At 40.0% G+C, this 56,197-nt stretch carries 58 protein-coding genes and 4 pseudogenes (1 of these 62 cut by a window edge); 30 read left to right on the top strand and 32 right to left on the bottom strand.

Translation table 11 applies throughout. The features are described from left to right. The 5 genes from ACKTT2_RS18175 to ACKTT2_RS18155 form a co-directional block, all read right to left on the bottom strand. A protein-coding gene (locus ACKTT2_RS18175; protein WP_407889407.1) for an NADH-quinone oxidoreductase subunit M crosses the window boundary here: on the bottom strand, positions 1-314 show its 5' end (the start). The gene continues 1,174 nt to the left of window position 1, outside the view; 314 of the gene's 1,488 nt are visible here — the first part of the coding sequence; its start codon is at positions 312-314; its stop codon lies beyond the left edge, outside the window. A 40-nt stretch (positions 315-354) separates the two neighbouring features. Continuing rightward, on the bottom strand, positions 355-2,217 hold the full coding sequence (locus tag ACKTT2_RS18170; protein WP_407889405.1) for an NAD(P)H-quinone oxidoreductase subunit F: 1,863 nt from the start codon (positions 2,215-2,217) through the stop codon (positions 355-357). 547 nt (positions 2,218-2,764) lie between these two features. Further along, entirely contained in the window at positions 2,765-3,028 is a 264-nt protein-coding gene (locus ACKTT2_RS18165; protein ID WP_407889403.1) for a hypothetical protein, read from the bottom strand. A 19-nt stretch (positions 3,029-3,047) separates the two neighbouring features. Continuing rightward, complete coding sequence (locus ACKTT2_RS18160; protein WP_407889401.1) at positions 3,048-4,031, bottom strand: hypothetical protein; 984 nt, start codon at positions 4,029-4,031, stop codon at positions 3,048-3,050. Positions 4,032-4,228: 197 nt separating this feature from the next. Continuing rightward, positions 4,229-4,369, bottom strand: coding sequence for a hypothetical protein (locus tag ACKTT2_RS18155; protein WP_407889399.1), 141 nt, complete (start codon positions 4,367-4,369; stop codon positions 4,229-4,231). Between the two features lie 330 nt (positions 4,370-4,699). On the opposite strand from ACKTT2_RS18155, the gene ACKTT2_RS18150 reads away from it, so the two are divergent. Further along, entirely contained in the window at positions 4,700-6,358 is a 1,659-nt protein-coding gene (locus ACKTT2_RS18150; protein WP_407889397.1) for an alpha-amylase family glycosyl hydrolase, read from the top strand. 62 nt (positions 6,359-6,420) lie between these two features. Here the strand turns inward: ACKTT2_RS18150 and ACKTT2_RS18145 are convergent, their stop codons facing one another. Together ACKTT2_RS18145 and ACKTT2_RS18140 are read right to left on the bottom strand one after the other, a co-directional pair. Next, entirely contained in the window at positions 6,421-6,798 is a 378-nt protein-coding gene (locus ACKTT2_RS18145; protein ID WP_407889395.1) for a hypothetical protein, read from the bottom strand. Positions 6,799-7,806: 1,008 nt separating this feature from the next. Continuing rightward, entirely contained in the window at positions 7,807-8,703 is an 897-nt protein-coding gene (locus ACKTT2_RS18140; RefSeq protein ID WP_407889393.1) for a poly-gamma-glutamate hydrolase family protein, read from the bottom strand. Positions 8,704-9,235: 532 nt separating this feature from the next. Between ACKTT2_RS18140 and ACKTT2_RS18135 the strand changes: the two genes are divergently transcribed. From ACKTT2_RS18135 to ACKTT2_RS18110, 6 genes are all read left to right on the top strand, one after another. After that, positions 9,236-9,841 (top strand): two-partner secretion domain-containing protein, encoded by a 606-nt coding sequence (locus ACKTT2_RS18135; protein ID WP_407889391.1) that lies wholly within the window; start codon positions 9,236-9,238, stop codon positions 9,839-9,841. Positions 9,842-9,855: 14 nt separating this feature from the next. After that, positions 9,856-10,410, top strand: a complete 555-nt coding sequence (locus tag ACKTT2_RS18130) for an SH3 domain-containing protein (RefSeq protein ID WP_407889389.1) — start codon at positions 9,856-9,858, stop codon at positions 10,408-10,410. 49 nt (positions 10,411-10,459) lie between these two features. Then, a complete protein-coding gene (locus ACKTT2_RS18125) occupies positions 10,460-11,191 on the top strand; it encodes a M15 family metallopeptidase (protein ID WP_407889387.1) in 732 nt (243 codons plus the stop codon). 49 nt (positions 11,192-11,240) lie between these two features. Continuing rightward, complete coding sequence (locus tag ACKTT2_RS18120; protein WP_407889385.1) at positions 11,241-12,632, top strand: CHAT domain-containing protein; 1,392 nt, start codon at positions 11,241-11,243, stop codon at positions 12,630-12,632. Positions 12,633-12,665: 33 nt separating this feature from the next. After that, positions 12,666-13,895, top strand: a complete 1,230-nt coding sequence (locus ACKTT2_RS18115) for a sigma-70 family RNA polymerase sigma factor (RefSeq protein ID WP_407889383.1) — start codon at positions 12,666-12,668, stop codon at positions 13,893-13,895. Positions 13,896-14,538: 643 nt separating this feature from the next. Next, entirely contained in the window at positions 14,539-15,663 is a 1,125-nt protein-coding gene (locus ACKTT2_RS18110) for an IS630 family transposase (RefSeq protein ID WP_407889381.1), read from the top strand. A gap of 531 nt (positions 15,664-16,194) precedes the next feature. On the opposite strand, the pseudogene ACKTT2_RS18105 reads toward ACKTT2_RS18110, so the two are convergent. The 5 genes and pseudogenes from ACKTT2_RS18105 to ACKTT2_RS18085 form a co-directional block, all read right to left on the bottom strand. Then, a pseudogene (locus tag ACKTT2_RS18105) lies at positions 16,195-16,437 on the bottom strand (helix-turn-helix domain-containing protein); the annotation flags it as partial. 66 nt (positions 16,438-16,503) lie between these two features. Beyond that, a complete protein-coding gene (locus ACKTT2_RS18100) occupies positions 16,504-17,019 on the bottom strand; it encodes a DUF1877 family protein (RefSeq protein ID WP_407889379.1) in 516 nt (171 codons plus the stop codon). 34 nt (positions 17,020-17,053) lie between these two features. Beyond that, on the bottom strand, positions 17,054-17,569 hold the full coding sequence (locus ACKTT2_RS18095) for a hypothetical protein (protein WP_407889377.1): 516 nt from the start codon (positions 17,567-17,569) through the stop codon (positions 17,054-17,056). 58 nt (positions 17,570-17,627) lie between these two features. After that, positions 17,628-18,161, bottom strand: coding sequence for a hypothetical protein (locus ACKTT2_RS18090; protein WP_407889375.1), 534 nt, complete (start codon positions 18,159-18,161; stop codon positions 17,628-17,630). Between the two features lie 432 nt (positions 18,162-18,593). Then, positions 18,594-18,872: a hypothetical protein gene (locus ACKTT2_RS18085; RefSeq protein ID WP_407889373.1), complete on the bottom strand. Its 279-nt coding sequence runs from the start codon at positions 18,870-18,872 to the stop codon at positions 18,594-18,596. A gap of 625 nt (positions 18,873-19,497) precedes the next feature. Here ACKTT2_RS18085 and ACKTT2_RS18080 point away from each other — a divergent pair. After that, positions 19,498-19,716 (top strand): hypothetical protein, encoded by a 219-nt coding sequence (locus ACKTT2_RS18080; RefSeq protein WP_407889371.1) that lies wholly within the window; start codon positions 19,498-19,500, stop codon positions 19,714-19,716. A gap of 228 nt (positions 19,717-19,944) precedes the next feature. On the opposite strand, the pseudogene ACKTT2_RS18075 reads toward ACKTT2_RS18080, so the two are convergent. Both ACKTT2_RS18075 and ACKTT2_RS18070 read right to left on the bottom strand, forming a co-directional pair. Next, positions 19,945-20,025: pseudogene (locus ACKTT2_RS18075) on the bottom strand (NACHT C-terminal helical domain 2-containing protein); the annotation flags it as partial. 179 nt (positions 20,026-20,204) lie between these two features. Next, positions 20,205-20,951, bottom strand: coding sequence for a hypothetical protein (locus ACKTT2_RS18070; RefSeq protein WP_407889369.1), 747 nt, complete (start codon positions 20,949-20,951; stop codon positions 20,205-20,207). A gap of 157 nt (positions 20,952-21,108) precedes the next feature. On the opposite strand from ACKTT2_RS18070, the gene ACKTT2_RS18065 reads away from it, so the two are divergent. After that, on the top strand, positions 21,109-21,393 hold the full coding sequence (locus ACKTT2_RS18065) for a TRADD-N-associated membrane domain-containing protein (RefSeq protein WP_407889367.1): 285 nt from the start codon (positions 21,109-21,111) through the stop codon (positions 21,391-21,393). A 204-nt stretch (positions 21,394-21,597) separates the two neighbouring features. Next, complete coding sequence (locus ACKTT2_RS18060; RefSeq protein WP_407889365.1) at positions 21,598-21,936, top strand: hypothetical protein; 339 nt, start codon at positions 21,598-21,600, stop codon at positions 21,934-21,936. Positions 21,937-21,987: 51 nt separating this feature from the next. Here the strand turns inward: ACKTT2_RS18060 and ACKTT2_RS18055 are convergent, their stop codons facing one another. Next, the gene (locus tag ACKTT2_RS18055) at positions 21,988-22,866 is read right to left on the bottom strand and encodes an NACHT domain-containing protein (RefSeq protein WP_407889363.1); all 879 of its coding nucleotides are present in this window, start codon (positions 22,864-22,866) and stop codon (positions 21,988-21,990) included. A 283-nt stretch (positions 22,867-23,149) separates the two neighbouring features. On the opposite strand from ACKTT2_RS18055, the gene ACKTT2_RS18050 reads away from it, so the two are divergent. Next, positions 23,150-23,479: a TRADD-N-associated membrane domain-containing protein gene (locus tag ACKTT2_RS18050; protein ID WP_407889361.1), complete on the top strand. Its 330-nt coding sequence runs from the start codon at positions 23,150-23,152 to the stop codon at positions 23,477-23,479. Positions 23,480-23,522: 43 nt separating this feature from the next. On the opposite strand, the pseudogene ACKTT2_RS18045 reads toward ACKTT2_RS18050, so the two are convergent. The 6 genes and pseudogenes from ACKTT2_RS18045 to ACKTT2_RS18020 all read right to left on the bottom strand — a co-directional run bounded on the left by ACKTT2_RS18045 (position 23,523) and on the right by ACKTT2_RS18020 (position 29,474). Further along, a pseudogene (locus ACKTT2_RS18045) lies at positions 23,523-23,754 on the bottom strand (hypothetical protein). A 4-nt stretch (positions 23,755-23,758) separates the two neighbouring features. After that, positions 23,759-24,007, bottom strand: a complete 249-nt coding sequence (locus ACKTT2_RS18040; protein WP_407889359.1) for a hypothetical protein — start codon at positions 24,005-24,007, stop codon at positions 23,759-23,761. A 56-nt stretch (positions 24,008-24,063) separates the two neighbouring features. Then, a complete protein-coding gene (locus ACKTT2_RS18035; RefSeq protein WP_407889411.1) occupies positions 24,064-26,835 on the bottom strand; it encodes a tetratricopeptide repeat protein in 2,772 nt (923 codons plus the stop codon). Between the two features lie 48 nt (positions 26,836-26,883). Beyond that, on the bottom strand, positions 26,884-27,750 hold the full coding sequence (locus ACKTT2_RS18030; protein ID WP_407889356.1) for a CHAT domain-containing protein: 867 nt from the start codon (positions 27,748-27,750) through the stop codon (positions 26,884-26,886). Between the two features lie 288 nt (positions 27,751-28,038). Continuing rightward, positions 28,039-28,563: a tyrosine-type recombinase/integrase gene (locus ACKTT2_RS18025; RefSeq protein WP_407889353.1), complete on the bottom strand. Its 525-nt coding sequence runs from the start codon at positions 28,561-28,563 to the stop codon at positions 28,039-28,041. Positions 28,564-28,592: 29 nt separating this feature from the next. Further along, a complete protein-coding gene (locus ACKTT2_RS18020; RefSeq protein ID WP_407889351.1) occupies positions 28,593-29,474 on the bottom strand; it encodes an effector-associated domain EAD1-containing protein in 882 nt (293 codons plus the stop codon). Between the two features lie 441 nt (positions 29,475-29,915). Here ACKTT2_RS18020 and ACKTT2_RS18015 point away from each other — a divergent pair, with 441 nt between their 5' ends. Continuing rightward, a complete protein-coding gene (locus ACKTT2_RS18015; RefSeq protein ID WP_407889348.1) occupies positions 29,916-30,278 on the top strand; it encodes a trypco2 family protein in 363 nt (120 codons plus the stop codon). 27 nt (positions 30,279-30,305) lie between these two features. Then, the gene (locus ACKTT2_RS18010; protein ID WP_407889346.1) at positions 30,306-32,114 is read left to right on the top strand and encodes a CHAT domain-containing protein; all 1,809 of its coding nucleotides are present in this window, start codon (positions 30,306-30,308) and stop codon (positions 32,112-32,114) included. Positions 32,115-32,128: 14 nt separating this feature from the next. On the opposite strand, the gene ACKTT2_RS18005 is transcribed toward ACKTT2_RS18010, so the two are convergent. Further along, on the bottom strand, positions 32,129-32,485 hold the full coding sequence (locus ACKTT2_RS18005) for a hypothetical protein (RefSeq protein ID WP_407889344.1): 357 nt from the start codon (positions 32,483-32,485) through the stop codon (positions 32,129-32,131). Between the two features lie 484 nt (positions 32,486-32,969). Between ACKTT2_RS18005 and ACKTT2_RS18000 the strand changes: the two genes are divergently transcribed. Next, positions 32,970-33,347: a transposase gene (locus tag ACKTT2_RS18000; RefSeq protein WP_407889342.1), complete on the top strand. Its 378-nt coding sequence runs from the start codon at positions 32,970-32,972 to the stop codon at positions 33,345-33,347. 133 nt (positions 33,348-33,480) lie between these two features. On the opposite strand, the gene ACKTT2_RS17995 is transcribed toward ACKTT2_RS18000, so the two are convergent. Together ACKTT2_RS17995 and ACKTT2_RS17990 are read right to left on the bottom strand one after the other, a co-directional pair. Continuing rightward, positions 33,481-33,897, bottom strand: coding sequence for a VOC family protein (locus ACKTT2_RS17995; RefSeq protein WP_407889340.1), 417 nt, complete (start codon positions 33,895-33,897; stop codon positions 33,481-33,483). A gap of 23 nt (positions 33,898-33,920) precedes the next feature. Further along, positions 33,921-34,235 (bottom strand): hypothetical protein, encoded by a 315-nt coding sequence (locus tag ACKTT2_RS17990; RefSeq protein WP_407889338.1) that lies wholly within the window; start codon positions 34,233-34,235, stop codon positions 33,921-33,923. Between the two features lie 106 nt (positions 34,236-34,341). Here ACKTT2_RS17990 and ACKTT2_RS17985 point away from each other — a divergent pair, with 106 nt between their 5' ends. Then, on the top strand, positions 34,342-34,764 hold the full coding sequence (locus ACKTT2_RS17985) for a hypothetical protein (protein ID WP_407889336.1): 423 nt from the start codon (positions 34,342-34,344) through the stop codon (positions 34,762-34,764). A gap of 31 nt (positions 34,765-34,795) precedes the next feature. Here the strand turns inward: ACKTT2_RS17985 and ACKTT2_RS17980 are convergent, their stop codons facing one another. Genes ACKTT2_RS17980 through ACKTT2_RS17970 form a run of 3 tightly spaced genes read right to left on the bottom strand, consistent with a single transcriptional unit; the run spans position 34,796 to position 38,306 of the window. Further along, positions 34,796-35,770, bottom strand: a complete 975-nt coding sequence (locus tag ACKTT2_RS17980; protein ID WP_407889334.1) for a DUF6262 family protein — start codon at positions 35,768-35,770, stop codon at positions 34,796-34,798. Next, the gene (locus tag ACKTT2_RS17975; protein ID WP_407889332.1) at positions 35,770-37,227 is read right to left on the bottom strand and encodes a tyrosine-type recombinase/integrase; all 1,458 of its coding nucleotides are present in this window, start codon (positions 37,225-37,227) and stop codon (positions 35,770-35,772) included. The genes ACKTT2_RS17980 and ACKTT2_RS17975 overlap by 1 nt, the downstream gene beginning before the upstream one ends. Beyond that, positions 37,227-38,306 carry a tyrosine-type recombinase/integrase gene (locus tag ACKTT2_RS17970; RefSeq protein ID WP_407889330.1) on the bottom strand — a complete coding sequence of 360 codons (1,080 nt, stop codon included), beginning with the start codon at positions 38,304-38,306 and terminating at the stop codon, positions 37,227-37,229. Before ACKTT2_RS17970 ends, ACKTT2_RS17975 begins: the two co-directional genes overlap by 1 nt. 24 nt (positions 38,307-38,330) lie before the next feature. On the opposite strand from ACKTT2_RS17970, the gene ACKTT2_RS17965 reads away from it, so the two are divergent. Continuing rightward, positions 38,331-38,585, top strand: a complete 255-nt coding sequence (locus ACKTT2_RS17965) for a hypothetical protein (RefSeq protein WP_407889328.1) — start codon at positions 38,331-38,333, stop codon at positions 38,583-38,585. Positions 38,586-38,978: 393 nt separating this feature from the next. Continuing rightward, positions 38,979-39,356: a DUF6632 domain-containing protein gene (locus ACKTT2_RS17960; RefSeq protein WP_407889326.1), complete on the top strand. Its 378-nt coding sequence runs from the start codon at positions 38,979-38,981 to the stop codon at positions 39,354-39,356. A 168-nt stretch (positions 39,357-39,524) separates the two neighbouring features. On the opposite strand, the gene ACKTT2_RS17955 is transcribed toward ACKTT2_RS17960, so the two are convergent. Next, positions 39,525-40,388, bottom strand: a complete 864-nt coding sequence (locus ACKTT2_RS17955; RefSeq protein ID WP_407889324.1) for an NmrA family NAD(P)-binding protein — start codon at positions 40,386-40,388, stop codon at positions 39,525-39,527. 389 nt (positions 40,389-40,777) lie between these two features. On the opposite strand from ACKTT2_RS17955, the gene ACKTT2_RS17950 reads away from it, so the two are divergent. The 5 genes from ACKTT2_RS17950 (at position 40,778) to ACKTT2_RS17930 (ending at position 44,561) form a co-directional block, all read left to right on the top strand. Further along, complete coding sequence (locus ACKTT2_RS17950; protein WP_407889322.1) at positions 40,778-42,265, top strand: GMC family oxidoreductase; 1,488 nt, start codon at positions 40,778-40,780, stop codon at positions 42,263-42,265. A 93-nt stretch (positions 42,266-42,358) separates the two neighbouring features. Then, positions 42,359-42,697, top strand: a complete 339-nt coding sequence (locus ACKTT2_RS17945) for a CHAT domain-containing protein (RefSeq protein ID WP_407889319.1) — start codon at positions 42,359-42,361, stop codon at positions 42,695-42,697. Between the two features lie 14 nt (positions 42,698-42,711). Then, the gene (locus ACKTT2_RS17940; protein ID WP_407889317.1) at positions 42,712-42,864 is read left to right on the top strand and encodes a hypothetical protein; all 153 of its coding nucleotides are present in this window, start codon (positions 42,712-42,714) and stop codon (positions 42,862-42,864) included. A 46-nt stretch (positions 42,865-42,910) separates the two neighbouring features. After that, positions 42,911-43,183, top strand: a complete 273-nt coding sequence (locus tag ACKTT2_RS17935; RefSeq protein WP_407889315.1) for a hypothetical protein — start codon at positions 42,911-42,913, stop codon at positions 43,181-43,183. Continuing rightward, positions 43,164-44,561, top strand: coding sequence for a hypothetical protein (locus tag ACKTT2_RS17930; protein ID WP_407889313.1), 1,398 nt, complete (start codon positions 43,164-43,166; stop codon positions 44,559-44,561). Before ACKTT2_RS17935 ends, ACKTT2_RS17930 begins: the two co-directional genes overlap by 20 nt. A 282-nt stretch (positions 44,562-44,843) precedes the next feature. On the opposite strand, the gene ACKTT2_RS17925 is transcribed toward ACKTT2_RS17930, so the two are convergent. Then, positions 44,844-46,049, bottom strand: coding sequence for a WYL domain-containing protein (locus tag ACKTT2_RS17925; RefSeq protein ID WP_407889311.1), 1,206 nt, complete (start codon positions 46,047-46,049; stop codon positions 44,844-44,846). A gap of 312 nt (positions 46,050-46,361) precedes the next feature. Here ACKTT2_RS17925 and ACKTT2_RS17920 point away from each other — a divergent pair, with 312 nt between their 5' ends. Genes ACKTT2_RS17920 through ACKTT2_RS17910 form a run of 3 tightly spaced genes read left to right on the top strand, consistent with a single transcriptional unit; the run spans position 46,362 to position 48,582 of the window. Continuing rightward, the gene (locus ACKTT2_RS17920; protein ID WP_407889309.1) at positions 46,362-46,769 is read left to right on the top strand and encodes a J domain-containing protein; all 408 of its coding nucleotides are present in this window, start codon (positions 46,362-46,364) and stop codon (positions 46,767-46,769) included. 47 nt (positions 46,770-46,816) lie between these two features. Further along, a complete protein-coding gene (locus ACKTT2_RS17915) occupies positions 46,817-47,593 on the top strand; it encodes a nucleotidyltransferase family protein (RefSeq protein WP_407889307.1) in 777 nt (258 codons plus the stop codon). A 14-nt stretch (positions 47,594-47,607) separates the two neighbouring features. Next, positions 47,608-48,582: a hypothetical protein gene (locus tag ACKTT2_RS17910; protein ID WP_407889305.1), complete on the top strand. Its 975-nt coding sequence runs from the start codon at positions 47,608-47,610 to the stop codon at positions 48,580-48,582. Between the two features lie 53 nt (positions 48,583-48,635). On the opposite strand, the gene ACKTT2_RS17905 is transcribed toward ACKTT2_RS17910, so the two are convergent. Next, positions 48,636-49,496 carry a WYL domain-containing protein gene (locus tag ACKTT2_RS17905; protein WP_407889303.1) on the bottom strand — a complete coding sequence of 287 codons (861 nt, stop codon included), beginning with the start codon at positions 49,494-49,496 and terminating at the stop codon, positions 48,636-48,638. 105 nt (positions 49,497-49,601) lie between these two features. Between ACKTT2_RS17905 and mblB the strand changes: the two genes are divergently transcribed. From mblB to ACKTT2_RS17885, 4 genes are all read left to right on the top strand, one after another. Continuing rightward, positions 49,602-50,771, top strand: coding sequence for an anti-phage 6A-MBL system MBL-fold protein (gene mblB / locus ACKTT2_RS17900; RefSeq protein WP_407889301.1), 1,170 nt, complete (start codon positions 49,602-49,604; stop codon positions 50,769-50,771). 20 nt (positions 50,772-50,791) lie between these two features. Next, on the top strand, positions 50,792-53,110 hold the full coding sequence (gene cap2-3 / locus ACKTT2_RS17895; protein WP_407889299.1) for an anti-phage 6A-MBL system cap2_3 protein: 2,319 nt from the start codon (positions 50,792-50,794) through the stop codon (positions 53,108-53,110). 33 nt (positions 53,111-53,143) lie between these two features. Further along, entirely contained in the window at positions 53,144-53,779 is a 636-nt protein-coding gene (locus ACKTT2_RS17890; RefSeq protein WP_407889297.1) for a hypothetical protein, read from the top strand. Between the two features lie 144 nt (positions 53,780-53,923). Beyond that, on the top strand, positions 53,924-54,142 hold the full coding sequence (locus tag ACKTT2_RS17885) for a hypothetical protein (protein ID WP_407889295.1): 219 nt from the start codon (positions 53,924-53,926) through the stop codon (positions 54,140-54,142). A gap of 530 nt (positions 54,143-54,672) precedes the next feature. On the opposite strand, the gene ACKTT2_RS17880 is transcribed toward ACKTT2_RS17885, so the two are convergent. Both ACKTT2_RS17880 and ACKTT2_RS17875 read right to left on the bottom strand, forming a co-directional pair. Beyond that, a complete protein-coding gene (locus tag ACKTT2_RS17880) occupies positions 54,673-55,032 on the bottom strand; it encodes a helix-turn-helix domain-containing protein (RefSeq protein ID WP_407889293.1) in 360 nt (119 codons plus the stop codon). Beyond that, positions 55,029-55,388, bottom strand: coding sequence for a type II toxin-antitoxin system RelE/ParE family toxin (locus tag ACKTT2_RS17875; RefSeq protein WP_407889291.1), 360 nt, complete (start codon positions 55,386-55,388; stop codon positions 55,029-55,031). The genes ACKTT2_RS17880 and ACKTT2_RS17875 overlap by 4 nt, the downstream gene beginning before the upstream one ends. Positions 55,389-55,685: 297 nt before the next feature. Here ACKTT2_RS17875 and ACKTT2_RS17870 point away from each other — a divergent pair. Then, positions 55,686-56,197 (top strand): annotated as a pseudogene (locus tag ACKTT2_RS17870) (photosynthetic reaction center family protein); the annotation flags it as partial.

The following is a 56,197-nucleotide window of genomic DNA, read 5'->3' as shown; positions in this document are numbered from 1 at the left end:
CGTTCCGTTTGTTGATTGCTGCTATAAATAGCAATCCAAGTTAGCAAACTATTTAACAGCAGCATCAATATGGAAAGCCCATCAGCTCCTAATTGATAGTTTAAACCAAGGGTTTCATTCCAAGGCAAATATTCCTGCAACTGTATTCCTGAATTAGAGACATCAAATTTTAGTAGCAGGAAAATATTCCACAGGAGAACTATCCCAGCAGTTGTTAGGGCTGTGAGACGAACATTACTTGCAGGTATAGCTTTTGGTAAAAAACTAATAACAACAGCACCTAAAATAGGCAGCCAAATCAAAGTGCTCAACATAGATAAGTTCAATCTAAAAGACGTGTTTTGTTTTTATTTACTAGAAAAACAAGTTCATTAAATGAACTCCCCAGTATTCCCAACTCATCAATGCTCCTAAAACACCGACTCCTAACAGCACGGTAAATGCATAAAACTGTGTTTGCCCGGAGGTGCTGTATTTCAAACTTTGTCCGCTTAAGATGGAAATTAAGCCAACCAAGTTAACAATTCCATCAAATACGAAACGGTCGATGATATCTGCTAGTTTTGAAATTAGGTCAACGCTCAAAACTATACTTCCCCGATACAGTTTTGGAGTGTAGAAATCGTATGCCAGTAAATCTTGTAATACCTTTAAAGGGAAGCGAATAGGTTTGGCAATTATGTTGCCCAGATAAATGACGCTACTAATGCTGCAACCAAAAATACTCGACCATATCAGTAGTAGTGCGACATCTTTGTTGAGTTCTGCCCAAGCAGGTAGTAGCGATAAACTTTGCAACACCAAAGGTAAATGAAGCGTAAAACCAAGCAACACAATCATGGGTAGAGCCATTTGCCAACTGACTTCTGGCGATCGCTCGCTCATTTGTTTTGGTTTCCCACCAAATATTAAACTGAATTCTCTCGTTAAGCTGAAAGCTGTTAACGTGTTGACAAATATGATGATTCCTACAAGCCAAGGTTGAGTTTCCCACAATCCTGATGCTAGTTTTAGTAATGCCCAAAAACCCCCTAAAGGTGGAAAACCAATCAATCCTAAAGTTCCTACTGCATAAGCTATGCCTGATACGGGACGGCGCGTCCAAAGTCCTCCCAAAAGAGTAACATCTTGAGTAATGCTATTCCAGACAACAGCACCAGTACTCATAACTAAAAGTGCTGCGGCTAAGGCATGGGTAAGAACTAACAGCAATGCTGCTTCATCTTGTTGCGTTCCTACAGCGATAAACACCATACCCATGTAAGCACTTACAGAGTATGATAAGCAACGTTTGATATCAACTTGAGCGATCGCAATCAAAGAACCACCTAGCGCTGTGACTGCACCAATTGCTACCATAACAGAGCTAACTACAGGCGACAAACTTAAAACAGGTTGCAGCTTAATCAGTACCCAAGCACCACTAGCAACAACTACCGAGTTCCGTAGAATCGTACTAGGAATAGGTCCTTCCATTGCTTCATCTAACCACAAATGCAAAGGAAACTGAGCGCATTTACCCATCGGACCTGCAATGAGTGCTAAGCATGTTAAAGTCAAGAAAACAGGGTTGACATCAGCAGTCTCCGCCCACTGAGCTAAATCTGTATAGTTCCAAGTTCCAGCAACAGACCAAATTGCCAAAACCCCCATAAGCAAAAATAAGTCTCCAACCCGTTTGGTTAAGAAAGCATCTCTAGCGCCAGTCACAACCAGGGGTTGACTAAACCAAAGTCCTACTAGTAGGTAAGTTCCCAGAGTCAGGATTTCCAGAATGACATAACTGAAGAACAACGAGTTACACAATGCAAGAGCGCAAAGACCTGCTTCAAACAATCCTAGGAGAGAATAGAAGCGAGCCCAGCCCCAATCCATTTCCATGTAGCCAATAGCAAAAATTTGTGCCAACAAATTTAAGCCAGTAATGACAATTATCGCACCCACACTTGCTGAGGATACGGATATATCAATAGAGAGATTTAAACCCGCCGTACTTAGCCAAGGTATAGATACGTCATATGGCGCTTGATTCCAAGTTGCAGGAAATGCTAAAGCCGCATGAACAAACGACAAAAATGTCATTACCGAGTTGACATAGCCTGCTGGTCTTGGTCCTGTACGCCGAATGATTCCCGGCGACCAAAAGATGGCTAAACAACAGCCAACAAGCGAATAGCAAGGAATTAACCAAACAGATTCAAGCAGAAAAGAAGCCATTAAATCTCCTTTAAATTTGCAGCAAAATAGAACGCTGTTATCACATAACAACTGTTACTTTTTTCTCTCCCAAAGACGACCTACTTGAATAAACCCCCGAGAAGCAAAGAACTTTAAGAAAGAGGAAAACAAAATCGGTCACCTTGTAGTAAGGAGAGAGTTTTCCTAAAAATGCAAATATGCATTGAAAATTTAAGTGTTGTTTAATCTTCTTAATAGATTATCTTCTATTGTCATCAAAAGTAAATTAGTGAACTACATAATTAATAGATGCTTACTCTAAGAAAATCTTATATTTGTAAAATTTCTTATTATTGTTATTGATTTTTCTCTATGGTAGTCGGAAGCTCTGTATCTCTAGGCGGATACGCTTTGCACCGAGGCTAACTTCTATATGCAGCCTGAATATACTATGGAACTCTTATTTGATTTATGAAATGCTAGTAGGTAGGGCTAAAGCCCACCATTCGCCGTTGGTTGGCATTGCTCACCCTACTATCTTTCATAAAATTTACTAAACTTAACAATTAAGGGATAGCTTTATCATTTACAGAAAGAAACACGTAATACCCACAATTCCTGCACCTGCTAAGATAGGCGCAGGATCGATGCCAATCAGCTTGAGTATAGTCACTCCGGCACTAAAGTAGACGAAATATTTGACAAAACTCCGCATTAAGGGAATAAGCGTCAGCCGTTTCTGTCGCTGTATTCCCGTTGCATCTGTAGTTTTTAAATAAAACTCATCAAGAATAAAGTAAGCGACTTCAATCAAAACGTTGCTAATAAAGAAAACTCCAATAATCTGCACAATTTTAGGGGTATAAGAACTAAGTATTTCTTGCTTGCCGTTGAAATATAATCATCTCAGTACCAACCACAGGATTACGCGCTACTAACCTACCTTGAGAGTCGATAATTTCTAGATGACTGAAATCCAAGTCCTTTGAGCGCTGTAATATATCCGCCGCAAGTTTGTCTTGTTGCGATTGTTTCAGATTATACCATTCGTTACTAATTTTGATAATCAGATTGCTGCTACGGAAGTTAGCTTGGATAGACTGTATCAATCCAGAGGCAAAGCGATCGCTAATTTCTGCAACTTGATTTTCGATAGCTGCGATCAATGTTTGTTCTGGAGTTAAGATTATCTCTGGTGTTGGAGTAGGAGTAGGTTCTGGCAATGGGCTTTCCTCAACCTGTGGCGGAACTTCTCCTGTAACTGGTGGAAGTGTTTCTTCTGCTTGTGGTGTTGGAGTTTCCTCAATTTGTGGAAGTGTTTCTTCCTCTGCAACTGATGGAGGTGTTTCTTCTGCTTGTGGTGTTGGAGTTTCCTCAATTTGTGGAAGTGGAACTTCTTCTGCAACTGGTGGAGTTGTTATTGTTGTAGGAGGTGCTTCTTGAGTTGGTGGAACAGTAGCAACCTCAGTAGGTTTACCAGAGAGGACAGAAGAAGTTATCCAGAAAGTAACGACAGCAATTCCAGCAATAATCCCTGTCAAAGCTGTATCTGAGAACTTAGTTGATAAATTTTCTGGTAAGAACGAGCGGATTTTCCCTAAAACCACACCCCACCCTTGTAAAGATGCTCCACCTCTCGTATCTACAGCTCCAACGGGAGATTCTGTCTCTATTTTATCCACCGTCGCTTCTAAAATTCCAATCGTTCCTCTCAGAATTCCGATAATAAAAGACTTCCAAACAGGTTGAACTCTTTTGGAAGGTTGAGTGACTTGCTCAATCCTTTGCTGGGACTGACTCTCCTTTGGTTCGGGAGAAGAAGGTGGTTGTTGATTCTGATTGTCTTGTGACATAAAACGTGATTTCAAAAGCCACTGCTTGAGGTTGCTACTCCTCAGCTAATTTAACACTGCTTTGCCTCAGATTGTAGGGATTTCCAAGAACTATAGGAATCATAAAGAATTTGTAAAAATTTCTAAGTACTGTAGGTAGGGCTAAAGCCCACCAATAGTGTTTCAATGGGCATTCCTTGCTATTTTGATGCGGTACTCTAGTACAGTTCGGCAATACCTACCAATAGTGTTTCGGTGGGTATTGCCCGCCATACTACATATATTTCAAACATCAAATACGAGACTGATAAATTATGCTTGTCCAACCAATCTGGTTTAGGCGAGTGCATAATTTTCATGAAGTTATGTCTTTTTACTCGAAAAAGCGCTATATCTTTATTCTCTAGAGAGAGGTATAATATTCTTAATTATTTCTAGGGGATGATTGGCGAATCTATTATAAAACTACACAATATTAATAGTCTAAACATTCTTCTAACTTTAGATTGTTAACGACTAAATAATCGTTATAACTAATAATTATTTAGTCCTTAGCAACACTGTTATAGCAATCTTATTTGATTTATGAAATACAAGTAGGGGAGCCATCCTTTGCGATAAATGATTTAGGGCTGCTATGGGAATGTTTACTATTACCTGTAAATATCATTTCAATTTTACAATTTACTATGGCAAAGTCAATAGAGTTCAACTTATTTGCACCTTATAATGAAGGCGCTGCGGTCATTGGTTGTTTTTCTAACTGGGAACCAATCCCAATGAAAAAGGGTGATGATGGTTATTTTCGCACAACTATTGAATTAGAGGACGGTACTTATCAATATAAATTTCGCGTTCAATCTAAATCTTGGTTTTTTGAACCCGACCAATGGGTAGATGTGACCGACCCTTACGCTACTAACATTGATGAATGGGGCGGACATGACAATGGTCTTATACAAATAAAAGATGGCGAACGTATTGTTGATACTTATGTTTGGCAACATGACGATAAACCTTTGCCCGTAGACCATGAATTAGTGATTTATGAATTACATGTTGCTGATTTTTCTGGTGGTGAAGATGATCCTGATACACGTGGAAAATACAAGCACGTTGTAGAAAAGTTGGATTATCTGTGCGAACTAGGAATTAACGCTATTGAGTTAATGCCAGTTAAAGAATATCCAGGCAGTTATAGTTGGGGTTATAATCCTCGTTACTTTTTCGCCACAGAGTCAAGTTATGGTTCAACAGCAGAGTTAAAAAATCTCATTGATGAGTGCCATGCTAGAGGCATTCGTGTCATTATGGATGGTATTTATAACCATTCAGAAGCATCTTGTCCCCTCACACAAATAGATCACGATTATTGGTATCATCATTCTCCCCGCGATCCCGATAATAACTGGGGTCCCGAATTTAATTACGAACACTATGATGAAAATTTAGAGACATATCCTGCTCGAAGATTTATTGGAGATACGGTTCGGTTTTGGATTAGTGAATATCATCTCGACGGTATTCGTTATGATGCGGCACGGCAAATTGCTAACTATGACTTCATGCACTGGATTGTAGAGGAAACTAAAAAAACAGCTAGCATGAAGCCTTTTTATAATGTTGCCGAGCACATTCCTGAAACTCCTAGCATTACCAATACTGATGGACCGATGGATGGTTGCTGGCATGATAGTTTCCTACATACTATTGTTCCACACCTTTGCGGTGATACCTTTGATATAGAACAACTTAAAGATGTCATTGACTGTAAGCGCCAAGGTTTCATGGGTAGTACGAATGTTGTGAATTACCTGGCAAACCACGACCACGATCGCCTGATAGTAGAATTAGGAAACCGCAATATTTTTGATGAAGATGCTTTTAGACGATTGAAGTTGGGTGCAGTTCTCCTAATGACAGCCATAGGTATACCTATGCTTTGGATGGGTCAAGAATTTGGGGAGTACAAGCCAAAAACCCAAGAGTCAGCCAAAATTGATTGGAAATTGCTGGGCAATGATTTGAATCGTGGCTTATTTGAATATTACAAAGGTTTGATTAACCTGCGGAAACACAATCATGCTCTTTACACGGCAAATATTGACTTCATTCATGAAAATCCAGAGGCAAAAGTTTTTGCCTACAGCCGATGGAACGATGAAGGTTCTCGTGTTGTTGTCGTTGTCAATTTCTCAGAAAACTTCCTTAGTGGGTATCATGTGCCTAACTTCCCTAATACTGGTACGTGGCACGAATGGACTAGTAACTACGATATCGAAGCTGGTGATGACGGTATTGTAACTGACTTGGGAGCTTATGAAGCTAAAGTGTTTGTTTGGCAATAAGTAGACATATCACCCCGTTTACTTTCATTCCCATGCAGAGCATGGGAATGCCAAACAGAAGTTTAGTAAACCAAGTTTCCAGTTCCTCGTAATTGACGTAAGGAACTGATGCAAGCCGGACAATCGCATCCGAATAACTGAATGGCTGCATCACTTTCCTCATCAGAAAATTCCAACGTGGCAATGTTCTGTGCTGATTTTCCTGTTGTGACAGTCGATGAATTTTCAGAAGTAGATGCTTGTTTTCTTTCTGAATCTCGGATACATACCAATTTATTAACAGCATGAGGACTAGTTATACAAGTCTGACCATTTTTGGTATGGATTAATTGCTGGTTATTAGTAGCAGCATGAACGGGATGGATAACACCTAGTGTAGACATCAGCGATACAAAAACTGAAGAACTAGAAAGTAGGTTAAGTATAAGTTTTCTACTCATATTGTTAGAATTCCTAGAAAAGGTATAGTTGACCATTTAAGGTATTCGATCTACTGTTCGAGGTCAAGTGGATTTATACTGGAATGGCTAAATTGACAATGTTTATTATAGATAAGTTTCTAGCTTTCATTAAATTTATGTAACTATTTATAGAATAAGAATATTCTTATAAATTTTAAAGCATAGAAAATTTTTACGAAAGCTTAAAATAAGAAAACTCTCATATTTGAGAATATTATTAGTAAAATTGTCTGATGTCAGAAAAATGGTGCGTTTGGTTCCCACACCACTTTGGTAGATGCTTACTTGGCTTGTAACCATTTATTACCGCAACTACCCGAACATAAACCAAAAAAGTGAAGAACTCGGAAAGAAAAAGACGAAATAGCAAGAAACTATCTTTTTACTCGCTCCATACTAGTATGGGTAATATTTTAAGTTTTTTGTCCACTTCATAATTATTTAAGTAGCTCGTCACAAATAAAGCTAACTAGTCAGGCTCGTTGTTTCTCATTTGTAAGGGTTTTAGCGGGTTTATATATCTTTACACAGTTCGGTTTCTTCTCACCTACCTACTTAGTTCGCGCATAAGAGGAAGGATGGCAAACCATCTCAATATCTTATTTTGGGAAACCGCTTAATGGAATGATGTTCTCATTGGCTGTTATTCTTACACTCCTTCACTGTTGCGATCGCTTTTCGATTGATTGGTTTAATTGGTTGAGAGTTAGCGATCGCCTTTTTTTCTAAATGAGGGAGCGATTACTTTTGCGTCTAAAACATTTAACTCTTGTGAGACGGATCGCTCAAAACACCGGCTATTTTTATTGTGCGATCGAGAGCCAGCGTCTAAAACACTTAACTCTTGTGGGACGGGCGTCCTCGCCCGTCTTTCTGGGCAAATTAAAATTGCAGCAACTCATTACGTCTTGGCAAGAGAGCACCCCTCGATCTACTTATATCAAGTCCGCTTAAAGACTTATTATAAAGATCGTAGGGTGCAGGTGTTCAAGGTGTTACTGACATCGCGTATCCAATCGCTCCGTAAATTACGCTTCTCAAACTGTCAAAGTTAGTACTATCATTTGTTAAGTCTTTTCTCATATCCCAACTTAATTCCAATTGCAGTCCCTTTCCGCTTGCATTCCGGTTAACAATGTTATTTTTATCCTCTCCCTTTAAATCGTAACAAGCTGGCTTTTGGTTTTCTTGCTCCTTTGTGCTTGGCTCTTTAACAGATGGGGCATTGATGGGAATCAGGTGATAACCATCAAGACTGGACTCAAAAACCGATTTGTTGCTGTTAACATAGTTAATAAATGCGGTAATTTGAGCTTTACTAGCTCCACCCACACAAATAGTGCCTTTAGAATAATTGGAATTCAAATCAGTCCTAGATTTGCCGTAGCCGTGAATGGCTACAGACTTTGGGTGTGCATTGACAAGCGCTTGGGCTTCTGGGTCGTCGAAGTGAGTCGAAGTGATGTGCAGAATTTGAAAACTGTTCTGACCTAACGAACGGCATTGACTGGTGTTAACATGACCATTTAAATCATACCTATCCCAACCGTACATCGTAGCAAGCTTGTGGCTAATGGCACTCGTTTCAGCTTCAATATCACCACCATGAAAAGAAAGTACTGTAACGTCCGTTCTCGAACTCGGAGCACTTGGACGGGTAATATCGTAATCCTCTGGTTGCTTGCAATCAACTGAAGTGGAGAGCGCATTCACACATTTTTTGCCATCAAAACAATCGAATACGTCCGCAGATACATAACCGGGCAAGACTGCAAAACTTATAAAGGCAAGCGACATCCCAGCCGGAATTGTTGAGAGAATTAGGCGTAGACTTTTGCTTATTGCATTGACACCGGAAGTCAAGCCACTCCTAAATATTTTCATCGACATGAAACAGTAAAGCCTTCAAAAGACAGTAACCAAGACTGTGGATTGCAAAGAGCGCAGTTCCAACAGACTCTTATATAATACAAGTATAATACATATGGAACTAGGCCAATGCAACCACCCCCACAGACTGGAAGTCTGTGGCTACACAAAGGAAGCCCACCTACGTGGGCTAAAACCCCGATCGCCCTTGCCTTGCGGGCTTTGTTTGTATAGCCCCACTCTTCTAGAGTGAGGGTATTTTGGCAGCGTGTATTGAAAATGGTATAACTTTTTAGAAGCGGTGTGTCAACCAATGGCTATAGCTATGCGATCGCTATTCAGTATGTGAGGTAAAAGTTTTGCTGCGTAGCAAAAAGTACACTAGAGGGTACTATCAAACTCAAGTGTAGCTTTTATAGAATGGACTGATGTATGTTTGTGCAACATCTTAGTCAGGGAAACTTTGTTGCACTGCCAGTTCGTAAGTAAGCTGCTTTGCTAAAGAAGCATGGATTAAATAAAGTGTAGGCTATCTAATAGTAGCAAGATGCTGCAAATTAGGAGGGGTGCGATGTCCGGTTTGGCAAGTACTCGTTGGGGCTGGTTGTTAGGGATATTGATGGGTAGTCTGGGCGCTGTTTGGGCTAATTGCGCTTTTGCCCAAATTACTCCGGATACAACACTGCCAAATAATTCCATCGTCACACCAGATGGCAGCACCTTCAATATTACAGGAGGGACAACTGCAGGCGCTAATCTGTTCCACAGTTTTAAAGATTTTTCTGTCCCGACTGGTAGCACTGCTTCTTTCAACAATGCAGCAGATATTCAAAACATCATTAGTCGGGTGACAGGTGGCGGGGTTTCTAATATTGATGGGTTAATTCGCACCTTAGGTGTCACCCAGAATCTAACCGTCATAAAAAGTCAGAATACCGTTAGTATCAGTCATGAATGGTCATTAATTTATACAAATAATTTCAATATTTACGGAAAAGTTGACTCAACGTTGATTCAAAGAAGTAGAGACACACAAAACAGCAACGACAGCCACACGTGGAGTTTTGAAACATGGATACCAACGTTGTTCAAAAACAGACAAACAAAGATAATAATAGAGAGTTTAACTATACTAAGTGGGGCTTTATCCTAGGGACTTCAATTGCTATGACTGCACTGATAGTTAGTGTAATAGTACCAGAAATTAGACGTTCTTTGCATCTGGAAAAAGATGGGGAGCAAACGCAAGAATTTGAACTGATTACACAAACAGAACAAGGAGCAACTTTACCAGGGGTAAAAATTCTGGTCATTTCTCAAGGTGCGCCTGAAGTTAAGGCAACTGATAATAATGGTTATGCTAAAGTTAAACTTCCCAGTAAAGGCGATGTTGTTGTCAATTTAAGTAAAGCAGGTTATCCAACTCAAAACTTTACGATTAACTTAGAAAACGAACAAAGTACAACCAGAATTGTACAGTTAAGCCAAGCGGGTGGACTTGAAGTTAAATCAAGCGATCGCTCTTGTAAGACTGTAGTTGCAGATCCACAAGACCCTACTTTAAATGTCCGTTCCGGACCCGGAACTCAATATTATAAGGTAACAGAATTACACAACGGGATGCAGATAGATGTAGTCAGCCAAAGAGACGGCTGGTTAGAGATTAATTCTCCAATCAAGGGTTGGATAGCGAGCACTCGTATTCAACAACTTTGCAATTAACAAAGCACTAGCTTTCCTTGAATTACAAAACAGTTTAGCTAAATCAAAAATGAGCGATCGTTGGCTAAAATTCCTAGTTTTGATGACATACACCTTATATTTTTCAGTGGCATGTCATCCAATCAAATCTTTACAAACTACAAAACCTTCAGTCCCTCCTGCTTCACCACCGATGCAAAGGAGTTTAACTCCTCAAAAAACTTCCCAAAATCTAAAAGATGACCAGCTAGTTGATATTCAAGTAATTAACAAAAACATATTGCTAGATATCCGCTATGCTACATCCAATAACTTTTTGAAAAAAAAGCTTTATCCTTCTGCGCGTTGCGTGTTGCGTGCAGCAGTAGCCAAAAGACTGTCTCAAGTCCAAGCTTCTTTACAAGAACAAAAACTGAATTTAAAGGTTTATGACTGCTACAGACCTCTATCTATACAGAAACAGATGTGGAAAGTACTACCTGATGAAAGATATGTAGCCAATCCTACTAAAGGTTCTCGGCATAATCGCGGTGCGGCTGTAGATCTACGCCTTGTTGACGCCACCGGTAAGGAACTTCAGATGCCCAGTGCCTTCGATGATTTTACTGTAGCAGCACATAGAAATTATAGTGGCGGCAGCGCTCAAGCAAGGAACAATCGTACCTTGCTTGAGAATGCAATGGCAAAACATGGGTTTATCGGACTAACAACAGAATGGTGGCACTTTGATGCTTTGGGTTGGGAGAAATTTCCAGCGATCGACGTGCCATTTAATCTAATTCCTCCTATTACCTTGATATAAGTCGCTCAATAATCGTTCTCTGTTTATTTTTAAATCATAATGAACAAACATGAACAAAATTAAACTAATTTTATTGGCTTTTTCAACACTCAGTTTATTCATAATTGGGCTTAACCTACTCAGGTTTACCCAAAAAGAAGAAGTCAAAGCAGTTACTCGACTAGTAAAATCTAATACGCTTCCCTTATCTCGTCTTCAGCCAGAAGTCATCAAAAAATTCCTTGACAGTCAAGATATTAACTCTGCTGTTATACACGTTGAACAGGGGTGGAAGCAGCAATATGAAGAATATGTGCAGGGAAGACTACCTTCAAATCAGGTTTTTGAAGTAAAACAAATAAGTCAAACTCTAAATAAAATTAGCCAGAGAGTTGGTAAAAAAAGTGCTATAATATACGCAGTACCAACTCCTAACCACCTAGAGTTGATATTGGTACCGCCGGATAGATTACCGATTCACAAGCGTATTCCAGCAGCGAAAAAAGAGGTATTAGTTAGCTTAGTCACTAAATTCCGTACTGATATTGTTAATCCTGATTCTCAGCGCAGTGAGTATCTGAGTTCCGGTAAAAAAGTATATGATTTGCTGATTGCTCCCTTAGAATCTGAATTACGATCGCAAGGTATCAATAATCTTATATTTTGTTTGGGTAGTGGGTTACGAACTGCTCCTTTAGCAGCGATTTACGATGGTGAAAAATTTTTAGTTGAGAAATATAGTTTAGGAATTATTCCTGCTTTCAATCTCCTAGATTTTCAACCTATAAATATTACGGACAACCAAGTTTTAGCAATGGGAGCATCGGAATTCAAAAATCTGAAACCTTTACCGGCTGTTCCCTTAGAATTATCTAATATTATCAGCAATAAATGGACGGGAAAATCTTTATTAAACCAAGAGTTTACTCTAAAAAATCTCAAGAAAGAACGTGCTATTTATCCTTTTGGAATAGTACATTTAGCTACCCACGCTGAATTGTCTCCTGGTTCTATCAAGCAATCTTACATTCAGTTTTGGGATACCCAAGTTCGCTTAGATGAACTTAAAACTCTGGGACTAGATAATCCGACTGTACAGTTATTGGTTTTGAGTGCTTGTCGTACTGTATTAGGCGATCCTCAAGCTGAATTGGGGTTTGCTGGGTTAGCTGTACAGTCGGGAGCAAAAGCGGCTTTGGCAAGTCTTTGGTCGGTTGATGATAGTGGTACTTTAGCTTTGATGATTCAATTTTATGAAAAACTTAAAGCTAATCCAGTTAAGTCAGAAGCATTACGACAAGCTCAAATTGCTATGCTTAAACAGCAGGTAAGTTTGAAAAATAATTCAGTAATTCGTAGGAGTGGTTCTTTAGCTTCGCAAATTGTCGCGAATCTTGATAGCCAGGAGTTATCCCATCCTTATTATTGGTCTGGATTTACATTGATTGGAAATCCTTGGTAGTATGATTGTTAATATTTCCTAATTGAATTTTTTATGCGTCCACGTCAAAATATTACCGAAATTTTTTCTACTTTTTTAAAACTTGAGTCCGATAAATTTAATAGTTGGATAACTGATGCTAAACTATTTCGGAGCATGAGAGCTTGTTTAAATAACCTGACTGAAGTACAAGTATCTGAGGATTTCTGGGCTATTTATTGGCACAAACAAGCACAAAAATCGGAAAAATCGGCAGTTGCTTTAGGACATATGTCTGCTTATCTACAAGAATCTTGTTACTGGACTGTACAAAAAATGATGCGACGGTTGCAAGAGTCTAACGATAAAATGCCAGACTTTTTTCAAGTGGCGATCGCATCTGTTCCCAAAATTCTCAAATCTTGCAATCCCGATGTTACTGGTAGCGTCAAAGGTTATGCGAGTATCACTTTTGGTAATATTATTCGAGATTACCTGCGGCAAACTCGGGAAACTAATTTGTGTACTAATTGGGCTTTATTGCTCAAAGTTAGTCGTAAACTGCTTGCGGAATCTCTACACGATGCTGGACTTGATGCTGCAACTATCGAAAGTTATCTGCTTGCTTGGACTTGTTTTGAAAGCATTTATCTACCGCGAAAATCACCCCAATTGAGACAAATTGTAGCACCAGCGACAACTTGGGAAGCGATCGCCACCGCTTATAACCAAATGCGTCACCAGCTTTCTTCCCCGACAAAGGAATGTAGTAAAGAAACTATAGAACGCTGGTTAATAGAATGTGGAAACCAACTGCGTAAATATTTGTTTCCTTCTGTTAAATCCCTCAACGCTCCCAAACCAGGATACGAAGAAGGGGAATTACAGGATGAATTAGTAGATACATATCGAGAACCCTTGCTCACTCAATTGATTCAACAAGAAGAACAAGCTGTACGTCTTGAACAAAAAAATCAAATTAACAATGCTCTAAAAGCTGCGATCGCCAAGTTAGATTCTCCCGCTCAACAAATACTACAATTGTATTATCAACAAAGTTTAACTCAAAAGCAGATTGCTCAAGAATTAGCAGTCCAACAATACACCGTCTCCCGTAAATTATCTAAAATACGCGAATCGTTATTACTAACCTTAACCTCTTGGAGTCAGGAAACCATGCATATTTCCGTAACCTCAGACGTGGTTAAGTATATCAACACAATTTTGGAGGAATGGTTGCAAGCACATTATCACAATGGTACTACTCCCTTCCCGCTAGAAGATTACCAAAAATGTATTATATAAATACAAACAAACTACAAAAGAAACTCTTGTTTCTATAATTAATGAAAACGAGATGAATGTGTAGGAGTTGATAGATTTTTTTAGAAAAAACCACCATGATAGTCTGGAGTGACAGAATTCTATTTGACAAATGATTGTTAACTCGCACAATTAACCAACAATGAGCGCCAAAAATGTTTGTCTAAAAAGATAACGGCGCTCCGCGCCGTTCTGCGAGCGTCAACAACTTTATAGATGATTTCAATAATGGATGAGCGCAAATATGTCTTGAGTAGCAAAAAGAAAGAAAATCTCAACTAAGTGGGTTCAACTTTTGAGGAAATAGCTCAAAAAATGTTTATCGAAAAAGACAACGGCGCTCCGCGCCGCTCTGCGAGCGCTAACAACTTTGTAGATGATGAGACTTTTTTCACTCAATTTCTTCACAACAAATATGTAGAAATTTGGTTGAATCTTTGTTCAATACACTGTAAAGCGCGAAGCGCGATCGGCTTCGCTTGACGGCATCCGTCCTTATCGCATCCCAAGCCGAGCAAAAAAGACGCCATCAATTCAGGTTTAGGACTTCTGTAGTTTCCGAACTACTATACATGATTCCCACCAAATTATAATATCATATACACGGAAGCGACTCTGTGGCATTATGAGTAAATATAGGTTAAATCGAACTTTTCGATTGGAAACTTACGAATTAGATTTAGATTTATGGCAAAAATTGTATTATAAACATCAACAAGAATATTTACGAAAAAGGCTAACAGCAATTAAATACTTGTGCGAAGGGAAAACAAGAGCAGAAGTCTCTGAATTATTAAAGTGTAGTTACAAAACTTTGTCAATCTGGATTGATAAGTTTCTTGAAGGCGGTTTACTTGAGTTAGTGAAACCAATAACGCATCAACTGGCTTCGAGTTTAAGCCCAGAACAAAAACAAGAAATTAAAAGAATGCTGCTGACTGAAAGACCAATAGACTATGGGATTGATAGAAATATTTGGACAGGCGAAATAATTAGCTCTGTGATTGAATTACGATGGGAGGTGAAACTGAAAACAACTCGAATATATGAAATTTTATCAGAATTAAAGTTATCGGATCAAAAAGCTCATCGAGATTATGCTAATGCTGACCAAGAGCAACAAAAGACTTTTGTATCAACCTTTAAAAAAAAACTGCAATTAAAGGAAGAAAAAGAAAAAATCGTATGTTTTGATGAATTCGCTGTCTACGACCGTCCAAGTATGTTTTATGGATGGGCGGAAAAAAATACACGTCCTCAGGTACCAAGTAACGAAAAAGGACGTAGAAATAAATTAAATGGAATGATTTCAGTAGATACTGTAACAGGTGAAGAATATTTAAAATTAACAGAAAAATCAAAAACGGAAGATGTATCTAATTACTTTGCTTTACTTGCTAGTGACTGTGCTAAACAGGGTGTGCAAAAACTCACTGTGATTTTGGATAATAATTCTACCCATAAACAAAAAATGAAAACTCAACTACAGTTGCATCTGGTAAATTTAAACATTCAGGACAAGATTACTGTAGAGTTTATTCATACTCCTGCCTATTCTCCAGATTTCAATTTAGCAGAATATATTATTCATCTAGTGAGACTACAGCTTTTACATCATCTGCCGCTAGGCGTAAATATTCAACAGGTACGAGAGAAATTAGAAACATACTTTCAGAATTTTCAGATTCAAACACCACAACAAATCCAAAATATCATTCACCATATTTCCTCAAAAGTTGAACCCACTTAGTTGAGATTTTCTTTCTTTTTGCTACTCAAGACATATTTGCGCTCATCCATTATTGAAATCATCTATAAAGTTGTTGACGATCGCAGAACGGCGCGGAGCGCCGTTGTCTTTTTAGACAAACATTTTTGGCGCTCATTGTTGGTTAATTGTGCGAGTTGACAATCATTTGTCAAATAGAATTCTGTCACTCCAGACTATCATGGTAGTTTTTTCTAAAAAAATCTATCAACTTCTACACATTCATCTCGTTTTCATTAATTATAGAAACAAGAGTTTCTTTTGTAGTTTGTTTGTATTTACATAATACATTTTTGGTAATCTTCTAGCGGGAAGGGAGTAGTTGCTGTCAGCTTTGATATATCTTGCTTTGCGCGGAAGTCTTTACAAGTTTTAAAAAACACACTAGCTTCACTGAACAACCGAAAAAATTAGTACTTGCGGAAGCTTTATGATTCCATTCTGCGTCTGCGGACAAATTATGCTTCCAATGTTAGGACTTACTGACAATGCAGTAACGCAATAATAAGGGTTTCAGACATTGAAAAACTCGGTTATGTTTCCAGACCCTAAAATCTTTTGGGTATAGTGACATTTACCCTCACTGAATCGTTGAAACTCTCCTTTCATCAAATGGGATACCTCTGGCTGTGGAATACCGAGAAGATCGCTGATTTCGCGTTGTTTCAAGTTGCGCCCTTTCAGGAGACGGAGTACCTGAATCCCTATCTGGCCACGGGTAAAAAGTTCCGAAGCATCCGCCAAACTGAGGTCAGAAACTCCAGTACTTACCGCAAATTATTTTTTCTGTACCTGGTGAACCGTAAAAGAGCACGTTTAGTTCTAGGCAATATATATCAAGATACTCTCTCCTGCAGATGCCGCCGCCTTATAGAACTCCACCAGTTTTTTGAAGTAACCAACTAGCCAGTCACGCATTGTATTGCCTTTATCCCAATTAAGAGGAGGCATATTTTCTGACATCAGTACTTCAGGATTGTACCATTCCTTGAATTTATCCACGGTTAAGTGTTCCAGTTTTTCTGCCATTCGCTCTACTTGTTGAGGGTTAAGATAACGAGCAGCACCAAATGAGGTTTTATATGGTGTTGGGCTTCCCCCCATAATGATGTTTTCTAATGAGTCATCATCCCATGAGATACCACGCTGCTGAGCTTCAGTCTTTGTAATTGGATACTCATCCGTCATAACGAAATGAATTCCACACCAAGACTCATCCAAATTTAGAACATGGTCAGTTTGATGTTGAGCTTTTTTGATTACACTCTGAATCGCCTCTGGGAACTCAAGATTATTTTCCGAATTTTGTGTCTTAAATCTAACCAAGTATGCATTCATAATTCAAATTCTCCCACAAATATTACTAGAAGCATTATTTTGTAAAACTTAAATAGGATTGCTTTATCTCATCTGGTAAGATTGCCTGCTTGACTTCTTGAAAAACGGATATACCAAAATTTACAGCTGACAAAAATTCTGTTGGATTGGAAAAAGGTATTTTTGGCGATGCTGGCGAGTATTTAAATTCGGGATCTGATAATTGTGCTGCTTCTCTTGCTAGCTTTGGAAAAGGTCCACCTGCATATTCATGCTCGTTCTTTATTGAGAGAATCAGTTCCACATAGGAAAATGTGAACGCAATGTTTAAAACAAATTCCCATTTGTCAAAAGTTTCTTTATATGTTATCAAATTTTCCTTTTTATAGTATTTAAAATCTTGTGAAATAGATGATAATGCTGCTGCTAAATCTTCATAGCTAGCCATCGATTTTTTCTTATGACTAGAAATCGCCTCTTTCTTTTGCTCGTAGAAATTATAGTATCTCTGAGAAAAATTAATTGCATTTAACACACGAATCAGCTGGTTTGATAATTTTTCTTGAAGCATAATTTTAGAACATATATTTATATAAATCTTGTCATCTAGAATTTCAGGTCTTATAAATTTATTCCTCCGATGTATACCTAATTTCAATACCTTCACTCTTAGCAATCTGTTCAAAAGCATCTTTAGTAGCAGAGTTTAGATTACTATCGGGAACTTCGAGAACCAGCTTACCATCCAAAGGTTGACCGTCTAGTCTTGGATATTTATTAGACCTTATTTTAGTAGTACCAGGCATATATTTATCTTTCATCTCTTTCAAATATTCCCGGAATGTATCTGACTGGATCTTATCAAAATCAGTTGCTTTTCTAGATATAATAGCTTCTCCCGGTTCATAAGCATCAAGCCTTTTTCCATTATCCAAATGCACTTCATAATAGTCGTAGTTCTGGTTTGCAGTCTCATTGAATTTGTTGCCTCTTGCTATAGGACTGTCTTGTGTCCAATAGTCTGAAGCAGCGTTCCAGTCAGCTCGCACGCGTGGTTGCTGACCTTTCCTTTGCTTCCTTTGAACATACTGTTGGTATCTTTGTTCTAATTCTAAGTTTCGGAAGGTTCCATCAGAGTTCAATTCCTCAGTTTTCTGAGTCATTTCATCCATATTGCGATCGCTCGGTGCTTCAATAGACTCTCCTCAATGGAATTGCTTCTATTGCAATTCTAGCTTTTTGTATTAAAGATTTGCGCTGATCCTTCTTTGTAATAGGCAGTTTACTAAGCAAATCCGCTCCTCCAGGAAGTTTTTAGATGAAAGTACTTGGCGATCGCTCAAAGGGTGAGAAGCTGTTAGCTAATAACTGTACGTTCGCTGATTTTGCTAGGGTAAATTGATACTTATTTTTTATATTATCTGTCTGCTAAAAATTTTCGGCTCTATGTGTAATACACTTTTAACTAATTAAGTAAGTGATTTTTGTCACATATTATTAAAGTGGAATGCATTCTGTATACATTGTTTATGAATGTATACAGTTAGAGCTAACACCCAGTAACACGGGTGCGCTTCAAGCGTTCAAACTACCCCTTATAGCCATACCACCATGTAAATATTGAAGCCGTATCGCACTTCTTGATTTCCGTACTTTAATGTATTTTTTAGTACTTTATTTTGGACACCTTGCGGTTCTGCAACTGTAATAGCAGACTCATTCTCACTCGGTTCGGATGGTTCGTCCATGGGGTAACCATCCACTCTTCCAGAATGCACGGAGTGTTGGTGCAGTTCATCCATGTACTGTACTTGTGTTTCGTCAAGATACACCAAACTATACTCATACACGAATTGTAATGCGTCGTGTCTCATGCGAGAATAAACCGAGCGCTTGTTAATTCCATATTTTTTTTGAAAATCTTCTATAGAAAATTTTTAAAAAATATTTTTTTCTTCGGGTTGTCCAGTCAAATTTTTGGCCTTGTATTGTAACTTGTCCACCATACAACTCGCACTCTGTCTACTGTTGTCTTCAATACTGTCCAGTGGACTGTACAGTGGACGGTACAGTAAGAACTCCGTTTGTCAAATAAAGATTTCAACTAAAAAAGTCCCAATTTCCTCTTAATGGATAATCAGTTCCAAGCCTCAACTGTAAAGAGACTTATATACAAGTGTTTATTGTTACATTCTTTGTCTGAACCTAGATTTTTAAGCGGGAAGGGGGACGGGGGAATATTTGAGGAATAGGTAGGGCGATCGCTCTCAAGAAACCCGAAATTTGGTTGCGATCGGCAATATTAACTTGCAATGTTGCTGTATTAGGTACTCAGATTACCACCCACCAGAAGGGGGGTGTTAGCAGTCGTTAAGCATAAAGGCTTATCGCTTACCCATTTGCTAGCTGTGCAACAAAGGACGAGACTGGCTGCACCTAAAAGAATTGGGCATCATTGACACCCGAATCAGCTTCGACACTTGTAGGAAGCTGGATACCATGGCACGCTCGGAGTGGAAGCGCACCACCCAAATATGGTTTGAAATGGCGAAAAAGCGTATTGAGCAAGGCACAAGTGACATTGCTCAAAAATACAACCGAAGGAAGCGCGACCGCATCCAATCCGAATTTATTCTGGTGCAACGCAAGCATGGCTTGGCACGGGGTGACTGGGAAGAGATTAAGGAGGAAGATGAAGAGGAGATGACTGAAGAATGATTGCAGTATCAGCACCTTCCGTAGACGAACCGTAAAGAAGTAGGGCTTGCTGAAAAAGTCGGAAAAAAGCAAGATAAGGATTGATGAGTTGCTCAGCAAGAGCTAACTATAAGTATGTATTATCCACAAATTGGTAATCTATAATTTACCATAATATAACAGGGGAAAAAAGGTGTCGTTTTTAAAAATAGACACAAAAAAGCATAAAACAGCATTTGATGTAAGTGGTCATCTTTTTACTGGTAATAGTAACGTATCCTCAATCTCCTGTCTCACTTCGCGGCTGACATAACAATCGCTATTGAGGCAATCAACTAGGGCTCTTGCGTACTTAACGTGCTATATTTATGGGGAAATTAGCTGAAAAGCCTTATCTGGATTGTATTACAGCTATTATTACCTTCATAACAGTATTCTTTTCTAAAATTGAAACTAGAAGTGTCTGTAAGCCTTGCAAATAAAGCAGAACTATAAATTTTCCTAAAAATTTAGCACGATATGTACGAAAGAACCAAATCCTTAAGGGTGATAAACCCAGGAACTCGATCTGTTTGAAACTGACCCTCAATCCATTGCATTGCCAGATATTTCATAAATGTGGTCTTTCCCGCTCCCGGTTTACCCAGTACCATAAGATTGCTATATTGTTCTACTGCTTGTAGCCCCGGTACTCGCTTCTCTGCAATCCGGTTGAGTCCAAAACGGTCAAATTCTTCGGCTGTAGTACATTTTTCCAAAAGTTCCGCCAGCGCTAACCTTGTGCGTCCGGTAATTCTATCAAGAATGTTGACGTTGGTATAGATGCCGCGTTTTCCAGTCAGCTTAATTGGTTGGGTCATGTCCAGCACCCGCATTGTACCGCAACGCTGTTTAATATGAGGTTTTATCTTTTCACGCACCTCCTGTACTAGGACATTAATGTCAACACCGCTGTCCCGTACCTCCTCAACTGGCTCAGATGGCTGCTTGTTTGGTAAATCAACTGAGTCAGGTAAATCCACTAACCCGGAGATCGCTTCCCATTGAGATTCTAGTGTCAGTGCTTTGCAAATCTCTTGGAACTTATCAACTTGAATTTCCTCGCCTTTAAAGAATTTCTGGACAGTACTGCGACCGACTAAACCGGTCATTGCACCTGCAAGATTTAATTGTGTTCCATGCAATCTCTTCAAAGCTTTCTCAGCCCGTTCTAATCCAGTAGGAGTTGCTTTGACAGTTTGTCTCTTCTTGCTCATGCTTTGCTTCTAACGGTTTATAGATTACATTATCTACGCAATCAAAGGTCAAGCATAGGGCAATCAAAAGACGGTTGTAGGAAAACCATTGTGCAGTCAGGAGTTGAGGAATTGGGCGCGATGCTAGTAGTAACAAACTTCATGTCCCAAAACTACCATGCAACACTCACCACAACTTCCTGGCTCCAACTCAGTAGAAGCAAGCGTTGCCCAAGAACGTCTGCGCCAAGCACGCCTTAGTTTTAACTTAGCACTCGTTGCCACCGCTGTCTCTACTTTCATCAGCTTAGTCGGTGCTGCGCTGTTACTGACTCTAAGAGCGAATGAAGGCGCGGTGACGGCGGCAAGTGGAATGGTTGCCTGCGTGCGCTGCGTACAGTTAGCCAAAGATGCTAATGACAGACTTGATAGGATTGGGCAAGGTAAAAGTGAGACGACTTAAGGTGCGCTCTTTGGGTCAAAAATGCACTTTACCGCACCCGAATACCCTTTACGAAAAGATGATACAAATGGATAATGTAGAGACGCTTCAAACATCGCGTCTTTACAGAGTTTATATGTATCGCGATTAAAGTGAAATGGTATAAGTGGACAACGCACTTGTAGCACTTTGATTGTAATTGTAGGCAAGGTCACTACCCCACCCATGCTTAAAGTATGGACTCTGAGGAATGCCGCCAAATTTGGTGAAATAGATAATTGGAGTGCGTTACGACTTAATTTATGGAGGGCAAAAATGCGTGTTACGATCGCACAGCTAAAAAAAATGATTGAGGATGCGGAGGCAGCGCACGTTTCCCCTGCTAAGATAGAGGCTTTACGAAAGGAATTGGCTGAACTCGAGTCTGGAGCATTACATAGTCCAGCACCTGTTAATTTTGTGAAAGAAGACGAGCATAGCATTCGAGTTTCTACAGATCCTTTAGGTAAGGACGAGTTTAAAGGAGTTCCGCGCAAACCCTTTAAAGTACATCTAGCCCAGTAAAGCAAGTTGGCTGCAGAAGCGTCAAAACGTTCTTAGCTCTTGCTTTTCAATTCATCTTCGTGCTGGCAATAACAATGTATCCTCAATTTCCTGTCTTACTTCGCGGCTGACGTAACAATCGCTGTTGAGGCAATCAACTAGTAGTTTATTAGCATCGTAGTACTGCTGTAATAGTTCTTTTTGAGTGTCAGTAAATTGCCAATCGTGACCAATGTTGCGATGCTCAATCATTACGGCTCTGAGTTGTTCAGTCCAAACCCATTTGTCATATATTACCCAATCTTGAAGTACTTCATCGTTTTCATCTAAACCAGGTAATTTATTTTGAAATTCTTGAATTAGTTGTTGAAGCTTATTATTTGACTTAATATTTTGCAAAACAATAGAGAGAACTTTGTAGCTAGACCCAACATCAAGAGGACTATCAATTAAGTAAAATATTAAATTATCTATCAACATTTCTACTGGTAAAAAAAGTTCTTGATAATTTTTGACTTTTTCTATCGAGGCAAACAAAATAGAAACAACAACAACTTTATCTTTATTAACAGATACAAGAAAACTACCTTTCCCATAAATTTCAAAATAGGAAGCTCTCACTGCTGCCAATTTGTTGGGAGTATTGAGAGAATTGGCTTTTTGATTTACCCATTCTAAAAACTGTTGCAATTTATTATCTATAGGGACCAGACTATCAACCTTCTGCTTCATCAACTGCATCAATTCATCAGCCTTTCGCATCATCCCTGTGGTTAACAGAAAGACCTCTCGCCACCGCTTCTCAGTAATATGCTCTGCCAATCTTTCCCAAGCAGAATTGGCAACGATTTCTCTAGCAGCGAAATACTCATGAAATGTTAGGTGAGAAAAGGAATAAATACCTGTCGCCCGTGCTACTAGCAACCCGTGCTGGGCTTCAATCGACTTCAAAACGGCTTCGCTATCTAGTTCTAATTCCTTTGTTCTGGAGAAAGCTCATACTCACTAGCCAACTGAGTCAGAAAGTCCTGCGGGAATGGTTGCATCTGCTTAACTGTAATGTCCTAAAAGCTAGTTTAGCTAAGGATAAAAGATATGTAAGGCAATGTTAGGTTATGTCAGTCTAAGTTTCAGCAAAATCTCTCAAACGCAGTTGAGATATTGAGTGTAGAGGTGATGAGGACAGCTAGAACTCAAAGCTCTACTAAAAAATTGATAAACAAGGAGATACTTAATGAACAATCAAGAACCTCGTTTTGCCGATCGCTCCCAGCATACCGTAGATTTACAGAAAAATCCCAAACAACCTAACACCAACTCAGCAGTAGAAATGAATATCGCCCAAGAACGTCTGCGCCAAGCACGCCTCAGTTTCAATCTTGCCCTAGTCGCCACCGCTATGTCTAGCTTCATCAGTCTAACAGGTGCAGGACTGTTGCTGACAGAAAAGGCAAATGAGGGTGCGGTTACTGCTGCTGCAGGAATGGCTGCTAGCATTCGCTGTGTTCAGCTTGCCAAAGACGCCAATGACAGGCTTGAGAGGATTGGACAAGCTAAAAGATGAGAAATTTCGCGCTTCGTTCAAACGCTGGCAATGCGTTACAGTTTTATTGTCCGCGTCCTGGTTTACAATCTGCAAAACTATCATGCCTCCGTATCGAGGAAGCTAGCGATTCTCTTTCAGAGACACTACGTGAACGCCATCTCAATAACTGCTTCAACTGGATACTCAATTTCAGTAGCACGAGCAATTAGGGCAGCTCGAATTCGTTCAGGTAAGCGTTCCAAGATAACTTCGGCATCAGCAGAGGAAAGTTGTTCCAAAAGTTTTGCTTGCATAGCTTTACTGTTCGCTTGGGATTTGAACGTTATAAGGAGGTTCGGAGCTTCTCAGGATGATAGCTTCCAGTTCCAATAATAGCGCAGGGTTTTCCCAGTAAGAAATTGGTTGCACAGCAATACGAACTTCTTCATCACTATATTTGTCGAGCCACGCCCACAAAAAAGCTTTGTGCCCACCAATGAAGCGACTCCGCAGATTCTTAGTTTTACCGATTGTATTGCAACCCATCGGTTTTGTGTCTGATGGCATAGATACCAGGACGAGCAGGAATTTTGCCAAAAGAGCGGCTTAAGGGAAGGCATTGCTCAAAGGGAGTGAAGGCGATCGAGATTTTCACGGCAGGTAACTGTGTTAGGATGGTGGACACCTAATTGTTGTTCCAAAATTTCCAGAGCTTTTAGGTACAGAGGTTCAGCTTCGCTGTACCTTCCTTGGGATTTATAGAGTCCAGCCAGGTTGTTGAAACTGGTGGCGGTATCAGGATGCTCCTGTCCCAACAGGCGTTGCCACAGTTGCAAAGCTTTTAGGTACAGAGGTTCTGCTTCGCTGTACCTTCCTTGAGAGTGGTAGAGTAATGCCAGGTTATTGAGGCTTTGTGCGATATCAGGATGCTCCTGTCCCAGCAGGCGCTGCCTCAGTCGCAAAGCTTGCTGATACAGAGGTTCTGCTAGGTCGTAGCTTCTAAGAGATTTGTAGAGCAATGCCAGGTTATTGAGGCTTTGTGCGATATCAGGATGCTCCTGTCCCAGCAGGCGCTGCCTCAGTTGCAAAGCTTTTAGATACAGAGATTCTGCTTGGTCGTACTTTCCTTGGAAGTAGTAGAGTCCTGCCAGGTTATTGAGGCTTTGTGCGATATCAGGATGCTCCTGTCCCAACAGGTGTTGCCACAGTTGTAAAGCTTGCTGATACATTTGTTCAGCTTGGTTGTACCTTCCAAGGGATATGTATAGCGCTGCCAGGTTGTTGAGACTAGTGGCGACATTAGGATGCTCCTGTCCCAACAGGTGTTGCCACAGTTGCAAAGCTTTTAGGTACAGAGGTTCTGCTAGGTCGTACCTTCCTTGGGAATGGTAGAGTCCTGCCAAGTTGTTAAGACTAGCAGCGACATCAGGATGCTCCTGACCTAACAGGCGTTGTCTCAGTTCCAATGCTTGCTGATACATTTGTTCAGCTTGGTCGTACCTTCCAAGGGATTTGTATAGCACTGCCAGGTTGTTGAGACTAGTGGCGACATTAGGATGCTCCTGACCTAACAGGCGTTGCGTAAGTTGCAATGCTTGCTGGTAAAGGGGTTCAGCTAGGTCATACTTTCCTTGAGAGTAGTAGAGTTCTGCCAAGTTGTTGAGGCTAGTGGCGACATTAGGATGCTCCTGACCCAACAGGCGTTGCCACAGTTCCAATGCTTGCTGGTAAAGGGGTTCAGCTAGGTCGTACCTTCCTTGGGAATGGTAGATCCCAGCCAAGTTGTTGAGGCTAGTGGCGACATCAAGATGCTCCTGACCTAACAGGTGTTGTCGCAGTTCCAATGCTTGCTGATAAAGGGGTTCAGCTAGGTTGTACCTTCCTTGGGAATGGTACAGTAATGCCAAGTTGTTGAGACTAGTGGCGACATCAGGATGCTCCTGACCCAACAGGCGTTGCGTAAGTTGCAATGCTTGCTGATAAAGGGGTTCTGCTAGGTCGTACCTTCCTTGAGAGTAGTAAAGTAATGCCAAGTTGTTGAGGCTAAGTGCGATAAGGGGATGTTCTTTTCCCAAACGGTCTCGCACTACTGATAAACACTGCTTTAACCAAGGTTCTGCTAGCGCATACAAACCCTGTCCAGAATAAAACCAACCTATCCCAGTAAAAACCCCAAGTAAATCGTCATCCCTGACTGCATCAATAAAATTTTGGGCAACTTCTTTAAGGTGGGGAATCGCATCTTGTACCGATACAATGAATTCACGGGTGGGAGAATCAGGGATTTCCCGCGCAATAGCCCCCATCGCTGTAGCAAAAGCTTGTTTTAATTCTACCTCCAACTCTTCTCCATCAGCAGCAATCGATGTAGTCGGTGAACAAGAGTTCTGTGTCAATTTCCCTTGCAGGAACTCCCGAATCAAAGGATGAATTTTATAGCAACCGTTTTTCCCTTCCAGTTGTTGAATGAGATAGCGCTTGTAGAGTTGCTTTTTCGCCTCGTTCACATTTGACGAATCCCAATTCAGTAACTCACTTGCAGACTCTACCAATTTCCAAGGAATCACGTCTGGCGCAAACAAACTCAATAATTGGCTGACACGCTGTGTCATCATCGTGAGTTCTCGCCAACTTAATTCAAATGCAGCTTTAACTCCTAGCTGTGCTGCACTCAAAGTTGGCTGTTGGCGTTCCAGTGCTTCATCTTCCAATCGCTGTGTCTTTAGCCGAACTAACATCTCTGCCAAAGACAAATCTGGATCTTCTGCCAAATACTGTCCCACCAATTCCAAACCCAAAGGCAGATATCCCAACCAAGCACACAACTCTTTAGCTGTTTGCTGTTCTTTTTGTAACCGCTTCTTACCAAGACTCGCTGTGAGTAATGCCACAGCCTCTGTTTTTGACAGCACATCCAAGGGGATTTCTTTAACAAAATTGGGGTTGAGATTTCGCAAGCGAGTTGTCATTAATACCCGAAAACGATTATCCTTGGGCAATACCTGAAAGCAACTGCTGACATCGGTGACATCATCCAATACTACCAAGACTAATCCCTCAGATGGTTGCCAATGCTGCCAGCACCACTGTGCTTGTTCTTGAGGATTCAGCAGTTGTCCACCCAACTCTTTTGGGACTTCCTTACCTATATATTGCTGGTAAAATAGCACGATTTTTGCTGCTAAATTAGATTCTCTCGCATTTAACCAGCAAATACCACCAGAATAATCGGCTTCATGTGTTCGTGCATACTGCGTCGCCAATTCGGTTTTGCCAACTCCTCCCATACCTGCAACAGCAGCGATCGCTACAGTCTTTGATTTCTGCATTTCTCGATGCAGCTGACTCAGTTCCCGCTTTCGTCCAACAAATTTGTCAGCGCCTTTATAAGGAATATATTTTGGGGGATTTAACTTTGTCCGTTCCCGTTCGGACGACTCCAGTCAAAAGTTTAAAATTTGACTTTGAATGTTAATATCCCCTGTTCCCTGATTTAAGTTCACTACTTTTTCAATATTGTTCGTAAAACTTTGGTGACTTGAGGGTTGAGACGGTAAATTGTCCCCCTCCTGCGCTCCTTGAGTCACGTTTGGCGAGGCTAACGCTTGCGGTTGCGATTTGATAGCATTTTCTGGTTCTTGCACTGCTTGCGGAACTCCTGAGTCTGCGGTAGGAGGGGCTTCTATTCTGAGCGCGAGCGCTATAAACCCGCCTTTGGGCGATGCTTCCAAAGGGAGGCGTCTTTCGGGCGATCGCTCCCTCAGTTTTAGCACGGGAGTCTCTGATTCTGGAATCCCCTCTAAATCAATTGATGCACAGCCAACTTCAAAACAATCTTCATAAGAATAACCAGCACCTAACGTGTCATAGAATGCTACAGCAAACTTGATGGCAGCCACATCCCCAATCGCCCGGTTCATACCTATGACACAGTCAATATACTGGTAAATTGCATCGGCTTGTTCTTGACTATAACAGGCGTTGAGCAAAACACACTCTACCTTGCTCCTAAATAACTTAAATAACCTTGCCAGAGATTCACCACGCACCAGTTGCACTTGCCCAAAGTTATTCTCCAAAGCTAAACCAGTGCTTCCCAAACCATGCCCGCAAAAGTGAACAAGAGTCGGTTCGTGGTATAATAAAGCACGACGCAAGTCATCAGTTCGTACCGCCCACTCGGTCACAATTTCAAACTGCTCCCGATTTCTAGCTTGTCGCAGCGCTGCTTGGATTTCCCTTACCTCTTCATCCAAGCGTAACTTGTTTGTGTCCAAAGGATTTGCTGATAATATCAAGATTTTTTTCACGATTGTTATCGCTTGTGGGCAATACAACAACGCCTAAACTTTAATACAGCTTAACCATACTATTTTCCCAAATCTTGACAAGGGAATAACCCATATTCTTGCTCCAAAACCCCCAGTAACCTTTTCTCGTAATCGAGCTAATACAGATGCGCGACATTAAAACAATAAACCGCTTTGACATTAAGCCAAGGCGGTCTGCTTAATATAGTTATTGTCGGTATAAAGTCTGAAATTTGAATCATGGGGCTGCTTGAGCCAATCTGTGTTTAACCATGTCAGACTCAATTACTATAATGCAACATAGCTTTTTCGGTAACCTTTACCGAATACAGTGATTTGTCCGGTATCACCACGGGGCTTGAGGTCGCGCCATTTTAGCTCGCACAGTTCGCTCACCCGCAACCCAGCAAAGTAGAGCAAGCGGATAATGGTGCGATCGCGCTTGTTGGTTGTTACATTTATCAGTAATTGTACCTGTTCCTCAGTAAGAATTCGCTCAGCCAACCGATTTTTTCCTTTAGGGGACTTAACTAGTATTCCCAAATTAGACGGTATAACTCCTAGCTCTTTAGCAAAAGAAAATAAGCTTTTAATCGCTCCCACCGCCACCCGCTTGGAATTGTCGCTCTTACTGAGTGTCATCGCCCACAAATGGATGTCCATCAAAGTGCAATCTGCTAGGGGCTTATTGTTCACATGAAGAAAAAACCTAGAAGCATAGCGACGGTAGCCGTCAACGGTGTTTTTGCTTTTACCGTGCAGCCAGAGGTCAATTAATTCTGAGTTTGTGAGCGTGGCGGAACTATTCAACATTGGGTATTCTTATGTTGAATCCATTCCCATTAAACCTCAGCCGGAGAGCAAAAGTAATTTTTCGTTTTTATTTCACGCGTGGGATAAAGTTTGTCCTTTAACAAGAGTGCAATTTGAGTGTCTTTCTGTTTTTTATTTGTTCCATCATCTAGACTGATGATTTTTATATTGTTTCTATTCACATGATTAATTTGAAAAACAGCTTCTAATTCACAACAAATATTAGCGTCCAACAATTCTAAAATCCCTAAAACTTCATTTATTAGACAATCGTGTAATATTCTCGATTCATTTTGCAATCCAAATTCCCATTTAGGAGCTTCTGGTTTTCCTATAGGTGTTCCCCTCCAAATGTTATACTGGCTTACAAGTGACTTACGTTCACTTAATGGCATACGTCCATTTCTTAAGTTGAAACATAACTCTCCATTCTTGATCCCAAACTTAATATCTATACTTTCTCCTGAGTGGTTTGGACAGAGCTTTGGAATTCTTACTTCTGGTGTACCAAATGAAATGCTTAGATCAACCCGCAGCTTTTGGGGAGGAACAGCCTCGTAAAGCTTTATTTCAATAGTTGCCAAATTTGCATATATGTGTTCTTCAAATATCTTTGTTTCTACTGATTTTTTTATTTGTGTATAATAATTGGGCAACAATTCTTTGGCAATAATTTGCAAGCTGAAGTTTCCAGGATTTGATTGACGTGCAGCGAAAATTAGTTGTGGCAGAAAATTATCAGCTTCGGCTTTTCTTATTAACTCAAAAACAATTGTTCGTAAGCTGTTGCCAAGAGTAATTTCGTCTAAATTTTTCTCAAGCTCAAGCCACAACATTTGCTTTAATGATGAGCGGTCGGGAAAAGCATCAATTAGAGCATCGTGTAGTTGTTGACGCTGCTGCTTATTCATATTGTCAAGACAAGTTATACCAAGTTGCCAAAGTGAGTTTTATTTGCGGCCCAGATTCCCTACTAGGGCTATTTCATTCTATCATTACTATAAGCGATCGCACCATTACCTCCAGAACCAAAATGCAGTCATACTATGCACTCACAGGGATTGTTTAACTTATACCCAAACCCTTGGGCGCAAGCCTGAACTATTAGAGCAACGTGTGAAGTTCGCACAACGGTCGTTGCTATTACCGTGAAGTTGGGACGCTTAGGTGCGAAAAGCATGGGTCTAGAGTTGCTAGCTTACCTAAAATCTGTCCCTCTCTAGCCAGTTATACCGTTCTAAAAAAAAGAGGTAGATTGTTTGTAGAAAATTTATTGTATTATTTGTGCTATTGCTCATACAATCTGAAGTAAAATTTGTTAATAAACAAGCTAATTCTTAAAGGACACTGTCATGCTAGAAGAAAGCCGCATTGGACTAGCGGAGCTAATTGAGCAAGTCAAGCGCGAGTTGCTTTCAACAACACAAGATACAGAAGTGCCTCTTTTAAGTGTGGATACTGTAGAACTGGAGCTACAAGTGACAGTACGTAAAGAGGGAAAAGCTGGTTTAAAAGTTTATGTTGTTGAAATGGGTGGAGGAGGAAGCCTAGATGATATCCAAAAAGTAAAAGTTACCTTATCTCCACTTTTAACTAAAGAAGCACGCCTTGCTATTTACCAAAAGCGTTATCCACAGCGCTGGACAGAGTTAATGAATAAAAGTGTCGAAGCTTTGACTAAAGGTGGCGATGATAATTTAGGTGATGAGTACTGATAAGCTGAAGTTCAAGGAAGCATATAGGTGGAGTTATTAAGGTTATGTCTCTCACCCATAAATAAACGTCATTTCAAAATATCTGCCTACTCAAACGCAGGTGAGGGAGAAACTGAGTCAACATTGCCTTTTTTTGAGAACGATATCGATCTACTTAATACCGTCATCAAAACACTAGATGCTGTTGATTTTTCTTTGACACATTTTAAACAAGAAGAACTGGACTGGATGATAAGGCTTAGTCTTCTCAAAGAAGATAGGAGTGCTTTTCATCCAAACTTACTGGCAAATATTGGACACCATCTTTTCCAAGCTCTTTTTCCCGCAGCAAGTCAAGTAGAGAAAATATTGGAACGGGCAATCACTTTATCTGAAGATAGACACACCCAACTGCACATACAGTTTCAGTTTCATGCCAACTCTGAACAGCCTTATAGGCTACCTTATTATCCTTGGGAGTTAGTGCATAATGGTCAAAAATTTTTAGCACAGGATCGTGTTACTTTTTCGCGGTATATTGCTCATCGCAGTACACCACCTAACCTACCACCTGTTGATAAGGTTAATGTACTACTAATCTCCTCGGCAGCTTTTGATTTAGAGAATCAACTCAAGCCGTTTTCTAGCAGTGAACAACAAGCAATACGCAAAGGGATAGACAAAGCCACGCGAAAAAAATTAGTTTCTCTCACTAAACTTAAAGTGGCTAAGTTCAATGAATTACGTATTTATTTAACTGAGAATCGGGATAATAAAGCTCCTCATGTAATCCATTTTGATGGACATGGTATATATGGAAAGCGTTGTACTTTTGATAAATGCAGAAAAATTAATCCCGGCATCAAAATAGAAAAGTGCAAATGGTGTGGTTCTTCTCTAACTAGTCCTGAAGGATATTTAATTTTCGAGGATGATGAGAATAAAGCTGATTACGTCAGTGCTAGCAAGTTTGGCGATTTAATACAGCAAACTAGTTTTGGTAATGAAAAGCAACGGGGTGTATTCTTGGTAGTACTTAGCGCTTGCAAATCTGGGATGGCGTTGGCTGGTGATTCAGATTTTAATGGTATTGCTCAAAATTTGATTAGTCGGCAAGTACCTGCAGTCGTGGCGATGCAATATCTTATCAGAGTACCAGCTGCGACTGCTTTTGCGGAGCAGTTTTATCGCTCTTTAGGTCAACGAAATCTTTTGGCTACCGCAGTAAGCCATGCTCGTGAGGCAATGGGTTTTGATAGTAATCAATGGTATCGCCCAGTACTCTACCTACGTTGGAAGGATAACGAAGGCGGAACACTTTTTACTGAGTCGTCAGCATCCGTCTCACCACATGGAATAGAGCAGCAAGTAATTCAACATTTAGCTAATCAACGAGATTCTGTAACATCTACGGAAGTTTCTGTAGAGTTGAGTAATGCAGTAGATGAAGTAGTAGAATCTGTAATAAAACCAACTCAATTCCTTAATCGAGCAGAAATATGGTTGGAGGATGAAAATTTTAGATGGGAGTTAGCATCTAAACTCGCAAAGAAAACTTTAAAAGTAGAAAATTTAAGAATTTACAAAAGTTCACAAGCTAAAAAGCAAGCAAAAGATCGGTATCAAGTTAACTTGTATAACTGTCTAAATTGGCTTTTAGAGGCATTCAAAACTTGGCAAGCTAAAGAAATAGATAAATTTTACAAAGATTTAAGTGAGTTTCCTTGGCAACTTTATATTGAGGCTCTGAATCTTTTTAAGGAGATTGCATCTAAAGATGTTGATGACAGAAATGTAGTTCGTGTCATACATTTCCATGTTGATATCCTAATGGAGAAAATCAATAAATTTAAATAAATGTACAATTTCTTTTAAAATTTCCATCGTTTTTTCCTCCAATGACCTCTAACTAGAGTTCCGTTTCTATAATGTTCTTTAACCCAGGTAGAACCGTCTTTACCGTTAAAACTAACTGGCTGGCTTATTTGCAATCCTTGGGATAATTGGTTTTGTTTTGAACTTTTTATTTGATGAGAAATAGTTTTTTGAGGAGGTGGGGGCTTTGGTTCAAATTGTTTATTGTTAGCTTGATAAGTTTTGAGGCTTTCTATTGCTAATTCTAAGTAGAGTACAGTTTGTTCTACTTCTGAAGACTGCAAACTAATTAATCTAAAACGAATCCTTTCCAAAGTTTCTATAAATTGAGTTAAATAATCTTTTAATGTCATATAAAAAAAATTGAGTCGCTCTATCAATTTAGAATTGATTGAATCGGAAAAAATGCCACTTGGTTTATATTTTGATTTCCTAATATTTCATATTATGAGTGACTATCAAATAAGTCACTACCGCTAACTAGGACAGGATTTACTAACAAAATTTTCAAATCAAAAGCTAATAAATTTAGTCAATGTCAATTTACTAAAAATCCTAACAATAGACAGATAAATAATAGAAATAAATTGGAAAGTTATATTTGGGAAACTATCAGATAAATCTTCAATTTTTCAAAATAGACTTTTGATGCTAAAAGAAGATGAACGGCATCTAAATGCATTAGCACTGAGAGTCAAAGTATATATTAATACAAACAAAAAATATAGACTGTAGTGGTCTAGCAAGCTCAAATACGCAATCTTACTTTTGTCAGACCATCTTGCCATTAGCTAGAAATCTTAACGAATCTTGAAGCTCAGTGTTTTGAGCTTTAAGATGAGAAACAATAACGATAAGTATCTTACCCTTCTTGAACAAATTCGCTGGGGCGCAAAGCCTAAGTGTCCTTACTGCGAATCAACAAATGCAACAGCATATAAGGAGGAACGGAGATACCACTGTAATACTTGTTATACTTCGTACAGTGTTACCGTCGGTACGCTATTTCATAAAACTCATGTCAGCTTGGAAAAATGGTTTTTGGCAATTCGCCTTATCCTAAATTCGCCAGAAGGCATCAGTGTCCGTAAACTGGCAAAAGTTGTCGGAGTCAACAAGAATACTGCTTGCTATATGATTGAGCGTGTCCACAAAGCTGCATCTGAAGAGCGGGAACTCATACAAAAGCTTGTAAATATTCATCTCCCTAATTGACAGGGAGTTTACTGTGCAAAAAAGACCCCATGATGTGGGGTCTTTTTCAATGCTGTCCTAAATGTCACGAATTTGCTTTTCTACAGGTGCTAGGGCAACAGCAAGGGGCTGTGCGAACAATACAGACCAAGGTTTATATTTTAAACGAGCGATCGCACATTTCAGATGCTCCATCAGTCTCAAACCGTTGAATCTCAATCAAATAACCATCCGGGTCACGCAAAAAACAGTGGTATATTTTATACTTTTCGTTAAATGTGGGCGGCTTTTCAAATTCTACACCGCGTTGCTTGAGGTACTCGTACCACTGGTCTACAAGCTGGGTGACAATAGTGAAGATAACGCCCGTTCGTGTAGCGTCCTCTTTTGTTGCACTCTCGTTCCTTTGGCACAATCCCAAGTATCCAGAACCAGTTACAGTATAAATCCGGCAACTGCCTTGGTCAAGCCACAACTTCAGACCTAGCTTATCTTCATAGAACTTAGTCGAGGTGGCAAGGTCGTTGGTGTATAAAAAAGTGATTTGTTGGTCAATTGGTGGGGGAGACATGGGATGTGTTACCCGAAATACCTTCAACTCGCTTGAGTTGTTTGCTTGCTAGCCAAATACTGCTCGATCGCTTCTCTAATCAAATCCGGTATCGTGCAATTTTCTTGGTCAGCTAAATCCTTGAGTTGGCGCTTTATATCAGGATGTACCTGCGCCTTAACTTGCTCTGATAGCGGTTCAGACCTACCGTTGTCAAAGCGATATTTTGTACCAAAATCAGGGTTGCCACCTCTTCGCGCCATGAACAAATATCTAACCAACTCATTAACTAAATTTTCATACAGTACAACAACAGGTTTGTTTGCCCTATTAGTACTGTACGGTGCTATTGTAGTCATATGAATGAAAGAAGTGCAATTTCTTTCATCCAATATTTAAGTCTTCCACCGTCCCAATGATTCCTAAAGGATTGGAGCGGCAGTCGTTGCGCCCGGTAATTCCATAATGACACAAACTCAGAATGAAGGAAAGCTTGACCCAAAGCAGAATGCTCAGTCCAGTTTGGAGACCAATAATTCCCACTCCCAGGAAATTGCCTTTTCTGAGAAGCTTTCTTGGGATAACACTTTCAACGTCGAAGTTGTTGAACTTGGAGAACTCAGAGAAGAAGAGTTACATTTGCGCCTTCATCTAGAACGGAAGGTAGAAAGGTCATTTTACGAGGCGGGTAAGGCTTTGATGGAACTGCGGGACAAGCGTTTGTATCGAAACACACACAAAACCTTTGAAGAATACTGTCGCGATCGCTTTGGTCACAGTCGGCAAAAATCCAATTATTTGATAGCTGCTGCTGATATTTTTGAAAATTTGACAACCATTGGTTATATGCACCACAACGTCCACAACGTGTGTCTGGTAAGGGTTTGACGTTATGTGTAGTTTACACAATGTTGAAAGCTCATCGCTGTTGTCTCTGTCGTAAATACTCTAAAGTCCATCCACGTTCGAGCATAGTTTCAAAGGATACAGCTTGACCATTCGGTTCATAAACTATAATCCCTTGTTCTGTTCTTTGACTAGCGATAATAAGACCAGATGCCTTTGCTAAACAGTACCATTCAGAAAAAGTAGCTTCTAATTGACTAGCAACTCTATCTTCATCGGACTGTGACGGTACCCAACCGGATTCTAACGCTTTTCGGAATAATCCTACTTTTGACCGGATTTTTGTTCCCGTAGATAAAGCTTCTTTCACTACGGATAAAGCATTTTTTATTTGTTGCTTGGATGAAGATTTAACCAATTTGTTGAGGGGTTCATTAAGTTTAATTCCTAAAAGCTTTAATTCAGATTGTAACTCTTCATTGAGAAAAGAGTCAAGGATTTGAGCGGGTTGATTTTCTTGGTAAAAATCGACAATTTTATCAGAACTAGAAACTTTAGGAGATTGAGCGAGTTCTAATTCTTGCTTCAACAACTCATTGGCCGACTGAAGTTGCTGTATTTGCTCTACTTGTTTTTGATTTTCCAATTTCAAATGTTCCAGGAGCTTTTGAGTGTCTTGTTGTTGGTATAATTTACCAATCAATACCTGATTCGCTTGTTTAGATTCTAACAACATAGCATTCAATCTTTTAATTTCTGACCGGAGTGTGTAGATAATTGTAGCTTGGGAATTGTTTGACGCCGTTTTTTGTGAGGGAACTGGACGTTGTTGATGACTTAGGGAATGAATTCGTTCTTTTAACTCTGGATACTTATATATATAACTAGTAGAAACTCCTGCTAATCTAGCTACGTTAGCTATAGTTATGGGTTGATTAGAGCTAGTTAACTTTCTAATAGCTTTATCTGTTGCCTCAGAAGCGAAACGTTTTTTCTCTTGAGCTGCTTGACTTAGAGCAGCAACCCGTTTACTTTTTCCATCATTCATTAATCTTTCTCCAATTCATTAATAATATTGTTTAGGTTGTTCAAAACTTCTTCATTAACTTGAATTTGGCGCTTCCAGTTGTTAGCGAGTGCTATTTCTAAAGCTTGGTGAGTACGCTCTCTATGTTCTTTGTGTTTGTCTAAGAATTCTCTGGTAGTACGAAAATCACCACATTGAAGACAAGCATTCCCCTTAGAACAATCTAAATGTGCAGGCAAAGCACAATATCCATGAGTCAAAACTTCACCTAAAACTTGTTTTTTCATCCATTGTAGTTCTGCATTCTTGTCCAAATATGCAAATTCTGATTTGACAATTTCTCCGGTCATGTTAACAACTTTACTATGATAATTTTCAATCTCCTTTTTCAAAGTAGAATCCATAAGATGAGCATAAACTGAAGTCATAGTTGGCGAAGTATGTCCTAAATACCTCTGAATAATATGATGGGGAACATTATTGTTAATCATCTTTGTTCCTACTGTATGACGAAACTGGTGGCTTTGAAAGTGCCAAGTCGAGTGAGAATTATCGTGAATGTTAAACTTATAAGCCAACCAATTCAGATATTGATTAAATTTCTGAGATGACATGAGTTTAGGCAAGGGAGAAAATTCCACTAATTCTTGATTTTCAAAGTAACGAGTTGAACTACAAAACAAGTATTTATATTCAGAACTTAAAGAGTTACGAATATAGTCTTGTTGTGCCTTAATTACTCCGGCTAACTCATGAGAGATAGGAATAATATCTTCTTTTTTCATCTTCCAGCGTATGAACTTAAGAAACCATCCTCCTGTAGAATCTTGCTGTAAACAGTCCTTGTTTAACCCTACAAGCTCACTCACTCTTAATCCACACTCTTGAATAACTAATACCATTCGTTGTATCGGCTCTGGTAAAGCTATAAGATGCTGGTTAAGTTGCGATAGTACATCATCAGGAATAAACCGAGGTGTTACCTTAATATCTTTTTGTGCTGCACCGATCCAATCTCCTAAGAATTCATGAGAGATGTTAAACCAACCTTGGATATTACCTACATCTAAAAAAACTTTTAGACATATTAGATGTCTTTTGATATGAGACGGCTTATATTTTTGCTGCTTTAAGTAAATGTAGTATTCTGTTAAAATCCTCTCGTTTATTTGATGAACGTGGGTTAATTCTGGGAAAAACCTAGCTAAAAAGAAACTAAAGCATTTGATAGCTTTTAAATTTCCACAGATACTTAAAAATTCTAGACTAGCTGCTCGATAAAAAATATATTTTTTGGTAAATTCTTTCAACCAATTTTGTTGTATGCGCTGAAAGTACAACTTAGTCTCTGAGTTACCAGGACGCACCTTTAATCCTAATTCTTCAGCAGTCCACACATCCTTTGACCAAAACTTAGTTGGGTGAACCTGAGTGGGGTTAAGACTAGAAGATGAAATTTGTTTTTGATGAACCTGCATTATTTTTGATTTTCCAAGTATTCTTGATATTTCTGAGCTAAATCTTCATTATTGAGATGGACATAAGTATTAACTGTTGTTTGAATATCAGAATGCCCTAACCGTTTCTGAACGTGAGCCATATCCCAATTCGCTCTAATTAGTTCTGTAGCATGTGTATGCCTCAAAAGATGGGGATGGGCTTTCACTCCTGTTTTCAAAGCTAAACGTGTGAATAAATTATCCACATTAGACTTTGACATTGGCTCGCCCAATGGTTTTTTCCAGCAATTAACAAATACGTAGTCGCTGTCTACTTCAGGATACTCATTTACTAAATATGTTGAATACATCCGCATTAACTCTTTAGAGACGTGAATCACTCTGTCTCCTGTCTTCGCCCTAGCACAATTAATATTATCATCTCTGTCAACCACATGAATCTCATTAACTCCTTTGGAACGAATATCTTCATGTCTTAACCCTAATGCCTCTCCTATTCTCATGCCAGTTTCATAAAGTAGGCAGATTAAAAACTTATCCCTGAGATTACTACAGCTATCAATCAGCTTAAAGACTTGGTCTTTCGTCAAACATCCTGGAAAAGTTTTCGGCTCTTTTAATTTAAGAATATTTGTCCTCATCATCCCAGATTGAGTATGATGTAAGAGCGATTTGTACTTCAGCTTAGATTTATCTATTCTTTTTGTTTGGTAAATATTCAGCTCATCAACTGCTCCCAATCGACTTTGAAACTCATAGAATAATCTCACAGTCTTCAGAATATGATTAATCGTTCTCTCCGTTCTGCAAGCCGTTTGTTTTGGCAAATTAACAACTTTGGAATTTGTGGTTTTTAACCAATGTATAAATTCCGATAAATTCAGAATTGTTATCTTAGTCCAATCAATTCCTATTTCTTGTAAAAATTCCCAGTAAAGCTTAAGGTTTCTTGCATAGGCTTTTATGGTATTCGGCGAGTAATTTTTATTCTCCAAGTATCGTAAATAATCATGGATTGGAATTATTACAGAGTAATCAGAGTTTAGAACTATCCAGACTTCTTTTCCTTCTGGAGTTATTCCCTTCTTTACTTGCATAGGTTAGTTAATTCTGACACTGAAATGGAAGTTACATTATATACGTTGTGGGATACCTATGCAAACTATTTACATAACGTACTGAAAAGCTTTGTTACAAAAACGTTGTTGTTGTTGTTTTACTTCTTTATGAATGTGTATATAACGATTCGTTGTCAAAATTCATCGACGGAGGATGATTTACAAATCCTACCCAGCAGTGAGTACCAAATTCGACCCCTGACGAAGTTAGAACCAGAACAGCAGCTTCAAGCGTGGCAGATTTCCGTAGCAGTATAGCCGTAATCGATCGCTTATCGCTTTGGTCATAGTCGGCAGAAGTCCAATTATTTGATTACCGGAGCATGCGCCTGGAGATAGCTCTTTCACTTTTTTCCGTTTTACCAACTTTAACAATTCTAAAGTACCAAGAAAATTTGTTAAAGAGCGCGGTGAACTTCTCTTGAGCAGTTCTCTTGATTATTTACTTGCTTGAAAAAAGCCTTATCCATCAGTAAAACGGGGCTTTGAGGTTTTTGGTAGAACTTAGAGAAGTGTTAAATCAGCTTTCAATCATGAGAAGCATGAAAATTTATAACACTCTAAAGTTGAAGTATCGCTCTGAGGAATAACATTCTTAATATGCATTCTATTGAGAGATACTACTCGGAAAAATAGTAGGAGGTTAGAGCAATGGATGAGCGTCATAGGTACTTGCGAATTGCCCTTATTGTTGTTGGGATTGCTTTTCTCCTTATCTATCCGTTGATGAAGATCTGGTCATCGGGCTGGTTATGGCAACCAGGTCAATACGAATACGAACAGATGATGATTGGTATTTATGCAACGCTCGGTGTCTTTTTGCTATGGGCTTCTCGAAAACCAGAAGCGCATCTGAGTTTAATCTGGTTCACCGTCTGGTCGAGTGCTGTCCACGGGCTAATCATGGCGGTACACGCATTGATTGACACGGAGGAACGTGGACACCTCCTCGGCGACGTTCCAGCATTGATATTGGTGGCAATTGTCCTTGGTTTCCTAGCGCCACGCGAAGTGGTGCCAAGTGCATGACGCACGCATGGCTGCCGCAGATCAAATGCAGCGTCTAGACCTGCCCCTTACCCCATTAATCTATGATGGCGGTTTATTTTCGTCAGTTCGCGCAGCGAACTGACGAAAATAAACCGTCCACACAATACATTGCAATTTCCTCTTGAACACTTGAGTTTGAGCGATGAGTTAAACAACAGAATGCGCTAGTTCTGCGATGTAACTCTCTAATGAAACTACTCCTCGTGTAACAATATCACGGGGTGGCATCTCTCCTTCGATCGCAAGGGTTGTCATGTTGGAGAAGGATGCTGCTGCCGAGTTTGAAAATCCCATATTCCGCATTGTCTCGATCCACTGGTCACGCGGAGTTTCCACTACCTTGACTGGTTTAAGTAAAACTTTGGCAAATGCTTCTGCAACGTTGAGCGAAGAATATCTTTCTGGGCCTTCGATGTTGTGTAGCCCTGTATTCTCTATTGGCTCTGTCATCAAACGCGCTGCCAACTGACCAATATCGCGTGGGGCTACCATCGGCAATGCAAAATCGGTTGGAAAGAAGGTATGGATTACGCCATCCTGTTTAGCGGATTGTAGAGAGAAGTCCCAATTGCTCATATAGTAGGCAGCGCGGATGATACTAAAAGGTATGGACTGGGCGGCGAGTTGCTGCTCCATTTCGTAAAGCACTCCCAAATCGCCAATTTGAGAACCGGGCTGCGCTCCATAAGTCGATTCGGCAACGATTTTCTCTAAGCCAGAGTCTCTTATCGCTTCCAGAATGGATGCCAAGCTTTTTCTTTCTTCGATATCTGTGTCTGTCGCCGGATCGGCAGGTGGATTAAGCAGGAAAAGACGTTTACCCAAAGCAAACACGCGGCGTAGTTCTACGGTATTATGCACGTCTACAACCTCAACTTGAGCGCCGCGCTTCTGCCATTCAGGAATAGACGCAGAACTGCGCGAGACAATGGTTACTGGCTCACCTTGCGATAACAGCGTCTGTGCTACAGCAGAACCAACATGACCATTGCCACCAAGAATAATGTGCATGGGGAAAATCAAGAACGATAGGTACGAAAGAAGTATAGGAAAAGTGCAGTGTTGCACTCAAGCAGCCCAACGGTCGTGTTCAGCGAATACAGACTATCTTTGCGACTCTTTTGAATATCAGTGCAAATAAAATACTTTTAAAGTCCGTAAATTTTCTAGTTGGCTTATGGTTCTGGCTCGTGATTCATGCAGCAATTCTACAAAAGAGCCATTAATTGTAATGTTCAGCCAAAAGTATCAATTTCTCGTGGATGCTCCCGGCGTCATCAACCTTGGGTGTTTTCCCAACAATGGGTCAATGGTAGGATAATTTGTGCCTAAGTCTACTAGGCTATCTCCCATAAGTGGGGTAGCATTGCTTGAAACTTTAAGTCAAGAGTGGGAGCAAAATGACAAAAATCACTCATTATGACTACATTGTTATTGGTGCGGGTTCTGCTGGGAGCATAGTAACCTCAAAACTCGCTGCTTCTGATGAGGGTGTAAGTATTCTCCTTCTCGAAGCTGGAGGAACTCCAGACAACGAAAAGATGTGGACACCAAGCGACTGGTTTGAAGTTTTGCAGAAATGTCCAGAAATTGAGTGGGGTTATCAATCGGTACCCCAACCAAATTTAAACAATCGCGTCATTCAGCTAGCGCAAGCAAAAGTTTTAGGTGGGTGTGCGCTGCATAATGCTATGGTCTACGTGCGGGGTAGCCGTTCTGACTTTGATGCGTGGGGCAAGGTAGCACCTGGTTGGTCATGGAATGATGTTTTGCCACACTTTGAGAACGTAGAGCAGATTATGAAAGTGTTGATAGGGGAAGCGGATGAGTTCATCAACGATTTGTTTACTGCCGCCGCACAATACGGCTTGCCTCATAATCCCAACTACAATACCAGCGAAAGTCAATATGGATACGCTCTATTTCAATTTAATGTAACGAAAGCATCCAATCTGATTCGAGAAACCACATACAGCACTTTCCAGCCAGAACGATATCAGAATGTAACCGTCCACGATCGCGCTTTTGTAAAGAGAATCTTATTCAAGGGTACCAAAGCGATTGGTGTTGAATATGTTAAAGATGGTCAACAACAGCTTGCTTATATACAAAATGAAATTATTCTAAGTGCAGGTGCGATCGCCAGTCCAAAAATCTTGATGCTCTCAGGTATCGGTGACGAAAACGAATTAGCAAAATTTGATATTTCTGTAGTTGCAAACGTTCCAGAAGTAGGTCGTAATTTATACGACGATCTTTTTGTCAGTGCCGGGTTTTTTATTCCCCAAAACAAAGATGTGCCATTCTATTCCTACGGTCTAGCCCCAGCAGTCATCTTCGGTTCTACAGAAAATAGTAGTTCAGTTATTGATATAGAATCCTCAGTAGGCGTTGGAACACTGAAAGGTTTCCCTGGTCCAGAACGTTCTTTTTGGTTGTGGCCAAACATCATGCACCTGAAGAGTAGGGGAACTGTTACCCTGCGCTCAAGCACTCCTGATGACGCTCCTGCGATCGATCCTGGCTACCTGACGGCAGCAGGAGATCTCCAGATGTGTAAAACGGCACTTCAGTTAGGCATCGACATTGGCAATCAACTCGGTTTGAGCCAATGGCGGTCAAAGCAAATTGCTCCTGAAACGGGCGCAGATTTAGAGAGTTACATCAGAGAAACAGCCGGTACAACACAGCACTATTGCGGGACTTGCTCTATGGGGACTGATGAGGATTCCGTAGTAGACACAGAACTCAGGGTGCGCGGTACATCTGGACTGCGTGTCATTGACTCTTCCGTGTTTCCGCTGTCAATTACCGCAAATACGGCAGCAGCAACCATGATGATTGCTGATAAGGGAACTGACATTATCATTAGATCGTTACAGCGTTAAGTACTGGTAGTTTTTTTCTAGAGAATGATGTTTGCTTTCCTCTAGAACTTTGCCCGCCAATAATTCACGGATATTTGCTGACATTGTTGGTATTTGAGTTCTAACGGTCTTAATTGGTATTTATGTACTAATAAAAGTCTGCTTGCTAGAGCAAAAGCAGTCATTGGGAGTCAATGGAAAGTCAATTCTATTGCCACCGCCTTCCTCTTTGATGAGTTCTACAGGCAATTAGAAACGATCGCTCATAAAGCCGTTGCTTTGCAAAATGTCCAAAACTGGCTGCGACGCTCCACAGCTGTTGAACCTAGAGAACGAGCAAAGACCTGGGAGAGTATACTAGAACCAAAAGAACAGTTTCGTTTGCAGAGGGCGCTCAAACGTTTGCACGATAAACATTCGACAATCCTTATTATTGGGCAGCATTTATATTAACTGGTTGTTAAAACATGAATTACAGCGATCGCCTTGACACAGATTTTTTCATGTGTGAAGCTTTTAAGCAAATCCTCGCTTCACCCGACGCCGAAATCGAGAAGAAATTAGGTAGCGAAGCACGGTTTGCGATACGGCTTCAGCCGTTAAGCTTCGCTTATCGCTAACTATTTAACCACACTCCCAAAAGAAGATTTCCAAAATCCGGCTGTGATGGCAAATCACATTGCCGCATTCTGTCAACAACCAGAAAATGAAAATTTACAAGAATGGTGGGGTGACATATACGACAGACTTGATGAAGATGGCATTGATATATTTGTCAAAAAATCCCGCGATCCCGGTGAGGAAGCAGATGATGAAGCTGAAACAAAAAGAATTCTTACAAATGAAGGACGGGATATTGGGAAATATTTGGAACTTTGGGCGAAGGAAGTTCTAAGTCAAAATCATCAAGGGAATAAAAATGCCTCTAACTCAAAATAGCCTCACTGTCAAAGTTGTATCTCCCACGCTGCATCTCTATCATTATATGCTGCGGAATGGCATTAATGAGTCCCCAGATGTTGTACAAAAACGGCGAAAATTCTTCAATGAGAATTTAAAGAAAATCGCTTCTCACTTAATAACCAGTACGGGAAGAAATGGCGAAGATATTGTGCGATTAATTCCTCTTGAAAAAGAATATTATGGAACTGTTCTGGACTTTGACAACGTTCCACCAGAATGTCGCCAGCTTAACAATGACCGACTGTACTTTGAAAGCGGTATTATTCACAGTCGTCTTGCTGCTCGTCGGTTCAATGATACCTACTTCCTCCGTCTCACCAGATATGTTCCTTCAGTACAAGGAGAGCAACCCCTTGAATTATTTGCCAATCTGGGCGAACACCTGAACCACCTTGATGTTGAACTCGGACAAACAGTCATTTTAGCAGGGATTCTGACATCTCAATCTCAATCAACAGATGCAATAGCCGCAGAATGTTTAAGTCATTACTACAGCAAAACTATTTCAACCAAGGAACTCATCGTTAATGAATTTTTAGATTGTCCATTTTATATTTATCCCCAAACAGTCACACTCAACCAGGTAGGTGAAGATTTCATCGAATCAAAAAAACTAGCCTGTGTTTTTCTTTATAAAGACGAGCAAGTAGAGAATCAAGCCAATACAGTTTATAACATATTACAAAACTTACTGCTGAGCTATCATAAAATTCATTATTTCTACTCCCAAAGCCAGATTTTAAAAAAGATACTTGCCAAGCAATATGAAGCGATCGAACACCTCACAAGCGATTACGCTCAACGAAAATGGGATAGACTCTCTCTCCTCAAACTTCCACAAGAATCCCTTGATTACTTCAAACGCCTTTCCTTTCTTGAAGACCAAGCCAGATTAGTTGAAGTTCATCAAAGTAACTATAGAGAATGTCTCGAACAACTCGAGCAAAAAACCGGACACAAAGCTGCTGTATTTTTTACTGACTTCGAGAAAGATATTGCTTTTTATCTAGAGCAGATGAAAGCCAACATTGGTTTTCTCAGTCCTGGAGTCCAACTCTACGAGAAGCTAATGCTGAGCGTTCAAACCCAAGTCAGTATAAGTGAAGATGCTATTCGAGATAGACAAGCTAAACTCGGACAACTTTTTACAGGTTTAGGTGCAGCCATTGCTATTGGTCAAATCATTTCCCAACCAATGACAAGTACATTATCTTTATATTTTGATAAAGGAAAAAATCAACCCTCAGTCACTAGCTTATGGTTGGGTGCATTACTAACTGTTATTTTAAGTATTATGGTAGGCTATGCTATTAGTGTTCAGTTTTATCAACGGTTCACAAAAGATAGATTTTAAAAATTAAAGGTAATGGGGAAGGAACATCCTGATGTCGTGTCATTGGTAACAAGTCAAGCTTGTATGGCAGTTGTCAAGGGGTTTTCGACAAGCTATAAGCCGAATTTTGAACTAATGGTGGAGTAAGAAAAAAAAACCGGAGGAAATGGGTGGTCTGTTGTAGCGCAAAAACCAAACCATAAATTTATACCATTTTGTTTCGATCTGCAAAATAATTTCTTGCTGTAGAGATAATCAGAGTTTTTGATAAGAGCTTTGATTGACCTAGAATTCAGTAAATTATTAATCAGATCTCGTCAAATTATATGAGTGACAAAGGGCTATAAGTTTTTGTTTAAAGCGCTCGCGCACGCTATCTGGTGCCACAATTACACAATCTGGTGCATAGCGTATTACTTCTCGGAAGAACCAGAAGGTACTAGAAACTTCTCGCAGCACTTTTCTTACTTGTTGTCCATTAACGTTCAACAATTGATTACTGATATCGTTATTTTTCTTTGATTTGTAACCATGCACCAAACGTCCGAAGAGATGCATTTCAACCGTTATTGAATTTAAATCAGGTAGCCATTTTCCATCTATAGGGCTAACTTTGGCTTCTAAAATGCGATCTAAGCGAAAGATCCAGTTGTGACGCAACTGCTCTACATCCTGATTTCCTTCTGTTTCTTCACACCAACAATCAAGATACTGTTGTTCTTCATGAAGAACTACTTTGGCATGATGTACAGTAAATTTACACAAGTTACCTGTTGGCTCTTGATAAGATAACTGAAATGGTTGCTGGCGATGAATGTAGTCATCTATGTCCCGCCGCCACGGCTCTTGATGGGTTCTAAGGAAATCTTCTATTTCTGTTCTCAACGGAATGCTTAACTCACGACGCTCAAGAAGTAAATTGGCAATGCTCAGAGCTTCTTGCAGTTGTCCCATGTCAGTAAACAAACGAAGCGCTTTCTGGAGTATCTCAATGCGTTCATCTGACCAAACATTTTTCTTTGTATCGCTATTATCAAACAAAGGTTGATTGGGGCTATTTATATTAAGCTCATCGGTAACTTCTGATTTTTGCTTTGATTTGGGGGTACGTCTCCGGTTCCATTCTTGTGTAAACTTCTCTAAATTTATTTCCTTATTTGTTGACCATAGCTTTAGAGTAAAGTGCCACTTTTCTGAGCCTCTTTCATGTTCTCGATTATCTTCCAAAATGTCCAAGAAGTTTTTCATATTATTAAGTGCTTCTCGAATTTGTACTTTAGTTAACTTTTCTTCATACTTATACTTACAACTTAGTTCTTCCAAGACTCTAAGAGTAGTTCGGATTACAAGCTTAGGACTTGCACTGCCTTGTTCCTTCCAACGACAATCAAGAATTAGGCTCTCACACCCGTCTAACGTATAGTCCTTAAAGTTCAAGATGGCTCCCAGTAGATGTTTTGCTCTGTCCCTGATTACTGGACCGTGGCTATCTTTACGTTTTTTAGACATAAGTTAAACTGAACTGCTTTTCAAAAAGTTTGAGGTAATAAAAAAGTTTAGGGGGGACGTAAAGAATTTTTCTCCCGCAAACTCAATTTAACTCGATAATAAGCAGGTTTTAGCAGTTTGACAACAGTAGTTGCATTAGGTGACTCCCTCAAAGAGAAACTGTTTACATTAACAGTTGCACCTTACCAAGAAAATTTCCAGCATGAATCACTCTCAAACTGCGTCGATTGCTGTTGAGCAAACCAGTCAATTCGACCATAACCATAAATTTACACATATTCAGCATTACTTATGTCAGAGAGGTAAAGCAGCATGAATCGTCCAGAGGTGATTCACACACTTCATTCCCTGCTTGAAACTCAGCGTAGGAAAGGCTATCAACGGGGCTGGGTTTGGCATCAAATCTCTAGTACATTCGCTCCATTTTCTGAGTCAGAATTACAATATATTGCTACTACTTTGGAGTATAAACCAGGATGGGTTAGGTATCAGCTCAAGAGTCAGCAGCAAACTCAACAGGTGTATCAACCTCTTAGTCAACTCCAAGAAAGTTTGAATGTATTAGAATTAGACTTTCCTTTTACTTTGGAAGAACTGAAACGTGCCTATAGGACAAAAGCATTAAAAGTACATCCAGATCGAGGAGGTTCACACGAAAGTTTTGTGGCGCTGAACAAAGCTTACAAATCTTTGAGAAATTATCTACTTGTTGAAGTGTAGCATGACGGAAATTCAGTTAAATTAGATAAGAATAATAGGAGTGTAAAGTGCATATCCCTTTAGTTAAAATTACTGATTTAGAGCAGCAAAAGACATATAAACCTGTTACCGAAAGTTTAAAGCTTGCTCTAATTGAGCGTCTCCAATGGAATTTTGACCAAGTAATCAATAGTGATAGAGTTTTGTGCGATATTCTGACCGCTTTGTATAACCAATCTGCTAAAGCAGTTGTGTTTGGAGGATGGGTTCGTGACCATGTTTCCAGTTATGTGTTACAACAAAACTTTCAACCCCGTGATATTGATGTTGTCGTAGACGGTTTAGACTTTCATCAGCTTCAGAAGTTACTACCATCAGACAATAAAGTTAATATTTTTTGTGGTTTCTCAATTGAAACTTCAACAAATAAAATAGATATTTGGTTATTGAAAGATACTTATCTAATTAAAGAATTAAATCTTGAACTAAATTTTGACATTTTACCACAAACTACAGTATTCCGGATCAATTCGATTATCTTTAAACCCGAACAGCTATGGTCAGTACCTGATATATATGATTTTGGCTGTATCGATGCTTTAAAAGATAAAGTTTTAGATTTTCAATCCTGTCTTATTCCATTTCCTGAGATTCAAGTGGCTCGCGCTATTGTATATTCAGTAAAACTTAACTTGAAGATAAAACCAGAAATAATCAATTTTATCAGGATGATATGTAATAGTGAAGAAGTTAGAGCTAATCTCACAAATAATTTACTTATAAACTGTCCCCGGCAGTTACTTACAAAATGTCTTACTTTATTAAAAAGTATAACTGAGTCATAAGTGTTTCAACCAATATGAATAATGTGGCGGGTAAAACATATAAAGGTTTTGACCAAAAACTTTCACTACTTGTACAGATACTATCAAAATGTCGTTGTTCTCTATGGATCTGTGACCAAAATACATATTGGTTATACTATATTTTTCCTACATTTTGGGCATCTGCTATTCGGGGAGTTCAAATCTTCCTAGTTACAGTACATTCAATAGAGCCAAAAGAAAAGTATAGGCGATGGCTTTTAAAACAAATTGGTGTAGAGATATATGTAACAAGTTCTCTACCATTTAATGGTTTCTTATTCGAGCAAGACAAAGATACAAGATTAGCTTTAGTGAGTGATAAAGAAGAAGCAGTGAACTTCTACCTTAATTACACCGAAGAGACAGGAAGAGTATATTCTGCCAGTTCCGATGCTCAAGTTATACAGAATTTTTGGAATTATCTAGAGCCTTGGCAGAAACAAGTATCCTCAATTGAACTGAAACAGCTATTTTTTCAAACTTGCTCAGAAACAGAAATTTTTGATAAATTGCGGTGTGTAGAACAATATAAATATGCCAAATTTTCTTTGCAAATTATTGATATTAATAATATTCTGCTTTTACAACGTTATATTAAAGAATACAAATTGAATCAAGTCAATCAGATGATTACTAATTTATACACACCTGGTGGCTTTGAACTCTTTGAACCTTTGAAGCTAACATTTGATGATGGCACATATTCAATCATTACACCACCTGTATTAGAAACTAAGGGAGAAAAGCTTATAGTAATTGAAGGTAACACTAGGATTTTTTATTGTTGGCAAAATGGCTTGTCTCATATAAAAGTAGTAGTTGTAGATAATGTTGAAGAATCACTACCTGGTGAACCAGTTTCAATAAAAAATGCCAACTTAACTTCCGTAACGTTACCTTTAGATAGTCTAATTCATAAGTTGGATCGGCAAAAATTCCGAAGAATAGAGGAAAAAATTCACCTATAGTGATTTCCTATACATTACCCTAATAACAATAAATACTGTTTTGGGTACTAATCTTAAATTTCCATATCATAACGCTCATAGAAAGATATTATTTTTTGTTTCAGCCTTCCGCGCACACTTTCGGGTGAAACAATTACAATATCTGGCGCATCCCGCAAAACTTCGCGAATAAACCAGTAGGTACTAGAGATGCGCCTGACTACTCGTCGCATCGGTGGAGAAGTAGGTAACAACTCACTTTCTGTATCCTCATTTCTGGTTTTGTAAGCAAAAGCCAAACGACCAAATATATGCATTTCTACTGGTAGTTCCGCTAAATTTGAGCGCCACTTTCCAGTCAGGGGGAATACACCTGCTTCCGAAATTCTATCTAACCGTAAACTCCAGTTGTGGTGCAATTGTTCTACATCCTGATTTCCTTCTGTTTCTTCACACCAGCAATCAAGATACTGTCGTTCTTCGTGAGGAACTACTTTGGCATGACGGACAGTAAAGTTCCACAACTTACCTGTTGCATCTTGGTAGGAAAGCTGAAATGGTTGCTCGCGACAAATGTAACGGTTGACTTCTATCCGCCAAGCTGGAGGAGGGTTGCCTAAAAAGCGTTCTACTTCTGCTCGTAAAGGCAATGATAGTTCGCTGCGTTGCAACAGTAAATCAGCAACTACTAGGGCTTCTTCTATTTTGCCAGCATCCGTTAAAGCATCTACAGCTTGCTTTAGGGCTGTGATGAGGGTTTCTGACCAATCATTATTGGGAGCAATAACTAATTTACGACGAGCGATCGCCTCCACCAGTTTAGAGATATTTGGGCGATTTCCCCACTTCATTCCAAATTCGAGGGCGATTTTCTCTAACTGAGCTTTATCCAACTCCGATATGGAAAGGTTAATCGCACGGCTCTTTTTATTCATGGTAACTCCTGAAAAAAATGTGCGTACACTTTATGAGCACACTTTTCAAATTTCTATGTTTTACGTGCCATAATTGTTGCATAAACTAAATTTGCTCACAAAGTTATGCGTATGGTATCGAAACTGACTTTTTTCCCTGTCGATAATGGTGATATGACGTTGATTGAGTTGGAAAGCGGCAGGACAATACTTATCGATGTGAATATTCGAGCGGCGGCTGACGACTTTAACGACTCAACACCAAATGTGGCAAGAATGCTGCGGGAGAAGTTAAAACGCGATCGCCAAGGACGCTTGTATGTTGACGTGTTTTTGCTCTCGCACCCTGACCAAGACCACTGTCGGGGACTGGACAGGCATTTTCATTTGGGTTCACCGGATACGTACTCCAAATCTGACGAGAAAATTTTCATTCGAGAAATATGGTCGTCGCCAATCGTGTTTCGCCGTGCCTCAAGGATACTGACTCTATGTGAAGATGCCAAAGCATTTAACACTGAAGCAAGACGACGGGTGAAATACTATCGGGATAACCGTTTGTTCGGCGTAGGGGATGGTAATCGCATCCAGATAATGGGCGAAGACGAAAATGGCAAAACCGATGATTTAGGTTCTATCTTGGTAAAAGTTGGTGAATTGGTTACCAAGGTCAATGGGGTTGTAGACTCCAGCATGACTGCTCGATTGCTTGGTCCTCTACCTAAATTTGACAACGAGGAGGAAGAAGAAGCCCTAGCCAAAAATCGCTCAAGTGTAATTCTCCGTTTTGACATCAAAGGTGGTGGAGTTGATGCTGCTTGCCGCTTTCTTACTGGTGGCGATGCAGAGGTAGTTGTTTGGGAACGTCTGTGGACGGAACATAAAAATACTGATTGGCTTGAATACGATATTCTCCAGACTCCACACCATTGTTCTTGGCGCTCCTTGTCCCATGATAGTTGGAGTGATTTAGGTGAAAAAGCTAAAGTGAGCAAAGATGCTAGGAGTGCTCTTTCCCAAAGGCGTAATGGTGCTGTGATTGTAGCAAGTTGTAAGCCCATTAGCGCAAACGATTCTGACCCTCCATGTATCCGCGCCAAGCGAGAATATGAGGTGATTGCCAAGGAAGTAACTGGGTCGTTCAAATGTACGGGGGAATATCCAACTAAAACATCTCCAGGTATTATGGAATTTGAAATTGGACAAGATGGACCCCGACCTAAGAGCCAGCCAATGCGGGGGCCAATTATATACACTAGTGGTGCTGTTGGTCGGCAACCACTAGCTCATGGATAAAGGAAAGGAGCGTGTTTGTAATGTCCGGGATTGAAGGCAAGCAATTTTCTTTTCCTAACGGGATCGAGGCAGAAATTCAGCGCGGTATTGCCTCAATTGCAAACCACCCATCAGTAAATGAAATAATACGGGTGCATCTAAATACTGAAAATAACAGTGTTAATGCGGTGGTCGCAGTACAACTTGGACTTCCAAACAAATGGATGGCGACGGGTGCAAGTCCAAACGGAGTTTTTGCAGTTGAGGCTGTGACTTTTTCGTTCCCACAAAGCTTTCCCATTCACGCACCAACAGTAAAGCTACGCGCAGATTTTGACAGATCCCTTGCCCATGTGCAACCTGGTCCATCCGGGGAAGCTGTTCTTCCCTGTATTTATGATGGCGATATCAATGAACTACTGCACGCTCAAGGACTGTGGGCAATTGTAGACCAAGTGGTGTTTTGGCTTGAGAAGGCTGCAATGAACCAGCTAATTGACCCTAATCAAGGTTGGGAACCAGTCAGGAGAGATAGCCTTGAGGATTTTATCATTGCGGATAGCGATTATTTACGTAGCTTGGTAAATAGTAATAATGGTTACGTATTTTTAGAATTTGGTTACTTAAAACTCAACAAACCAAAGCCGCCCAATAGTTTATCCAAGCAATATTTCATTTACGGACAGATAGGTACGCACCCGCTGAAATTAAGAGAATTGGATGTGCTTTTCTATGAAATGATGGGCACTAAATCTTCGCATGGACGCAGCCTTGCTGTTATTGTTACTCCCGATCGGCTTCCAAATGGTGAACTTCAAATTGCAGGTAGGTATTTCCCAGAAAGCGTAACTGACGTTGGTAGCCTGCAGGAGCGAGCGAAAGAATGTGGGTGTTACAAAAACTTTGAAAGAGCGCTTTCTTTACTCAAGCAAAGACTTAGCTTACTAAATTCTCAAGGTGCAACATTTCCAATAGCTGTTGTTCTATGCGTTCGCCGTCCATTTCATCTCATTGGGGAATCATCTGACATTGAGTTACTCCCCTATATTGTTGAGGTAGGGGCACCAAAACTGTTAGTTGAAGGTGATAAAACGCCTGTTTGGAGCGCAGGTCATAAATACGCTATAACTCCAAAATTGCTACGAGCATTTTCCAGTGAGCAACCATTACCCGCAAATCAAGATGTTGTTCTTGTTGGTTGCGGGAGCCTGGGGTCAAAAATTGCAGTCCACATGGCTCGCTCTGGTGCGGCACCATCAATTGTCATTGATAAAAAAAGCTTATCACCGCATAATGCCGCACGCCATGCACTTTTACCGGAAGCCAGAGATAAAGATGTGATGTGGCTCGGTTCTAAAGCTAAAGCACTTGCACTTGCTATTAAAGGTCTCGCACAAAAATCAAAAGGTTTTGATGTAGATGTTACTCAAGCAGTCCACAATTTAACACTATTAAAGGAGCTTTTCCCAAGAAATACATGGGCAGTTATCAATACAACAGCATCGTTGACTGTACGAGAAGCCTTGGCTGCGATTGGATTGAAGAAATTGCGATCTCGAGTTATTGAGGCATTACTTTTTGCTAGCGGTCAAGTTGGACTAATGACTGTTGAAGGACCTGACAGAAACCCAAATTCGGTTGACCTTATTGCCCAAGCATATGAGGTGATGAGGACAAATGAGCAATTAAGGAATGCGGTATTTGTAGCCGAAGATTCAACACCTTATTACGCTACAGGTCAAGGATGCGGCTCAACAACTATGATTATTTCTGATGCCAAAATATCGATGCTAGCGGCATCAATAGCTATAGGTATTTCTAAAATGCGTGCTGAAGGTTTGCCAGAAGCAGGTGGTCGTATTTTTGTGGGAACGGTTACAAATGATGAGATGGGACTTAACTGGACGCACATGAATGTGTCCCCTGTTCATGTTGTAACTATTAATGGGAACTCTTCATGGACTGTTAGGATAGCTGAAACCGCCCATCAGAAGATTTTGAAAGACTGTGCAGAGCATCCTTTGGTAGAAACAGGTGGTATTCTCGTTGGGCGGATATCCGAGACACAGCAAGCTTTTGTGGTGACAGATGTTTTGCCAGCACCGCAAGATAGCCGCCGCTTAAAGTATGAGTTTATGCTGGGTACGAATGCTGTTAAGGAAATGCTGGAGGAGTATTCATCATCGTGCAATTACGCGCTTTATTGTTTGGGAACATGGCATAGCCACCTTAGCGATTCCGAACCCTCAGAACGCGATTTGCAGACAGCGCTGGAAATAGCAAGCTGTCAATTTATTCCTTCAGTTCTACTAATAAAAACACCTGTAAATTATTGTGCTGTTTCGGCATCAATCTCTTAATTTATTTAGCAATAAAGTAAGGTATATCTAATAATGTCTGGTAAAACTAAAACCTTGAATCAGGAAAATAGCTTGTCTATTACTGCTTATCTTATCATTAATGTCCTAATATTTGTAATTTTGAAACTTGGCTTACCAATTAACAATACCATCGAGTCAATGGTAAGCAAACTACTAACTTCCGCAACATGGTTGCTTATTTTGGGGATTTTTACACAAATTATCAATAGTCAATTCAGTTCTTCAATGAAAGCAGTTCTAGTTTTTTGGAGATTCAAAGAACCACTTCCAGGTTATAGAGCTTTTTCATATTTTATATATAGAGATCCAAGAATAGACCCTAATTTATTAAAAGCTAAACTTGGTAACCTGCCGAGCAAGCCAATGGAGCAAAATAGGTTATGGTACAAGCTATACAAAAAACATGAGTCAAAAAAAGCTGTTATAGACGCACATCAAAAATTTCTCTTGACAAGAGATTTAGCTAGCTCTAGCTTTTTATGTTTTATATTTTTAGGTATACCTGGATATTTTTTCTTAGCAAATACACAGATTTGGAGAATCTATGCATTTATACTGTTAATTATGTTTATTATCATCTCTAACGCTGCTAGGCATTGCGGTGAAAAGTTGGTCGGCAATGTATTGGCTGAAGAAAGTAGCATTTAGGTTTTAAGTTTGTGACAAGAACTACTCTACTTTGACGCATTGCTGACGATACTGCGGACGGCGTTGCATTCAGTTCGTCCACTATCCTGTTCCCTTTTTCCATGAGAAAATAGGAAAGTATCCAGTTTTTAATTTTAAATGAATATGAGCATCGCAGACTTATTACCGACTTTGAAAAAGCTGTCTCGCGCAGACAAACTGAAAGTGATGCAGTTTTTAGTGCAAGAAATGGCTACTGAAGAAGAGATATTATCGCTGCAATCAGGTGAAACTTATCATGTATGGTCGCCATACAACTCTCATAAGGCTGCTCAAAAATTAGCAACACTGCTAGAGTCAGACAAACAAACAAGCGATGCTTAATTCCCAAAGGTTTCCCTTTGTTGAAGGTCGTGATATATTTGGGGACTGCCGATTTCGTCCCTCAATTACCCTTGATACTAGGTTATCGAAATTCAACCGTGGAAGTATCAGCTTTGCTAGACACAGGAGCTAGTGTCAATGTTTTACCATATAACATTGGTATTCAGTTGCTGTACCCGAACGGAGGAATTGCTTGGAAAGTGTTCTACAAACACCAGACTTCTCCTCTTAAAAGGAACAAGCCTTAAGAATTCTGACAGCAAAACTTTTTGTCCGTTCAGCAATCCTGATATTAACTATCATAAAGTTATCTATTTTGTTACTAATAATTTTCTCATTTTTTGAGTTTAAATTCAACTGAATTTAATTACGAATTACGAATTACGAATTACGAATTACGAATTGGAGCGAAGCGGCTGGCTACCTTCTAATATCTCAACAGTATGCAATACTGCTCGTGTGGGTTCATGTGCTTATACGTACTCGAACCCACACCAAGTCATCGGTAAGCACCACTAGCTAACCATCTCTCAAAACTCTTCGCCGTCGCGAGCATGACGTGGGGATGAATCGTTATTCTGTAACGCGACATGGTTTATACATACCGACCTATTCGGAAAACGCGCCATAATCACTAGTTCCCCGCCCATCGCTTCTATCACTTTCTTAAGGTGGCTGAGGTGGATATCCTTTCTGTTTTCCATGCGGGATACCGCAGCCTGCTTAATCCCAAGCCGCTCGCTTAAATCCGTCTGGTGCAGGTCAAGGGCTTCGCGCAGTTCCTGAAGGGTCATTTCTTCGTGCAACTGGTTGGTTAAAGAAGCGATTTTTGCCTTTCGTTCCGGCGAAAAATCTTTTGTAAGTTCTGAAAATGGTTTATGTCCTGTCATAGCTTGCCCTCTTTCTTCAATTCCTCTATATACTCGTCATAAAGCCTGTTGGCTATGGGTATGTATTCCTCATAAAAACGGTCATTGCCCGTTTTATCTCCTCCTATCAGGAGAATGGCGCTGCGTCTGGGGTCAAACGCATAAAATACCCTTACAGGGTTGCCTCTGTGCTGTATGCGTAACTCCCGCATGTGCTTTTGACGTGAATCCGCTATACTGGACGAATACGGAAACCCGAGGGCGGTTCCTTTCTCAGCTAAAAGGTTAACAACGGCGCTGATACTATCCTGCATATCTTCTTCAAGCGTTTCCCACCAGTCCCCGAACTCGTTGGTATATTCTACATTCCACGTCATGCTATTTTATATTACCTTGGTGTAATATTCAAGGAAAATAGCAGGGGTGGTTACGACTGTCAACTATCAGAGGGCGACAGGGCATAAATAATAGGTTGGCAAATATAAGGCAGTGTCATTTTGTCAAAATCAGGTCTCTGCCTCAGCCCAACTCATGAATCATAACTCAAGCTAATCTTTCTTATTACTTTTAATAAGCTTCCAAGTATTGTAAAGTTAAGTAACTGATTGTAAAGTAAAGTGACAGGCGCAAAACAAGCCTGATTCATTCATAAATATAACCGCAATTATAAAACCATGACAGCCACCTTACAACGCGCCCGTAGCGCAAGCGTCTGGGAGCAGTTCTGTAACTGGATCACTTCTACCGAAAACCGCCTTTACATCGGCTGGTTCGGCGTACTGATGATTCCCACACTGCTTTCCGCAGCTATCTGCTTCATCATCGCCTTCATCGCTGCTCCTCCCGTGGACATCGATGGTATCCGCGAACCTGTTGCAGGTTCCTTGCTCTACGGTAACAACATCATCTCCGGTGCAGGTTGTACAACGGTGGTCCTTACCAGTTGGTTGTGTTCCACTTCCTGATTGGCGTATTCTGCTACTTAGGTCGTGAGTGGGAATTATCCTACCGCTTGGGAATGCGTCCTTGGATTTGCGTAGCATTCAGCGCACCTGTAGCAGCTGCTACCGCAGTGTTCTTAATCTACCCCATTGGACAAGGTTCTTTCTCTGATGGTATGCCCTTGGGAATCTCTGGAACCTTCAACTTCATGTTGGTGTTCCAAGCAGAGCACAACATCCTCATG

This window comes from Scytonema hankhaensis NUACC26, from assembly GCF_045865695.1.
Lineage (GTDB): Bacteria > Cyanobacteriota > Cyanobacteriia > Cyanobacteriales > Nostocaceae > Scytonema.
This window is presented reverse-complemented; position numbering and strand designations above follow the sequence as displayed.

Excerpts from the sequence above, each read along its gene's own strand:
- ACKTT2_RS18090 (WP_407889375.1), bottom strand. The coding sequence starts at position 18,161 with ATGACTCAGAAAACTGAGGAATTGAACTCTGATGGAACCTTCCGAAAC.
- cap2-3 (WP_407889299.1), top strand. The coding sequence starts at position 50,792 with ATGTCCGGGATTGAAGGCAAGCAATTTTCTTTTCCTAACGGGATCGAG.
- ACKTT2_RS18135 (WP_407889391.1), top strand. The coding sequence starts at position 9,236 with ATGCTGCAAATTAGGAGGGGTGCGATGTCCGGTTTGGCAAGTACTCGT.
- ACKTT2_RS18070 (WP_407889369.1), bottom strand. The coding sequence starts at position 20,951 with ATGAGCAAGAAGAGACAAACTGTCAAAGCAACTCCTACTGGATTAGAA.
- ACKTT2_RS18160 (WP_407889401.1), bottom strand. The coding sequence starts at position 4,031 with ATGTCACAAGACAATCAGAATCAACAACCACCTTCTTCTCCCGAACCA.
- ACKTT2_RS17955 (WP_407889324.1), bottom strand. The coding sequence starts at position 40,388 with ATGCACATTATTCTTGGTGGCAATGGTCATGTTGGTTCTGCTGTAGCA.
- ACKTT2_RS18040 (WP_407889359.1), bottom strand. The coding sequence starts at position 24,007 with ATGCCATCAGACACAAAACCGATGGGTTGCAATACAATCGGTAAAACT.
- ACKTT2_RS17940 (WP_407889317.1), top strand. The coding sequence starts at position 42,712 with ATGAATTACAGCGATCGCCTTGACACAGATTTTTTCATGTGTGAAGCT.
- ACKTT2_RS18155 (WP_407889399.1), bottom strand. The coding sequence starts at position 4,369 with ATGAAAATTATGCACTCGCCTAAACCAGATTGGTTGGACAAGCATAAT.
- ACKTT2_RS17950 (WP_407889322.1), top strand. The coding sequence starts at position 40,778 with ATGACAAAAATCACTCATTATGACTACATTGTTATTGGTGCGGGTTCT.
- ACKTT2_RS18150 (WP_407889397.1), top strand. The coding sequence starts at position 4,700 with ATGGCAAAGTCAATAGAGTTCAACTTATTTGCACCTTATAATGAAGGC.
- ACKTT2_RS18170 (WP_407889405.1), bottom strand. The coding sequence starts at position 2,217 with ATGGCTTCTTTTCTGCTTGAATCTGTTTGGTTAATTCCTTGCTATTCG.
- ACKTT2_RS18050 (WP_407889361.1), top strand. The coding sequence starts at position 23,150 with ATGAACAATCAAGAACCTCGTTTTGCCGATCGCTCCCAGCATACCGTA.
- ACKTT2_RS17885 (WP_407889295.1), top strand. The coding sequence starts at position 53,924 with ATGAGCATCGCAGACTTATTACCGACTTTGAAAAAGCTGTCTCGCGCA.
- ACKTT2_RS18000 (WP_407889342.1), top strand. The coding sequence starts at position 32,970 with ATGAGAAACAATAACGATAAGTATCTTACCCTTCTTGAACAAATTCGC.
- ACKTT2_RS18005 (WP_407889344.1), bottom strand. The coding sequence starts at position 32,485 with ATGACATTAAAAGATTATTTAACTCAATTTATAGAAACTTTGGAAAGG.
- ACKTT2_RS17930 (WP_407889313.1), top strand. The coding sequence starts at position 43,164 with ATGCCTCTAACTCAAAATAGCCTCACTGTCAAAGTTGTATCTCCCACG.
- ACKTT2_RS17920 (WP_407889309.1), top strand. The coding sequence starts at position 46,362 with ATGAATCGTCCAGAGGTGATTCACACACTTCATTCCCTGCTTGAAACT.
- ACKTT2_RS17965 (WP_407889328.1), top strand. The coding sequence starts at position 38,331 with ATGGAAGTTACATTATATACGTTGTGGGATACCTATGCAAACTATTTA.
- ACKTT2_RS17905 (WP_407889303.1), bottom strand. The coding sequence starts at position 49,496 with ATGAATAAAAAGAGCCGTGCGATTAACCTTTCCATATCGGAGTTGGAT.
- ACKTT2_RS17935 (WP_407889315.1), top strand. The coding sequence starts at position 42,911 with ATGGCAAATCACATTGCCGCATTCTGTCAACAACCAGAAAATGAAAAT.
- ACKTT2_RS17925 (WP_407889311.1), bottom strand. The coding sequence starts at position 46,049 with ATGTCTAAAAAACGTAAAGATAGCCACGGTCCAGTAATCAGGGACAGA.
- ACKTT2_RS18100 (WP_407889379.1), bottom strand. The coding sequence starts at position 17,019 with ATGAATGCATACTTGGTTAGATTTAAGACACAAAATTCGGAAAATAAT.
- ACKTT2_RS17970 (WP_407889330.1), bottom strand. The coding sequence starts at position 38,306 with ATGCAAGTAAAGAAGGGAATAACTCCAGAAGGAAAAGAAGTCTGGATA.
- ACKTT2_RS17880 (WP_407889293.1), bottom strand. The coding sequence starts at position 55,032 with ATGACAGGACATAAACCATTTTCAGAACTTACAAAAGATTTTTCGCCG.
- ACKTT2_RS17960 (WP_407889326.1), top strand. The coding sequence starts at position 38,979 with ATGGATGAGCGTCATAGGTACTTGCGAATTGCCCTTATTGTTGTTGGG.
- ACKTT2_RS17995 (WP_407889340.1), bottom strand. The coding sequence starts at position 33,897 with ATGTCTCCCCCACCAATTGACCAACAAATCACTTTTTTATACACCAAC.
- ACKTT2_RS18080 (WP_407889371.1), top strand. The coding sequence starts at position 19,498 with ATGGCACGCTCGGAGTGGAAGCGCACCACCCAAATATGGTTTGAAATG.
- ACKTT2_RS18060 (WP_407889365.1), top strand. The coding sequence starts at position 21,598 with ATGCTTAAAGTATGGACTCTGAGGAATGCCGCCAAATTTGGTGAAATA.
- ACKTT2_RS17890 (WP_407889297.1), top strand. The coding sequence starts at position 53,144 with ATGTCTGGTAAAACTAAAACCTTGAATCAGGAAAATAGCTTGTCTATT.
- ACKTT2_RS18085 (WP_407889373.1), bottom strand. The coding sequence starts at position 18,872 with ATGAGACACGACGCATTACAATTCGTGTATGAGTATAGTTTGGTGTAT.
- ACKTT2_RS18020 (WP_407889351.1), bottom strand. The coding sequence starts at position 29,474 with ATGAATAAGCAGCAGCGTCAACAACTACACGATGCTCTAATTGATGCT.
- ACKTT2_RS18095 (WP_407889377.1), bottom strand. The coding sequence starts at position 17,569 with ATGCTTCAAGAAAAATTATCAAACCAGCTGATTCGTGTGTTAAATGCA.
- ACKTT2_RS18065 (WP_407889367.1), top strand. The coding sequence starts at position 21,109 with ATGCAACACTCACCACAACTTCCTGGCTCCAACTCAGTAGAAGCAAGC.
- ACKTT2_RS17875 (WP_407889291.1), bottom strand. The coding sequence starts at position 55,388 with ATGACGTGGAATGTAGAATATACCAACGAGTTCGGGGACTGGTGGGAA.
- ACKTT2_RS17910 (WP_407889305.1), top strand. The coding sequence starts at position 47,608 with ATGAATAATGTGGCGGGTAAAACATATAAAGGTTTTGACCAAAAACTT.
- ACKTT2_RS18115 (WP_407889383.1), top strand. The coding sequence starts at position 12,666 with ATGCGTCCACGTCAAAATATTACCGAAATTTTTTCTACTTTTTTAAAA.
- ACKTT2_RS18145 (WP_407889395.1), bottom strand. The coding sequence starts at position 6,798 with ATGAGTAGAAAACTTATACTTAACCTACTTTCTAGTTCTTCAGTTTTT.
- ACKTT2_RS17990 (WP_407889338.1), bottom strand. The coding sequence starts at position 34,235 with ATGACTACAATAGCACCGTACAGTACTAATAGGGCAAACAAACCTGTT.
- ACKTT2_RS18140 (WP_407889393.1), bottom strand. The coding sequence starts at position 8,703 with ATGAAAATATTTAGGAGTGGCTTGACTTCCGGTGTCAATGCAATAAGC.
- ACKTT2_RS18125 (WP_407889387.1), top strand. The coding sequence starts at position 10,460 with ATGAGCGATCGTTGGCTAAAATTCCTAGTTTTGATGACATACACCTTA.
- ACKTT2_RS17975 (WP_407889332.1), bottom strand. The coding sequence starts at position 37,227 with ATGCAGGTTCATCAAAAACAAATTTCATCTTCTAGTCTTAACCCCACT.
- ACKTT2_RS17980 (WP_407889334.1), bottom strand. The coding sequence starts at position 35,770 with ATGAATGATGGAAAAAGTAAACGGGTTGCTGCTCTAAGTCAAGCAGCT.
- mblB (WP_407889301.1), top strand. The coding sequence starts at position 49,602 with ATGCGTATGGTATCGAAACTGACTTTTTTCCCTGTCGATAATGGTGAT.
- ACKTT2_RS18025 (WP_407889353.1), bottom strand. The coding sequence starts at position 28,563 with ATGTTGAATAGTTCCGCCACGCTCACAAACTCAGAATTAATTGACCTC.
- ACKTT2_RS18130 (WP_407889389.1), top strand. The coding sequence starts at position 9,856 with ATGACTGCACTGATAGTTAGTGTAATAGTACCAGAAATTAGACGTTCT.
- ACKTT2_RS17985 (WP_407889336.1), top strand. The coding sequence starts at position 34,342 with ATGACACAAACTCAGAATGAAGGAAAGCTTGACCCAAAGCAGAATGCT.
- ACKTT2_RS18015 (WP_407889348.1), top strand. The coding sequence starts at position 29,916 with ATGCTAGAAGAAAGCCGCATTGGACTAGCGGAGCTAATTGAGCAAGTC.
- ACKTT2_RS18110 (WP_407889381.1), top strand. The coding sequence starts at position 14,539 with ATGAGTAAATATAGGTTAAATCGAACTTTTCGATTGGAAACTTACGAA.
- ACKTT2_RS18120 (WP_407889385.1), top strand. The coding sequence starts at position 11,241 with ATGAACAAAATTAAACTAATTTTATTGGCTTTTTCAACACTCAGTTTA.